The organism is Chryseobacterium polytrichastri, assembly GCF_900142445.1.
GTDB lineage: Bacteria > Bacteroidota > Bacteroidia > Flavobacteriales > Weeksellaceae > Chryseobacterium > Chryseobacterium polytrichastri.
On record NZ_FRAV01000026.1, the window covers coordinates 1 to 57,671 of the forward strand.

A 57,671-nucleotide genomic window follows, 5' to 3' on the forward strand; every position below is an offset into this window, starting at 1 on the left:
GCACCTGCCTACACAGGATGAATAAATATTCTCCTTAAATAGTTTATACAAATATCTAAAAATATTTGGAAATTAGCACAGTACCTTTTGTGGTTAAAATAGAAAGTTTAAACAAGTTTCTTATGGAAATTATTAGGAAGTAAATAAGAATAAAATATTTTTAAACCATTAAGAAGAGTTTAGATGTTAAGGAAAGTTCAGAAAAAATCCATTGATTTTCTTAAGCGGATAACTTAAAGCTAAGCTAAAACTTAATATTCTGAAAATCTTAAAAAACCTTAATGGTGACAATTTTAAAATTTAAGTAACCTCTTAAACTAAATATTCATTTTTTTAATCGAAATCAAACCATCCTTCACAGAAATAATCGTTTTCTTTCCGTAATCAATTTGAATATTGAACATATTTTCCAAAGGAAATTTTAAAATAGATTGTAAGATTAATCGGATCACTCCGGAGTGGGAAAAAATCAAAACTTTGTTGCTATTTTCTTTAGCAATCAATTCATTCCAAAACTTGGAAACTCGGGTTTGCATTTCTAGCAAATTTTCTCCGTTTGTTGCTTTTACATTGATAAAATCCTCATACCAAGGATTGATTTCATCTTTGGGAATATCATTCCATTTTTGGAGTTCCCAATCTCCGAAATTCATTTCTTTAATTCTTTCATCGGTTTGATAATTTAGCTGAAAATGTTTTGCTAATATCTGACAACGCTGAGATGGGCTTGAAATAATAAGATCAAAATCCTGATCAATTGAGATCAATTTAAAATCTTCAACATAATCTTTACGCAAAGACATTTCTGCAAATCCATAACATAAATTATCTGGATTTTCTACGGCAGTATGACGAATCAAATGAATTTCCATACGATAATTACTCCTAGATAAAATAACACTTCACAAACCTGTTGAACCGTTCCTAAACAATCGCCTGTATATCCTCCGATGTGTTTTTTAAAATACCAACCCAAGTATACTTTTCCGAGATAAGCCAAAATAAAAGCTAAGACTAATCGTCTATCCGGAATTAAAGAAAAAGCCAATAAAACAGCAATAAAACTTATGAATAAAGACTTTCCATCCAAGGCTTTATTCGCCAACGGTTTTGATTTACTTAAATCAATATCAGTCACGTATCTATGAGTATAAATCATTATTCCCGCAATAAACCGACTTGAAGTATGGGCTAAAACAATGATTGCTAACGTTTCCATAAGATCAATATTTCCCAATGCCTGAATGCTGAGAAATTTTAAGGCAAACAGTAGAATAATTCCAATCGCTCCATAAGCTCCTACCCGACTGTCTTTCATGATGGTCATAATTCTCTCTTTTCCATAACCACCACCGAAACTGTCACACACGTCTGTAAATCCGTCTTCGTGAAATGCTCCCGTCAATAAAACGTTGGAGATCATCATTAAAACAATCGCAATCTCCAAATTGAAAAGCTGAAAAGAACCATATAAAACAACAGCATTCATCAACCCTACCAACAATCCGACCCATGAAAAATACTTTTGAGACTGATTCATGATTTCATTGGAGTACGGAATTTTAAACGGAACCGGAATTCTTGTGAAAAACATCAAAGCCGTAGCAAAATAAATCAACTCATTTTTTATAATTTTCATCTATTCTTTATTTGAAATATTGGCATCTTCGAAACTCGACATTTCATTCAGGAAATTAACCGCACTTTGAATAATTGGATATGCCAATGCACAACCCGTTCCCTCACCTACTCGAAGATTAAGGTTGAGTAATGCTTTCTGGTCTAATAAGTCTAACAATTTAATATGAGCATATTCATCACTGACGTGGCAAAAAATACAATTTTTTAAAATTTCAGGATTCTTTTTCCAGACAACAGAAATGGCAACTGTCGCGATAAATCCGTCAATTAAGATCAACATATTTTGGTCATAAGCTTCCTCCATCGCTCCAATCATTTGGGTAATTTCAAGTCCGCCAAAAGTTTGTACAATTTCATCCAACAATTTTACATTCGGATGTTGACCAATCACTTGAGACAAGATCTCAATTTTCTTTTGTAACTGAGCATCATTCAAACCTGTTCCTCTACCTACACAATCGGCAATCGGTTCATTAAATAATTGACTCATCAGTAATGAAGAGGAGGATGTATTACCAATTCCCATTTCACCAAAACCGATAACATTACAACCCGTTTCTGCAATTTCCTTAACAACAGATTTTCCATTTTCCAAAGCCTGTTGGTATTCTTCAATCGTCATGGCAGGTTCTTCCAACATATTTCGGCTTGATTTTCTGACTTTCTTATCAATCAAATCCAACCCTTCAGGAAAATCAAAATTCACTCCCGCATCTACAATTTTAATTTGAATAGTATGCTGTTTACAAAACACATTGATTGCCGCTCCGCCACCTAAAAAATTCACCACCATCTGATAGGTAACTTCCTGCGGATAAGCGCTCACTCCTGCTGTTGCAATTCCGTGATCGGCCGCGAAAACAACCATGTGAGGTTTAATTAATTTTGGTGAAGTTGTTTGCTGAACCATCCCGATTTTGTGAGCCAATTGCTCAAGAAATCCTAATGCGCCTAAGGGTTTGGTTTTGAAATCAATTTTATGTTGTAATTCGTGTGCTAGCATTGATGTAGTGTAAGTTTTTAAGAATAGAACCCATCATTATTATGTTAAATAAGAGTCGTGCAATATTAGTGATTTTAAAATTATTTTCTTTTGCCTTGATGCAAAAGAAAGAAAAAATCAAGACTTGGAAACTTCCGCTAAAAATAATCTATGCTCTCTAAAAATTCTAAAACTTGCGCGATTTCATGATTTGTTTTTCAATTAAAAATTGGTCTCGCGCTTCAAACATAAGAATTTCCTTAACGTTCGCATAGACTATTTTCTTAACGCTTCATTTTCCTATGTCGGAATATAATGTCTTTTAATCAAACAAACTCTACAACATTCAAATCCTAAACATTTGATATTTTAAAACTATTTCCTTTTGCCTTGATGCAAAAGAAAGAAAAGATCAAGACTTGGAAACTTTCGCTAAAAATAGCCTAAGCTCTCTAAAAATTCTAAAACTTGCGCGATTTCAATATTGGTTCTTTGATTCAAAATTCGTCTCACGCTTCAAACAGTAGAATTTTCTTAACGCTCGCATAGATTATTTTCTTAACGCTACATTTTCCTATGTCGGAATTCAATTCCTTTTAAGCAAGTAAGCTATAACTCTACAACATTCAAACTCTCAAACTCTTCTACACTAATACTCTCCCACACTAGAACTCTCAAACAAAAAAACTGCGTAAAAACATTGCGCAGCTTTCAATTTACTTTGAAGAATAAATTAAAAACAATGACACCCAAAATACTAGAAAAGTTAAAAGAAATAGAGGCAGAAAGAAATATAGAGATACTTTTGGCCGTAGAATCAGGAAGCCGAGCCTGGGGTTTTGCCTCTCCTGACAGTGATTACGATATACGTTTCATATACCGACACGAAAAAGACTGGTATCTCTCGCCATGGGATAAAGATGAAACGATAGAATTTATGACCAAAGATGATCTGGACGGTTCCGGATGGGACTTGCGAAAGACTTTTCATCTTTTGCATAAATCAAACGCCGCTTTGTTGAGTTGGTTTTACTCGCCTATCGTTTATATGAAAAACGAAAAATTTTATGACTTATTTAAACCTCTGGCTGATGAATGTTTTTCTCCGATAGCAGTTTCTTATCACTATCTGAGCATGAGCAAAAAATATCTCGAAGCCTGTAGAACCGATGAAGTAAAATTGAAATCTTATTTTTACTGTCTTCGAACAACTTTAACAGGAAAATGGATACTAGAAAAAGGAACCGTTCCACCAGTTTTGTTCAGTGAATTGTTGGTCTTGGTTGACGATTTTACGAGAACAAAAATAGAAGATCTTGTTGCTTTAAAAGCCACCAAAGGAGAATCTTATTACCATCCGAATGATTGGGAACTTTTTGGATTTTTGGAGGAGACGGTGAAAGATAATGAGGAAAGGGCGAAGGGTTTGTCCGGAGGAAATGCGGATAAAGGTGAGATGGAGAGGGTTTTTAGGGAAATATTAAAATAATTAATTAGAAATATTTTAATTAATATGGTAAAAAAACTATCTGAAAGAGCATTACACTTTATAGAAAGACTAGGAAAAAGTAGGGAGTATGAAATAGATTTAGAAATTTTAGAAAAGCATTTAAATTTTTATCATCTTCAAAACTCTTTTGAAATTCTAAGGTTTCAGAAGAGTTTTTCTGGTCTTCATATTCAAGATATAGTTATCCATATTTTTACCCCAAAACAAATAAAACAACATAAAGGAGTTAATACCTACCATTGGGAAGGACAAACTTTATTTTCTATAAATGAGAGTTTTTATATTGCTGAAAACGGAGAAATTGCATTGAGAGATTGTGGTTGTGATTCTTATGACTTCTATTTTTATTTTGAACGTTTTGAAACCTTTATAGAACAACAAGCATTTTTTGAAGAATATCGATATTATATCCGTCTTCCGGGACTTGGAAATGATTTAATTTGTAATATTAATTTTCTTTCGGAATATTTTTCAGATTATGATTTTATTGATGAATGTTCCGATAAATATCATCGTATGTGGAAAAACAATTTACATCTCCTCCATGCCAGACTCTATCCTGAAGGATGGATTATCTTTTTTGATAGTCTATCTGAAAACGAACGTCATAAATTAATAGAAGAATTAAAAACAAAAAATATAATAGCATGAAAAATATAATAGCACTTTCTCCCATCTACACGGAAGACAGCAACAATTTGAAAAAAGCATCAATCAATTCGCCTTACGAACTGAATCGTTTTAATGCAAAATGGAGTGTCCCAGAAGAGTTTCGCAGCGATGTGATTGCAGTATATGGCGAGGATATTTATGCTGAAATTGTTGCTGAGCAATGTAATTTGACATTAACAAAACCTGACGATAGCTGGCTTTCAAAAATTTCAGAAGAATTCACGAAACGTAAAATTTCTTATGGACGATTAAAAGAATTCGTTGGCGAAGAAAATATATTCATTAAATGTTCTGATTTTAAAAGTTTTAAAGCCGGAGTTTTTGACAAAGTGACCAATATCAAAGGTTTTGATTCTTTGGATTTGGAAAGTACTGTTTTCACCTCAGAAGTTGTGGAATGGGAACTTGAAGTAAGATGTTTTGTTTTAAATAATGAAATAAAAACTCATTCTTCTTATTGGCGAAACAATGATTTTGATACTAATCCTCTTTCTGAAATTGAACATAAAGGTTTATTTAATTTCTTCAACGGTTTTATTCAAAACTATGCTGAAACATTACCCAAAGCTATTGTTCTTGATTTTGGAATTATCAAAGGAAAAGGTTGGGCTTTGATTGAAGCAAATCCTGCTTGGTGTTCGGGTTTATATGCTTGTGATGCTGAGAAAGCGCTGAAGGTGATTGTGGAAAGTTGTGTTAAAAATTAGAATTAATTTAATTATAATTGTAAAAGTTCCTTTTCACTAAGGGACTTTTTTTACTATTCTTAACCATAAAAACATTAGTCATGGAAAAAGAAAATATTATCACCATCAACCAAACCAATCAGGAAGCTGAATTTAATTGGGCAATAAAACGTTATCTGCCAAATTTCAAAGATGGTAAACCGGCGATTATTGGGATGCAATTTCCTTGGAAAAGAATTTTTGACGATGAGAAAAGTTTAGAAGAAACATTACAAGCTATAGCAAATTTATTTAATGATTTTACTAAAGGTGATTTCTTTAAAAGTATTAATTATACACCGCAATACAGGGATATTTTTCTTTTAAAAGCAAGTTTGGTTTCCTCATATTACTGGATAGAATTTATTTTTACAAAAGACAAATGGAATCTGAAAACAAAGGGATATTCATGGGAACAAGAATCTTTTATTTTCTCTTTGGGAAATAATCAAAATCATAATTTTATTGTTTCAAAGATTGATTATAAAGTTTCATCCGAATCTTATGATATGGAAAAATGGTTGAAAAATTTAAACAAAAAAAAATTTAAACTTCCAATTTACATAGACGAAGAAAGCTTTGAAAACAGTAATTATATTTTTCATTATGGAACATCAGAGGGCTTCAGAACGAATTTCAGCCATAGAACTGTAGATTTATTAATCGATGAGGATTTTGACTATTTTCTCCACATTAATTATAATGAATCACCTGAAACTTTAAGAAAAGAGATAGATTATATTCAACAGGGACAAACTCCTCAAAAAATTGTTTTTCAATTGTTAAAGATTATTTCAGAAAATAATGAATACCAAGCTTATGGAAGATCATTACGTGATATTCCTTTAAGAAATTTCATGTTTAAAATTGATAATAAAGCTCATCTTTCAAGAATATTTGTTATCATGGAGGATAAAAATTCAGACTTAAAAAGATTAGAAATACTTAAAAACATTATCGAAGAATGGGTCGATAAAATCATTGAATTTCAAAAACAAAATTAAAAACCAAATGAACTACAAAATTATATATAACGAAGAAAAACTACAGAAATTCATTGATTGGCTACCCAATTTATTGCCCAATGAACAATATTACGTGACACTTCTTGCAAGAAAAAAATACAATCAAGAAAAAGGTTTGAAAGCTGACAAAGCTCAATTAAAACGTTTTACTTCCACTAAAGAAAGATTACTTCAAAAAATAAGACAGCTTGAAATTCCATTAGATTTATATGTGTCCGGAAATCTTAATATTTCTCAGGATAATTTAGCAATTTACATTACACCCAATCCGCGTGATCTTCATAAATCATCTTTAATTTTAATGAAAGAAATTTCAGAGAGACTAATTCGAAATGATAATGCTATTAATCCTCATACATTAGCGTTGAATACAATTCAAACGACTACTTCAAGGAAAATATTCTTTGATCTGGATATTGATTTTAGAATTGAAAATCATCAGAAAGCTATTGAAAAATTCAGATTAGATATTTCAGATTGTATTAATGCTATTTGTCTTACTTTTATCAAAACAAATGGTGGATTGCATTGCTTGATTAACGTTCAAAATATTGAAACTGAATATCAAAAAAGTTGGCATCAAAAAGTTTCACAACTTACTTGTAGTGAATATGAAGTCACAATGAATGGGGATAATGTTTTACCAATTGTCGGATGTATTCAGGGAATTGATTTTTCACCTTATTTTTTACAATGAAAACTAAAATTAGAACTATAAATGTTGATGGTATTCTCTACAAATACATCGCAAAAGATTGGTACGTGAAAATCTACCCTAAAAACGGCACTGATTATTTTGTAAAAGTAGATTTTTTCACAGAAGATTTAGAGTTCAAAAATATTTTAATATATATAGGATGCTTCAAGACATTTGAAAATGGTGAGGAAAAATATTTAATAGTCCATCAGCCAGGGTTTGTGGCAAACGTCATAAAACATTTTAAAATTAATGAATTCGACTTTTCAACACAAAAACAACACACTATCACAGAAGCCGTAAAAGATTTTGAAGCTATGGGATATCAGATCGAGAAAACCAAAATAATATCTACATCGAATAATAATTTTGTATTTAAAAGTCTTTTGAAGGGCTATATTTCTTTTTTGAAACCCTCATATATATGGAAACTTTCCAGACATATCCGATCAAAAGAAGAACTTCCTCAATTTGTTGGAAGAATAAAAATTATGACTGATAATCTTAATAACGGAATTACTACTTCTATAATTATTAACAAGTTAAATGAAGGAAATATTTTTGATTTCCCATACATCCCTAAAGAAAAAGATACGCTTATGATTTCCTATAAAGAAGGAAATTATAACACATCAATATCCTTAATTTTCCTTGATGAAAGCTGGAAAAAAGGATTTTCTAACAGCTTAGAAGAGTACATTGCAGAAGGAGAAATCATCATCAAAGAAAAAGAAACAAATGACCATCCAAACCTTAAAAAATAAAAACCTCATCCTCCTAGAAACCATCTCTGGAAGCCGCTCTTTCGGACTAGCAACAGAAAACTCTGACACAGATATCAGGGGCGTATATTATTTACCGAAAGAAGATTTTTTTGGACTCAATTATATTCCGCAAATTTCCAATGAAACGAACGACATTACCTATTATGAGATCGGGAGATTTATAGAATTATTACAGAAAAACAATCCGAATATTCTGGAAGTTCTAGCAAGTCCGGAACACTGTATTCAACATAAAAATCCGTTGATGGATTTGTTGAAACCTGAAAATTTTCTTTCCAAATTGTGTAAAGATACGTTTGCGGGTTATGCGATTTCACAGATCAAAAAGGCAAAAGGACTTAATAAAAAGATCCTCAATCCAATTGATAAAGAAAGAAAATCCGTTCTTGATTTCTGTTATGTTTTACAAAATCAAGGTTCAGTTCCATTGAAAAAATGGCTTTCAGAAAATGGAAAAGTTCAGGAAAAATGTGGATTGGTAAGCATCGATAATACCAAAGGAATGTTTGCCCTTTTCTATGATGAATCAAACGATTTACACTATAAAGGAATTATTCAGAATGAAGAAGCCAATCAGGTTTCGGTATCCTCTGTCCCGAAAGAGGAGAAATCTATTGCTTATTTATTTTGCAACCTCGATGCCTACTCCACCTATTGTAAAGATTACAGAGAATATTGGAAGTGGGTTTCTGAACGAAATGAAGACCGCTACAATGTCAATCAAAGTCATGGACAAAATTATGACAGCAAAAACATGATGCACACCATTCGTTTGTTACAGTCTTGTAAACAGATTTTTAAAACCAATTCATTGAATATTTGGGTAGAAAACAGGGATGAATTACTGGATATTAAAGCCGGAAACTGGTCTTATGAAGCTGTTATGCAAAAAGCAGAAGATTTGATACAATCTATTGAGCATTATCATTCTGTTTCAACTCTTCCGAATGTTCCTGACTTGGAGAAAACAACAAAAATATTAATTGAAATCAGAGAGGAATTATATTGTTAAGTTTTTTTCTAAATGGTATTGATTCTGTTGAATCTTCGATTTCAAAGAAATAAGTTGAAAGTTTTTAACGCAAAGATTTATTTTTACTGCCGCATAAGTAAGGAAGCAAAGTATTGAATCAATATAATTGATTCTTAAGAAGCCATCTTCATCAGCGACTTTGTCGCCAATCTTTGCTCCCTAAAAATAATTCGTTTTTAGAGTAAAACTTTGCGTTTAAAATAATTTTTAGTATTTATACTCACTGTCTTTCAAAATAGGGCAAAGTGGAATAAAGAATCTAATCAATAAAAACTAGATTTCTCCTATCGTCGAAATGACAAAAAGAAATTTTGAATTTCCCACAGATTTCACGGATTTACGCAGATGATTATATTTTATTTGCTTTAAATGAATAAGTTGATTTTTTTAACGCAAAGATTTATTTTTAATGCTGCATAAGTAAGGAAGCAAAGAATTGAATCAATATAACTGATTCTTAAGAAGGCTATCTTCATCAGCGACTTTCTCGCCAATCTTTGCTCCCTAAAAATAATTCGTTTTTAGAGTAAAACTTTGCGTTTAAAATAATTTTTAGTATTTATACTCACTGTCTTTCAAAATAGGGCAAAGTGGAATAAAGAATCTAATCAATAAAAACTAGATTTCTCCTATCGTCGAAATGACAAAAAGAAATTTCGAATTTCCCACAGATTTTACGGATTTACGCAGATGATTATGTTTTATTTACTTTAAAAGAATAAATTGAGTTTTTTTAAATGCAAAGATTTATTTTTAATGCTGCATAAGTAAGGAAGCAAAGAATTGAATCAATATAATTGATTCTTAAGAAGGCTATCTTCATCAGCGACTTTCTCGCTACTCTTTGCTCCCTAAAAATAATTCGTTTTTAGAATAAAACTTTGCGTTTTAAAATAATTTTAGTATTTATACTCACTGTCATATTGAAACGGAATGAAGAATCTAATCAATAAAAACTTAAATTTCTCCTGTCGTCGAAATGACACAGCATGAAAAAAAATAAAATGGATGAACTAAAAAAATACATTCCTTACTTATCTGAAGCCTGGAAAGAAAAGTATTCAAAGATACTTCAGGAGGAACATTTAGAATCAATTGAAGGGAATATTGCTTTATTTAAAAGTGATCCTACTCTATTTGATCAGCCTCATTTTAATGAAGAAATCAAAGAAGATTTAGATATCAGTTTTAATTATTTTTTTGAGATTGAAACTTTAATTAATAATCAGCATGATTCTAAATATATTGCCCAAAAACTGGAACAAATTCCTTTTGAGCAATGGTTGTTGGTTTTAGGGCAGCGACTCACCTCTGCCAGTGAAAGAGATGAAAAAGCAATTCCGCCTTTACAGGAAAATTTCATTGCAAGTTGTCTTGTTTTATACAATAGCGAAATTACCGTTGCTCAGCGCGCTTGGGAAAAACACATTGACCGTCTTGAGGATGAATTCTGGGGAAAGATCAAAGGTAATAATCAGCTGAAACAGGAAAAAATGATGGAGAAGATTCGCTATATTATCAATCATAAAACATGGTGGAATATTTTCTTTCATTATAAACACGGTTTGGTATATGAAATCAGAGAAAAAGGCGGCCACGGAATCCGATGGAATGCAGAAGGAAGTCAATTAATTGGTTTTTTGGAACCTTTTATTAACGAATGAAAATTCATCCCGTAAAAGCAGTACATTAGCTGAGAAAATAAGTCATAAATAATCATCATTTTTCCTTTTGATTATCATGGTATCAGCAAAGATCAGTCAATGAAATTACAGTTTTATACTCCGACCCATCCTGTTTTAAAAAAGTATATTGAAGGATATTATTTTTTTGCCAGAGAGGAAACTAAAGAACCTGTTCATTACTGGACTTTTCCCAATAATTACTGTATTGTCTGTGTTAACCAAAATGCTAAGGTCACTCTTGAAAATAATAAAATAAAAGTAATTCCATCTTCTGAAAATAATATTACGGCGAATCTCGTATTTCGCTATATCTCTCCTATAGAAGTGTATTATGAAAAAATGGTTAATGAGATTACCATTTATTTTAAACCCTTAGGCTTAAACCAATTCACCAGTGATTTAGAAACTGTTTTTCTTCAGAAAGAGACAGAATATAATCCGTTCCCAGACTTTAAACAGAAAATGGAAGAAATCTTTAATTTTTCAACCAGAGAGCAACAGATTGATGAATTGGAAAAATATTGGATTTCCAAACTTATTATCAAAGATCTGGAATCTATGCGACTGATTTTATCTGATATAGAAGCTGATCTAAAAATTGAAGACATTGCAAAAAAGCATAGCATTTCGAGACAGCACATCCATAAAATGTTTCTAAAAACATTAGGAAAATCCCCTTCTGAATACCGAAAAATATACCGATTCAGAAATTCTATTACAAGGAAAAAAAAGATCAAAAGCTTAACGGAGCTATCTTATGACAACCTATTTTATGACCAATCCCATTTTAATAAAGATTTTAAAGAATTAACCACCATCAACCCAAAAGTATTCTTTAACAATGTAGATATAGATAAGGAAAATCTCTGGCTTTTTATATAGCCCGATTACATTTTTACAATTTTTGGATACAGAAGCAAGTTACATTTGTATCATGAAAATAGTGTATTTCCTAACTGTACTTTTATTCAGTTCTATTCAGGCCCAAGATTCTTTGGTTACAAAAATCGCCTCTGAACATTATCAAGTTATTAACTTCGAAAACAAAAAGTTTTCCGGAGATGCCATTGTGAATCTCACGAAGAACATTGCACAGCATAAATATGTTTTAATTGGGGAGGATCATCTTAATAATGAAGTTTTAGATTTCACAGAATATATCACAAAAAATATAAGCTTTGATAATTACATTATTGAAACTGACCAACTGACGATTAATATGCTAAAAAAAGCATATCAAAAAAGCAAAGAATATCAGTCAATCGTTTCTCAATCGAATGATAAATTTTCTCTCATCTCTTTTAACAGAGACCGGGATCTTCTCTATACATTTTTTGAAAACAATAAGAATGTTATCGGTCTGGATAATGTTTATTTTAATTCCGACAGTCCTCTTTTTCAGGAATTGATAAAAAAAACAACGAATAAAGAAGCTAAAGCAAAGTACGAGATAATGCTAAAGGAATCGGATAGCAGATGGAGTAAATTTAAAACTGATACAAATCAAAAACCACTAGCAGACGGATCTAATGAGCCTTATTTATTTTCTAGTACATTCAACAAAAACTTGGCAGAGATTCAAAAATTAAAACTTTCGCCTTATGAATATGATGTTTTAAATGCCTTATCAAAAAGTAATACCATATACAGCCTTGGAAATGAAGGAAAAGGGTTGGAATCTCATTCTCTGAGAATTTCATCCATGAAAGAAAAATTACTGGAAAACCTTTATAAAATGAAAGGTAAAAGAAATTTAATAAAGTTTGGAGCCAACCATGTAGGAAAAGATAAAAGCTTGTTTCAGAACAGTTTCGATATTGGAAATCTAATTTATAATTTAGCCGATGCCGAGCAAGAAAAATCCTTACACATCGCTATTATTCAAAAATCTGGAAGAGCCGGCTCTTTCTCATCAGAGAGTATTGATGCTGAAAATGTTGCTTTCCTAAAACCTTTTTATCAGTTAACAGGCAAAGAAAATGAGTGGTTATTATTCGATCTGACCAAAATAAATGAAGATATCAAAAAGCAAAAAACAGTCATTAAATCTATCGGGCTTAAAAATTTATTAAGCGGATATGATTACTTGATTATTATCCCAAAAGTAACGGCACAAAAGCTGATTAACTAAATAGATGACAAGACCTTAATTCAAATAGAAAAAATAATTAAGTTCTGTCCTATCAACTTTGTAACGATAAAAACATAAAGACTGTCAATACTTTGCCGGTCTTTATTTTAATCACTGTAAGCTATTTTATGATACTATAAACCTTATAAAAATCTAACTTTTAAGACAAAAAATCCCTCAATTGAGGGATTTAAATATATCTAAGATTTAATCTTAAGCTTCAGATGAAGGATTTTGATTTTCCTTTGGAGCTTGATCAGCCGGTCTTCTATCACCTTCTGGTCTGTCCTGTCTTTCTGGTCTTCTGTCTCCTTGAGGTCTTCTATCACCTTGTGGTCTGTCTCCTTCTGGTCTTGGTTTAGACTCAGGTCTTTCAGGTCTTGGTAAAAGAACTTTTCTTGAAAGTTTCATTTTCTTACGGTCATCGTAACCCATGAACTTCACTTCAACTTCGTCACCTTCGTTGTAAGGTACTTTATCAAGACGAGCCCATTCGATTTCAGAAATGTGAAGTAATCCTTCAGTTCCTTTTGCAATTGCTACAAAAGCTCCGAAATCCATTACTTTAACCACTTTTCCTTGGTACACTTCACCTACTACAGGTACAAATGTAATCTCGTTGATTCTTGCGATTGCTGCATTGATTTTCTCTCTGCTTACACCAGAAATCTCGATTCTTCCGATTTCTCCTACTTCTTCAATAGCAATAACAGTATCGGTATCTTTTTGAAGTTGTTGAATGATTTTTCCACCAGGTCCGATAACAGCACCGATGAAATCTTTAGAGATCTCAAGCATTACCATTTTCGGAGCGTGAGGTTTCACGTCTTCTCTTGGTACTGCAATTGTTTCAGTGATTTTATTAAGGATGTGTAATCTTCCGTCTTTAGCCTGTAAAAGAGCTTTCTCCATGATGTCCATAGATAATCCCTGGATTTTGATATCCATTTGACAAGCTGTGATACCGTCTGCAGTTCCCGTTACTTTAAAGTCCATATCCCCCAAGTGATCTTCATCACCTAAGATATCAGAAAGTACAGTGAATTTTCCAGTCTTAACATCTGTTACCAATCCCATTGCAATTCCGGAAACTGGTTTTGTAATCTGAATACCTGCATCCATCAATGCTAAAGTTCCTGCACAAACAGTCGCCATAGAAGATGAACCGTTTGATTCTAAAATATCAGAAACGATACGGATTGTGTAAGGGTTTTCTTCAGGAATCATGTTTGCTAAAGCTCTCTGAGCCAAGTTTCCATGTCCTACTTCTCTTCTTGAAGTTCCTCTTAAAGGTCTTGCTTCACCTGTTGAGAACGGTGGGAAGTTATAATGTAAGAAAAATCTTTCGTCATAATTTACCATTACGCTGTCTACCATGTTCGCATCTTTAACTGAACCTAATGTTACAGCCGTTAGAGATTGAGTTTCACCTCTTGTGAAGATTGCAGAACCGTGAGCTCCTGGTAAATAATCAATTTCGCTCCAGATTGGACGAATTGTTTCAGGATCACGACCATCAAGACGGATTTTGTCATTCAAAATCATCTGACGCATCGCTTCTTTTTCAACATCGTGATAATATACTTTTACAAATGGAGTTACTCTTTCCAATTCTTCAGTATCTTCAGCATATTGTGCTAAAAATTCTTCACGAACTGCTTTGAATTTCTCTCCTCTCTCATCCTTACCAGATGGAGTTTTTGCTACTTCGTATACTTTATCATATGTTTCTTTCCACACTTTTTCACGAATAGCTTCGTCGTGGTTTTCGTGGCTATATTCTCTTTTTGGGAATGATTTACCTACTTTTTCAGCTAATCTTTCCTGAGCTTCAACTTGTTTCTTGATTTCTACATGAGCAAACTGAATTGCTTCAAGCATTTCCTGCTCAGAGATTTCTTTCATCTCTCCTTCTACCATTACGATAGAATCTTTAGTTGCTCCAACCATGATGTCAAGGTCAGCAATTTTAAGATCTGCATAATTAGGGTTGATAGAAAGTTCACCGTTGATTCTTACTACTCTTACTTCAGACATTGGTCCGTTGAAAGGGATATCTGTAATAGCAATTGCTGCAGAAGCTGCAAGACCTGCTAAATCATCAGGAATTGACACTCCGTCATAAGAAATTAATGAAATCATTACCTGAACTTCAGCATGGAAATCTTCAGGGAATAATGGTCTAAGAACTCTGTCTACCAAACGCATTGTCAAGATTTCCTGATCTGATGGTCTAGCCTCTCTTCTAAAGAAGTTTCCAGGAATCTTACCTCCTGCGTAAAATTTTTCTCTGTAATCTACAGTTAAGGGTAGAAAATCTACTCCGTCTTTTGCTTCTTTGCTGGCTACAACAGTTGCTAAAAGCATTGTTCCGCCCATTTTTACGACTACAGAACCATCAGCCTGTTTTGCTAATTTTCCTGTTTCAATTGTAATTTCTCTGCCGTCTGCAAGAGTAATTATTTCTGTAATTGCTTGAGGTATACTCATAAATAGTTTTGTGTTGCACTCCGTATTGAGCGCTTTAATTATTGATATTTCGTCTAAATTTTCGTTTGCAAAGATAACGTATAATAATGAAATAATTAAATTTTCAAATGAATAAATAATGTATCAGGTTTTAACTCGATGAATATTTTTTTGACCTTAAACATAAAATTACTGCAATAATTACAACATTTATTAATCAATATCAAAAAACAAAAAGCAAGTTAGTTTGAAATTATTTTAGATTTAAAAATCTTACGCTCATTACATTATTGTCTCAAAATAAGAAATATTGCATTTATGGGTAAAAAAGACCAAAAAAGTTGCTGAAAAAAAAAGTTGTTCCCCTATATTTGCCTGACTTTTAAATATGTGAAAAATTCAAATATTTTCTCTTTAAAACCAACTGAATGAGTTATATAAAAACTCTTTTGTTTAAATATGTGTGTATATGAATAATAATGAAGTAAAATCGCAAAGCAGGAATTACACTATTCCGCTTATTACCATCACTCTTCTTTTTTTTATGTGGGGATTCATCACTTGTATGAATGACATTTTGATTCCTTACCTAAAACAACTTTTCAAACTGAGCTTCTTTGAATCTATGTTGGTTCAGTTTTGTTTCTTTGGAGCTTATTTTATTGGCTCATTAATTTATTTCTTCATCTCTATTACAAAAGGAGATCCTATTAACAAAGTAGGTTACAAAAAAGGAATTCTTTTTGGAATTTTCCTGGCTACTTTCGGATGTATCTTATTTTATCCGGCTGCTACTTTCTCTTCCTATCCTTTATTTTTAGGAGCCTTGTTCGTTCTTGGATTAGGGTTTACCGTACTTCAGATTACTGCCAACGCATACGTTTCTTTATTAGGGTCAGAAGAATCTGCATCAAGCCGATTGAATATGACGCAAGCTTTCAACGCATTGGGAACTACTATTGCTCCGGTTTTAGGAGGGCATTTAATTTTTGAATTGTTCTCAGCTGCAGACGGTTCTTTCAGTGCTGTAGCAACAAGAATTCCTTATTTAATTTTTGCAGGTATTCTTTTATTAGTTGCTTTATTAATCTCAAGAGTAAAACTACCTTCATTCCAAACCAATGATGGCGAAGAAGTAGTAAAAGGTTGGGGAGCATTGAAATTCAATCATTTGAAATTCGGAGTTTTTGCGATGTTTTGCTACGTAGGAGGTGAAGTTGCTGTTGGAAGTTTTATCATCAGCTTCTTGGAACAACCTCAAATCATGGGCTTTGATGAAGTCATCAGTAAAAACTACCTTTCTATCTATTGGGGAGGTGCGATGATCGGTCGTTTTCTGGGAGCGATTTCTTTAAACCAATCGATAAGCCAAGGAAAAAAAGCTATTTATATGTTGGGAGCTGCCGCTTTAGTATTCTTGGTTATTTTCAGTATTGTAAATCTTTCGTTTGCTCAAATTAGTTTCTTCCTTGTATTCATTGTTCTTAACTTCATTGCCTTCTTTATTGGTAAAGCTGCTCCGGCAAGAACACTTTCAATATTTGCTGCAGTGAACGTTGTTTTATTAATTTCCGCTATGGTGAACCATGGTGAATTGGCAATGTACAGCGTATTAGGAATTGGAATTTTCAATTCTATTATGTTCTCTAATATTTACACACTGGCAATTTCAGGACTAGGAAAATATACCAGCCAGGGATCATCATTGGTTGTAATGGCCATTTTAGGAGGTGCTATTGTTCCTATTTTCCAAGGATATTTAGCAGATCAGTTTGGAGTTCAACATTCATTTATTATTCCAGTATTCTGTTATATAATGATCTTCATCTTCGGAGCTTATTGTACAAAATATCTTGGACATGTAGAAGCTACAGAATCCAAATCAGGACATTAATTTTAATTTAAAATATAAACCAGATGAGACTCTTTTTAAGGGTCTCATTTTTTTGTTTAAAGTATTTGGTTATATTTCACGTCTAAAATAAAAGACAATAAATTTTTTATTTTAACCACAAAAGGAACAAAAGATTTGCAGATGAATATTTTAAAGTAATGCATAGAACATAAATAAGAACACAAGAGCTTTAAAAAATAAAAAAGAATGCTTAGATATTCAAATAGCTTTTATAACCTTTTGCGGTTAAATCCCATCTACCTTATGCTTAATTAACATATCACAATGAAAACCCAACTACAACTTGAATACATTGCATTTCTAATCTTAGGAGCTTTTGCTTTTTCGCACACCGGATTTTCTTGGTGGTGGTTCGCAGGATTATTTTTTGCCCCCGATATTTCCATGTTAGGATATATTGTTAATAATAAAGTAGGAGCATTTTGCTACAACCTCTTCCATCATCTAGGAATTGCGATCGCAGCCTATCTCGCAGGAACAGTATTAGCACTTCCCTATTTACAAATGATTGGTGCTATTTTATTTGCTCATTCAGCTTTTGATAGAGTGTTAGGCTACGGATTGAAATATTGTGATAGTTTTCAAAATACGCATTTAGGGAAAATTGGGAAGAATAAATAATATGAAGCCAGAGATAAACTAATACATTTTCACCATTAAGATTTCTTAAGATTTTTAGAATATTAAGATTCGCGTCGTATTAAGCTTATTCATTTAAAGAAATTTCAGATTTTATCTTAATTTTCCTTAACAGCTAAATTCTCCTTAATGGTTTAATTCTTTTTATAACATTGAAAAAACAAAAAAGCAACCTCTTTCGAAGTTGCTTTTTATCTGAAAATCTTTGTAGATTATTTTCTTAAACCTAGTTCAGCAATAATTGCTCTGTATCTTGCGATATCTTTATTTTTAAGGTAATCTAGTAAACTTTTTCTTTTACCTACCAATTTAACCAAAGATCTTTCCGTTGCGAAATCGTGACGGTTAGCCTTTAAGTGTTGAGATAAATGGTTGATTCTGAAAGTGAAAAGAGCTACTTGTCCTTCAGCACTTCCTGTGTCTGTTGCAGATTTCCCGTGTTTAGAGAAAATTTCCTGCTTTTTTTCTGTTGTTAAGTACATTCCAATATTGTTTAATGATTATTATGTAACGGGTGCAAAAGTACGACTATTTTTTTATTAGGCAAAACATTATTGATTTCATGAATCAAATTTGATAGAAAAAAATGTTAAAAATTTCTTAAATAAATTATGCCATACCATTAAAAGACAGTAATTTTGCAAATGAATTACAAATGAGAAAACTTTTAATTTTTTGTACGCTTTCCACTTTTTTATTGATCGGTATTACTTCAGTAAAGGCACAAAGAAATGCTTCCGAGGATAAAATAAAAAAGGTCTTATACTTCAATCCTGAGGTAGATCCCGACATTGAGGAAATCAAAGAACCTACTAATCACGCATTCTTCAGTGCAGTTTCCGATCATATAAGCGGATACAAGAGAAATAAAATGCTAAGAACGGAAATGCAAATTTCATTTGACAGTGTGGACAAACAGACTATTGTTGATTACTGTCTTAATAATGATGCCGATTTCGCCATTGTTCCAAAAGTAAGATACTTTAAGGTAGGCCTTGGGAAATATGTTTTTTCCAATCAGGTAGTGGTAAGCATGAAACTCTTTGATGCTGCCGGAAACTTCATTACAGAAACCGATTACAATACATACCGTAAAAACATGCGACTTTTAGGTTCAGCAGACAATTCCATTAAAATAGGAACAAACGGAGCCATAAAAGGGATTCTAAAAGAATTAAGAAAAATAAAACCCTCTCCCGAAGCCGGATTTTAGCCTTTCCATTATACAACATTCTATTTATCATTATAATTCTATTGAAATAATTCATTAAAAAGTGATTAATTAAAATATTTTCATTAACTTAGTGTTGCATTAAAACCTAAATACTATGAAAAACTTAAAAAAGCTTAATAGAGCTCAGCAAAAAGAAATTCAGGGAGGTGGACCATTTAAAAGATGCACAGAGCATTCTCAATGCCCAGGCGGTTCATGCTGTGAAAACACCTGCGTCATGTATAACTGTCCTCTAACGTAATCACCGACATTATCAATCACTTAAATAAACTATACTGTTGCACCTGTTTACGCAGGTGTTTTTCATTTTGACAACTCAATTCTTCACTTTGAAAAGAATAAAGCTTTAATAAATCCTTAAATTTGCCACATCATGGTTCATTTCTAAAAATTTGAATTATTTTTGCATATCCTAAAAATTTCACGTTTTGAATTATAATGACGAACTAATATTTAATCCTGCCGATATTGCCGAAACTCTCAGTGGACTTCCTGCTGATAAAAGGCTGTTGGAATTTTTAAAGGTTCCGAAACAATACAAAGCGGAAGTTTTTTCCCATCTAGACCCTGACTTTCAGGAAGAAACTATCCGAAGTATTGGAAGTGATGATGTTTCCGAGATCTTAAACTCAATGACGCCGGATGACAGGACTGCCCTATTTGAGGACTTTCCAGATGAACTTATTAAATACTCAATCAATCATCTTAATCCTCAGGAAAGAAGAATTGCCTTAAAACTATTGGGTTACCATTCTGATTCCATTGCCCGTTTGATGACGCCTTATTACATTCAGATCCGTAAGGAATGGACAGTAAAAAAGTGTCTTCAACAGATCAAAAAAGTAGGAAAAAGGGTGGAAACAATGAACCACCTGTATGTGGTGGATGAAAGAAATCGTTTGATTGATGACTTAGCGCTAGGAAGTTTATTATTAGCTGAAGAAGATACACTGGTTTCTGAATTAACAGATAATCATTTCGTGGCCATAACCACAATGACTTCGAAAGAAGACGCGGTAACTTACTTTGAAAAGTATGACAGAACGGCGCTTCCCATCATTACAGAATCTGGTGTCTTGGTAGGAATTGTAACAATTGATGATATCCTCGACCAGATCGAGCAACAAAATACAGAAGACATCCAAAAATTTGGGGGTCTTGAAGCCTTAGATTTACCGTACACCCAAACTTCTCTTATCGAAATGGTAAAAAAGAGAGGAATGTGGCTTGTTATCTTATTTTTCTCTGAAATGTTAACCGCATCAGCGATGGGTTATTTCGAAGATGAAATTCAAAAGGCAGTTGTTCTGGCATTATTTGTTCCATTAATTATTTCCAGTGGAGGAAACTCCGGTTCGCAGGCTGCCACACTAATCATTAGAGCAATGGCACTTCAGGAAATCGGATTAAAAGATTGGTGGTATGTGATGAAAAAAGAAATCTTCACCGGATTATTTCTTGGGGGAATTCTTGGGATCATCGGATTTTTACGAATTATGATCTGGCATAAAATCGGCTTATTTAATTATGGCATTCATTGGGCTTTTGTAGGCTTAAGTGTAGCTGTTTCTTTAGTATTGATAGTACTTTGGGGTACTCTTTCAGGTTCTATGGTTCCTTTTATCCTTAAAAAATTAAAACTCGATCCTGCAACCTCTTCTGCTCCATTTGTAGCAACCTTAGTAGACGTTACCGGACTTATTATTTACTTTTCTGTAGCAGGACTTTTCTTAACGGGTAAACTTTTGTAATTTTAGGCAACATCTAAAATATTACAATGAAAATTGTTTCTCTAGTTCCCTCAATTACTGAGGCTTTATTTGATTTGGGCTTAACTGAAGATGAAGTCATCGGAAGAACCAAATTCTGCATCCATCCCAAAGAAAAAGTAAAAAATGTAGCTGTTATCGGTAGAACAAAAAATATTAATATTGAAAAAATTAAAGCATTACAGCCTGATATAATCCTTGCTAACAAGGAAGAAAATATCAAAGAACAGGTTGAAGCCCTGATGGATGATTTTAAAGTGGTCGTAACCAACGTTGAAACCATCGAAGATAATTATTATCTTTTAAAAAATTTGGGCTTGATTTTTAACAAAGAAGAAAGAGCACAACAATTCAATCTTAAAACCTACGAAGTTTTAAATCAGGCTAAAATTGATTCTCCTATAAAAGTAGCCTATCTCATCTGGAAAAATCCTTATATGACGATTGGTTCCGATACTTTTATCCATCGTATTTTATCTGAAATTGGTTTTGAAAATATATTTAAAAATAAAACCCGTTATCCGATTATTGAAACCGAAGATCTGGCAGAAGCTGAGATCATCATGCTATCCTCCGAACCTTTTCCATTTAAAGAGAAGCATATTGAAGAATTTAAGGAATTCTATCCTGATAAAAAGATTATAATCGTTGATGGAGAAGCGTTTTCTTGGTATGGAACGCATATTGCGAAGTGCGAAAATTATTTTAAAGAATTGATTACTGAGGTGAATTTCGTTTAAACACAAATTTCACGGATATTTTTCACAAATGACACTAATTGTAAGTTTTACTTTTAAGTTTTAGCTAAAGCCAATTTTGATTGATTTATTTTTTAAAAATGGGCTAAAGCCCATTCCTATTGATGAGATTCCTTCAGAAAATCATTTTTTTGATTATTGAGCTCGAAAATCTTAGCCAACCGCTATTTCAGCCACAAATTATTAGCATAAAAAAAACTCCGACCAGAAGATCGGAGTTTGTATGTTTTCAATTATAGAATTTTAGAAACTTCTTTACAAAGCCATTCTAATAATTCTCTGTCTTCATCTGTAAAAGGATTTACTTTGTGAGAATCAATATCAATCTGACCGATGTTTTGTCCTTCTTTAAAGATAGGAACTACAATTTCAGCTTTCGTATCAATTGAGCAACTTAAATAGTTATCTTGTTGATGAACATCAGGAACCACAAATGTTTCATTAGAAACAGCAACCTGACCACAAATCCCCTTTCCGTAAGGAATAATGATATGATCTGTTTCGGCACCAACGTAAGGACCTAATTTCAACTCATCTTTATCTCCATTCTTAAAATAGAAACCTGTCCAGTTAAAATAAGAAATTTCCTGATCCAAAAGATGGCAAACTTTCTGAAGTTTTTCTTCAGTATTATGTTTTGGACTTTCAAGTATGGAAGAAAGCCTTTTCTTTAATTCTGACATTATATTTTATTTTTAGGAGAATTGTTTTAACGAAAGTTCTTGTTTATAGCCGAACATTCCGCGCTCTTTTATCATTTCAGCAACACCTTCAGGAAGTTGGTTTTCCCAACCTTTGATATTGCATGCAATTTTTCTTAATATTTCTCTTGAATAAATTTCCAAGAATTGCGGATTATAGTTTTTAATATCTACAATACGGTTATTGAGTTTAAAATATTTATAAAGTTCCTTAAGGTTTTCTTCCACTTTTAGATTCTCAGAATCAAGCAATTCATGAGTTTCAGGATCTTTGTAAGGATACAGATACACTCTCATGCCGTTTCTGAAAAATTTACCGAAAGCTTCCAAAATCCCACCTGATAAATTTTTATAATATTTCTCATCAAACACCATCAATAGGTTATTTACACCCATTGCTACTCCAATATTTCCAGTGGTATATGATGCAAAATAATCAATCAATCGGTAATATTCAGAGAAGTTAGAGATGATAACAGTATATCCTAATTTACCCAGAACGTCCACTCTATCTAAGAAATCTCTTTCGTCAATATCTCCATCTGCTCTAAGGTTCGAAATAGTAATTTCAATTAAAATTTCCGTTTCTTCGTGGGTACAGGCTGCATCCTTTAAAAACATATCAATACCGTTTTGAAGCATATCAATATTTACCTTGGTTACAGGTCTGAAACTTCCTCTTATCGCAAAAATATTTTTCTTGTATAAGCTATCTGCCGGAAGCATATTACTTCCTTGAGAATTGAAGATAACCGCATCTGTCATGTTATTTTTAACCAACTGAAGAGACATCAATCTGTTATCAACATAAGCGAAAGCCGGTCCACTGAAATCAATCATATCGATTTCTAGGTTATCGGTAGCAACATCGTCAAAAAGAGACTCGATTAATCTTCTTGGATTATCATAATACGTAAAAGCTCCGAAAATAAGGTTTACCCCCAAGTTCCCAAGAGTTTCCTGCTGTAAAGTAGCATCATTCTCTTTGAATTTTACGTGGATAACGATCTCGTTATAATCTTCATTTTCCTTTACCTGAAAACGGATTCCTACCCAACCGTGACCTCTGACAGTTTTATCAAAGTTAATGGTCGTAACGGTATTAGCGTAAGAAAAAAACTTTCTGTTTGGATTGTTGTCTCTGGAAATTCTTTCTTCAATTAGGGCTACTTCATAACGAAGCATTTTGCGAAGTCTGTTTTGAGTAACATATCTATTTTTGACCTCTTTTCCGTAGATGGCATCACTAAAATCTTTGTCATAAGCAGACATTGCCTTAGCAATCGTACCGGAAGCCCCTCCTGCTCTAAAAAAGTGTCGAACAGTCTCCTGCCCTGCTCCAATTTCTGCGAAAGTACCATAAATAGTAGGATCTAGATTAATTGTTAATGCTTTTTGTTTAGGAGTTAGTTTCTGATACATTATGACATTAAATTTTTCGTAAATTTACCAAAATTAAACCAACCTCAAAAGAAAATGAAGTTGAAATTTTTAGGAACGGGAACTTCCCAAGGCGTACCCGTTATTGGCTGCACTTGCGAGGTGTGTACATCACAAAATCCCAAAGACAATCGTTTTCGTTCTTCTGTGATGATTTCTACAGAAGAAAATAAAAAAATCCTGATCGATTGCGGTCCGGATTTCAGGCAGCAAATGCTTCTAAATCATGAAAATACGATTGATATCGCTCTTATTACTCACGAACACAATGATCATGTGATCGGGCTTGATGATATGCGACCTCTTATTTTTAAAAGTGGAAAAAATATGCCGATTTATTGCTACCCAAGAGTCGGACACGAAATAAAAAATCGTTTTCCTTATGCTTTTGCAGATGAAAGATATCCCGGAGCCCCAGCTTTTGATCTTCATGAAATAGAAAATGAACCTTTCACCGTTTTAGATACGGAAATCACTCCGATTGAAGTGATCCATTTTAAGATTACCGTTTTTGGATATAAGTTTAAAAAACTTGCGTACATCACAGATGCCGGCTTTATTTCTGACACAGAAAAGGAAAAACTGAAGAATTTAGATGTCTTAGTTTTGAATTGTATTCGGAAATTTGATCCACATCCGGCCCATTTTATTCTTCCCGATGTTATAAAACTGTTCGAAGAGCTAAAACCTAAGAAATTATTTTTAACTCATATCAGTCATCATTTAGGCTTACATGACATTGAAGATAAACAACTTCCGCTCGGAATGCACCTTGCCTACGATGGTTTGGAGATAATTTTTTAAAAAAAATATCCTAAAAAACTTTTGAACATTAAAAAAAGTTCCTATATTTGCACACCAATTTAAAACAAACATCAAGCCCAGTTGGCGGAATTGGTAGACGCGCTAGACTCAAACTCTAGTATCGAAAGATGTACCAGTTCGATTCTGGTACTGGGTACTAAAACCTCCGAAATCAATGATTTTGGAGGTTTTTATTTTTAAATATTATTGAAAGAATTCAATATAAAAATTCATGAACCCTTCCACCAAGATCTTCCAGCGAAAGAATGCTTTCTGAAGCCATACGATCTGCAAACACCGCTCGAAAATAATAATGATATTCATTTGTAAGCGAAAAGGTATTTCCCGGAGTAAACAAGACCCTTTGACTTTCACAATACTCATAAAAAGCTTCCATATTGAGGTTTTGCGGCAACTCTCCCCAAATACTGTATCCACCCTGAGGTCTGTGGAAATAGCAGTTCTCAGGAAAATACTTTCGTAATGCATCTAATAATTCTATGGCCTGTTTTTCCAACTGTTTACGAAACGAACGCAAATGCCTGTCATAACTATTACTTTCCAATAGTTTGATCATTAATTCCTGATATATTGGAGCCACAGATCTTCCAAGAGAAAACTTCAACCTTTCGGCTTCGGCATAAAATTGACCCGGATTTAGCCATCCTAAACGAATTCCCGGTGCTAGCGTTTTAGAAAATGAAGAAAAAGTCATAACCAAACCTGTCTGATCAAAATTTCGAATACACGAAGGTCTTGTTCCATCAAAATAAAGATCTCCGTAAATATCATTTTCAATGATTGGGATTTGATGAGCTTCAGCGATAGAAACCAGCTCTTTTTTAATATCATCTGTCATAAGAATCCCTGTAGGATTATGAAAATTCGGAGTAACAACAACTGCCCGAATAGGATTTTCATCACAAATACTTCTGAGATAGTTTACATCAAAACCATTTTTATAATGTATTGGAATCTCTATTACTTTTAATTTTAAATTAGAAATTACCTCCAACACAGAAAAGATACATGGACTTTCAACTGCAATTAAATCTCCTGCTTTAGTCACCGATGCCAAAGCGATATAAAGACCCTGCAATGCACCATCTGTAATGATCAACTCTTCTGCATTCATCCTACAGCCATATTGAGCAGCACGATATGTAATCTTTTCTCTCAAAATAAACGAACCATTTGGAGGGTAATAACGAAGAAGTGAAGCTCCTTTTTCACGGATCACTTCCTGCATTTTTCTTAAAATCAATTTTTGAGGAATCAGAATATCTGTGGGTGATGCAGCATTAAAAGAATTATATTCAAACGATTTGCTTTTGGTGGAAGTAAGTTCAATATTTTTATTAAATAAAGAATCTTTTGTAGCCGGCAACTGTTTTAGGGAATGTTCAGGAACACTATCTTTTGGATTAATAGCTACAAAATAGCCGGAACGAGGCACATTTTCTACCCAACCTTTCATCACAAGATAATCATATCCACTCTGAACCGAACTTATACTGAGATGGTATTTCTCTTTAATTTCTCTAGTCGAAGGCAAACGGCTTCCCTTCTTCACTACTCCACTTTTTATCTGCTCTTCAATGATAGAAGTAAAGATCTCATATTTATAGGTCTGCATACATCTCGAATCTAACTGTTCTGAACAAAATTACAAAATTAACAACTGTACCGATTCAATTTTACAAAACTGTATCTAAATTGAAGGTCAATAATCTCTTACCTTCGAATAAAAAAGAATCCAATGGAGATAGTTTCAAAATTCGCAGTGGGATCAGACAAAGGAGTTGACGATCTTTTTGATGTGAAAAAAGCATTTATTAGAGATACCTATAAGGAAGATGTTCCTTCCGAAACCATAGAAAATTATATCAAAGAGCATTTGGATCACAGAAAAATGATCAATGTTTTAAATGATTTATCGAATCAACTTATTATGGTTTTTGTAGATGATGAGCCCGCCGGATATTGTTTATTTAAAAGTGGTTCTAGCTATCCTGATTCTCCTGAAGGTAAAAAAATGACAGAGATCATAGGTTTCGGAATCGTTTCAGAGTACAATTCATCAGAAGTGAAAGCATCCCTTTGGAATAAGGTGAAATCTGCCATTAAATTCACAGACAGCATTTGGATCAACATTCATCAAAACCATCCTCAACTTGATATTTTTAAAGATAATGGATTTGATTTCGTTAAAGAATCCATTTCAGAACCGTTTGGAATGGCTTCTTCCATCTATGAACTGAATATTTCAAAGTAGCAACACTATTTTTAAGTATAAAAACCTTTGAGATTAATCAATTTCAAAGGTTTTCTTTTGTTAAATTTATCTCGACTTTTGATATAAAGATTACTCAAAGAATTCCACCCCTCTTCTTTAATTAAATAACCTAGCAGTTTTATGACGCAAAGTTTTATGATGCAGAATGATTTGTTTAAGTGAGCAAAGAAGAATCAACCAAGTTGATTTGATGAAGCTCTATTTTCAAGCTTCGCAAAGCAAATTTTATTTGCCTTTACCTCCTAAAAAATAAAAAGTGTGTAATAAAATCTTTGCGTTAAAAAATAAAATTCAATTATTATTTAAAAAACAGAAATCTGTACCCATAATAATATACACTTCTGTATCTGTAACCATAATTAAAGACTCCATAATTTTGTAATCAATAAAAGCAGAATAACATGGAAACAAGTCTTCAACCCCAAAAACAATATCAAATTTCCGAAGTTTATATTGCAGATATTATAGAATTAAAAAACATTTTTCTTCAAATATCAAATCTGGAAATCGTACCTGAAAGCTTTGGAATTCCTTTTCTGATGATCAGACAAAAAAATAACATCATCGCTTTTGCCAGCCTCATTATTAATTCAATAGGAAAAACGGGTTTTGTGATTTTTGAAAAAGAAAATTTGAGCACAGAAGAAAAAGAGAACTTCATGAGCCAAGTTCAAACCTATTTTAAAAGAAATAATTCGGGAAATTACCGCGATCCTTTACAACTTAAAAGCAGTACTGAAAGAATGATCAATTGGTTGAATATTTAATAAAATCAGGCGAAGAATTCCATACATTTACTTAAAACCCTTCTTATTTATGGCTAAAGAGGTCTTATATCTTAAAATAGCAAAAATAATTACTGAACAGATACTAAGTGAAACCCTGCAGTTTGGCGACAGATTGCCTTCTCTTCGTAGCGCTCAGAAATTATATAATGTAAGTCTAAATACCATAAAATTAGCCTACATGGAATTAGAAAGCCGCTCTCTTGTTGAATCAAGACCAAAATTCGGATATTATGTGAGCCAAATATCAAAGCGAAAGTTGGCGCTTCCTTCCATCATTAAAATTAGTGAGTCAGGATTAGAAAAACCACCACAAGATTTAATTGATAAAGTTTTTGGCACCATTGCTCATCCCGATCTGACTCAATTTGCTTTGGGAATTCCCGGAAAAAGCTTTCTTCCTTTAGCCAAGTTGAAAAAATCTATGCTGAATGTCGTAAAGAATAAAAATGACAGCGGAACAAACTATGAACCTGTACAAGGCAATGAACATCTGCGTCGTGAAATCGCAAAATGGTCAATGATTCTGGAAGGGAAAATAACTGAAGATGACTTGGTGATAACGTCGGGAGCAATGAATGCCATTTATCATTGTCTTATGGCCGTTACAAAACCGGGAGACTCTGTAGCTGTTGAAAGTCCTGTTTATTTTGGGATCTTGCAGTCCATTCATTTATTAGGTTTAAAAGCTGTAGAAATTCCAACCCATCCTATTGACGGTTTAGATCTGGATGCTTTAAAAAAGGTATTACCTAAACTATCAGCGTGTTGTTTTGTGACTAATTTTAATAATCCACTAGGCTTTCAAATGTCTGATGACAATAAAAAAGAATTGGTAAAACTCATCACCGAATACAATGTTCCTTTGATAGAAGATGATATCTATGGAAATTTATATTTCGGTTCAGAACGACCTAAGCCTTGTAAATTCTACGATGAAGCAGGCCTTGTGATGTGGGTGAGTTCCGTTTCTAAAGCATTGGCTCCGGGATATCGTGTGGGCTGGGTGGCACCAGGACAATTTAAAGATAAAATTATTCGCCAAAAATTGATTCAGACTGTATGCGGCCCATCTTTCTATTCTGATGTCATTGCTGACTTTCTAGAACATGGACGCTATGATCATCATTTGAGAATGTTTAGAAATAAACTCTATTCAAATTATCTTCAAATTCAAAAATCGGTTGCTGCTTATTTCCCTGACAACACCAAAGTTTCTGAACCTAAAGGCGGTTTTATGCTCTGGCTGGAACTCGACAAAAGAATCTGTACAGAAGATTTGTATGATGAAGCTTTCAGCAAAAAAATAAGTTTTGCTCCGGGGAGAATGTTCTCTCAGCATAATCAATATACCAATTGTATGCGTTTAAATTATGGGTTAGAATGGACCGACCGTGTAGAAAGTGATCTTGAGAAATTAGGAAAAATGATTAAAAACAGCATCAAATAGACATCAGACCAACAATCTGAATCGTAAAATATATCATCAATAATTGCAATACTATGACAAGCGAAATCAATGAAGTAAAAATTGTTACTTATCAACCAAAATATCAACAAGCATTCAAAGAATTAAATGAAGAATGGATCACCACATTTTTCAAAATGGAGGAAAAAGACTACAAAGTCCTTGATCACCCTGAAGAATACATTATTAATAAAGGCGGCCATATCGTTTTTGCTTTGCTTAATGATGAACCCGTTGGAACCTGCGCTTTAATGCAATCATCTGACTCTCCTCTTGTTTATGAATTGGCAAAAATGGCTGTAAGTCCGAAAGCACAAGGCAAAAAGATAGGATTTTTAATAGGAAAAGCTTTGGTTGACATTGCCAAAGAATCTAATGCAGATACTATTTTTCTAGAAACAAATTCTGTGTTAACTCCAGCTATTAATCTCTATGAAAAATTAGGATTTCAACATGTCCCATTATCAGATTCACCCTACGAAAGATGTGATGTAAAGATGGAGTTGAAACTTATTTAGTAAACAATAAAAATCCCTCTTGATGAGGGATTTTTTATATAAGGAACCTGTTTAAATTTTTTATTTTGACCACAAAAGAGGCAAAAGATTAACACTTGAATTATTTAAGTTGATTATAAAGAGCGAACAAGAACACATAAGTGAAAAAATCTTTTATTTTTATTCTTTTGCAAGCTTTGTTTTCAAAAAAAGCTAAATGTTAAATGAGTCAATAACAGCTTTTGCACCTTTTGCGGTTTAATTTTTTAATTATTTTAAGCAGGCTTATCTTTAAAAATTAGCTGAAAACTATTTATAATGTTGAAAAATTCCAGCATCTGTAGGCGTCCAGAATGCTGCTTTTTGTCCGGCTGCTTTTAAGGCATTATTCGACCAAGTGTTGCAGGTATACAGGAAACTATATTTTCCCTGAGCATCATAGAATGCATCATTATCACTATATACTGCATTAGTAGGAATCAATATAAAATTTCCGTTTTGATCTTTATCAAATTTATCATTTACAAATTGTACCAGCTTTTTATATTGCGATCTACTGATCATGATTATCTTGCAATCATCAGCTTCCGTCATTGTTTTATAATACGTACAATGCATTGCAGATTCGCCCAACCAAAATGCGGCTTTAAAAGCGGTTGAAAATTTGAGGTCTGCCCAAGTCGGTGTATCCAGATAAAAACCTTTATCGCCCCACCCGACTCCAATATAATTATAATCTGTTTTTTTTGATTTTGTATTTGCAAAAGGAATTTTCTTACTCCAATCCTGCATATCATTTTTGACGGGCATGACAATATCGGTATGAACCCCGTTGGTGTAAATATAAATAGGGATTTCTTTTTTTTCTCCGTCATCCTTTGCTGAGATCTCGATAAACGGCAGTAAATAAGCCATTAAACCATACAGAACAATAATTCCGACAACGACACCCAAAATTTTAAGGATATACAATAATACCATCTTCACACTCATGTATTTGAATAAAATTTAATTATTAATTTTTCGTAAAAGTATTTGTTTTAATCGGAAAAATCATTACATTTAGTTACGAAATACACACAAATATGCGTAAAAACATTAAATCCCAAAAAAGATTAAAAGTAAGAGTAAAAACTGCCCCAAAAAGAGTGCAAAAAAAACGTTGATTTTCTAAGAGATTTTATCTTTTTGAAAGTCATTTTTTCTTTTTAGGAAAGGCTTTTATTGAGTTTTACTTACCTATATCTTATCCTCCTTTACCACAAAAAGTATAAGGAATGGACGATTAACCGCTTTTGTTTTGGAACCTAAAAATTTCAAACGAGGATTTATCACCCAAAAACTGACCTAAAATTTATCTAAAGGTTGTTCTAAAAATTCAATATTTCTTTTCAATCCCGCAAATTTCGTTCTCTTGACAGGAGATTTTCTAAAAATTTCTGAAAATAATTCTTGAGTAAGTTCTTTCCACTCTCCTTTTTTAAAATTTTTGAGAGCTTCATTTGGAGCAAATTTGGTTTGAAGATTTGGTGCTGAAAACCGATTCCACGGACAAACATCCTGACAGATATCGCAACCGAACATCCAGTCTTCCATTTTATCTTTAAAAGAATCAGGAATTTCATTTTTCAACTCTATCGTAGCATAAGAAATACATTTGCTTCCATCAATCAGCTTTTCAGAAACAATAGCATCTGTTGGACAAGCATCAATGCATTTTCTGCAAGTTCCGCAATGATCTGTTGTTTCATGATCCTGAATTAATTCTAAATCGCAAATAATCTCCGCTAGAAAATAAAAGGACCCATTTTGTTTTGTAATCAAATTTGCATTTTTCCCTACCCATCCGATTCCTGATTTTCTAGCCCAGCTTCTTTCCAACACCGGCGCTGAATCTACAAAAACCCGACAATCAAAATCCCCGATCTCTTCTCTCAACTCCTCTACCATTTCACGAAGAATTTCTTTTACGACCTCATGATAATCTTCTGCATATGCATATTTCGAGATCTTGTAATTTTCTAGTGTCGAGATCTTCTCTTTGGGGAAATAATTATAGGAAAGTGAAATCACAGATTTAGAACCTTCCACCAATAATCTTGGATCAAGTCTTTTATCAAAATAATTTTCCATGTATTTCATTTCTCCATGAAAATTATTCTTCAACCATTTTTCTAGATTTCTAGCATCTTCTTCCAAGAAATCAGCCTTAGAAATACCACAGCTTTGAAACCCAAAACGCTCGGCTTTGGATTTAATTAATTGTGAATATTTTTCGGCATTCGAATTCATGATTTTTACATTGCAAAACTAAGATTATTTTATAAATTTGTTTAGGCTTTAGATAAATGAATGAAAGCAGGCCTTTCTTTCATCTACCTACTGTAATTATTTTAACTCTAAATATAAATAGAATTATGTCTTTAACAGAAGTTATAAAATCAGGAAACTATGAATTAATAGACGTTCGTGAACCAATGGAATTGGAAATGGACGGAAATATAGAAGGTGCTACCAATATCCCTTTAGGAGAAGTAGAAGATAGAAAAGAAGAAATCTTATCTATTGAAAAACCAGTAATTTTATTCTGCAGAAGTGGTAATAGAAGTGGTAAAGCATTAGAATATCTTAATTCTCAAGGGTTGAAAGACGGTCACAACGGCGGAGGCTGGGCTGAGCTTAAAGCGAATCTAGAAGCAAATCAAGGAACTTTTTAAGTTCCTTTTTTTATCTAAAATATTTTATAATGGAACTTAAAGACAGATTCAACCAACTTTGTTTCCCATCCACTAAAGATCAAAATCTTATTGACAATTTATGGTTGGAAATTCAAACAAAGTATTCAGAAAAAAGCAGGCATTATCATAATTTGAAACACCTTCAAAATATGTTTTCTGAACTTGAATCTGTGAAAGATAAAGTTTCAAACTTTAGTACTATTTCTTTTTCTGTTTTCTATCATGATGTAATTTATGATGCCTCATCAAAATCGAATGAAGAAAAAAGTGCAGAATACGCTAAAATAAGACTTCAAAAGTTGGATATGAATCAAGAATTAATTGATGCCATTTCCAACCAAATTATAGCAACAAAAGCACATCAAAAATCTGATGATCAAGATATCAATTACCTGTTGGATGCAGATCTCTCAATACTTGGAAAGGATATTGAAACCTATCTTGAATACACGAAAAAAATAAGAAAAGAATATTCTATTTACCCGGATTTTCTTTACAAGCCGGGAAGAAAAAAAGTCCTGCAACATTTTCTAGCATTAGAAAATATTTTTAAAACCGATTATTTCCTTGAAAAATATGAAATTCAGGCAAGAAAGAATATTGAATTTGAAATTAGTCTTTTATAAGTTTTGGCTAAAGCCTATTGATTAGATTAAAATTTAAAAGCGGACTAAAGTCCGCTCCTATTGATAAAATTGATATTTCCTAGTTCTTATTTTTCATTACATGATTAATAAACTCAGCTGATTTATTCAAAACCAGATCAGGTACTTCTTTGTGTGGTGTGTGACCAACATCGGGAATAATATATTTCTCTGAACTTCCACTCACCTGATGTACTGTTTTTTCAACCTGATCCAACGTTCCATATTCATCGGCTTCTCCCTGAATAAAGAGCAATGGACTTGTGATATTTTTTAAAAGATATTCAATATTCCAACTTTTAAATCTTTCGCTTAGCCAAATTTCCGTCCAAGCTTTCACAATCATCGGAACTTTATCCCCGTGATATTTTGCTAAACGTTCCGGTAAATTGGTAGTTTGATAGGCTTCAAAAGCATCAGAGACTCCTTTAACCGTAATATCTTCAACGAAAATGTGTCCAGCTTCACAAATTACAGCTTCTATATTTTCAGGATATTTTGAAGCGGCGATTAACGCAATGGTTCCGCCGTCACTATGCCCAAAAAGAATTGCATTATTGATATTTAATTCATCTAATAATTCATTCAACAAATCTGCTTCCAATTCCATGTAATTATTTTCTCTTTCATGAGAAAACATAGGAAAAGATTTACCATATCCTAAACGATCATAGACCAAAACATTACACTGAGTTTCTTTCGCCAATTGAGCAGGGAAATCCCTCCAAAGCTGTGTACAACCTAAAGAATCGTGTAAAAAGACAATTGTAGGTTTATTTTCAAACGAATTATTATATTCTATATAAAGTTTTTTACCCTGTACATCTATTATCCTTCCTTCCATTGCTATAAAACTTAATTAAAAACTTGGAGCTTTTGCTTCTTCGAATTCCTTCAATAAATTACTGAAAACAGTTTCTACAGGTAAAACATCATGAATCAATGCTGAAACCTGACCAATTTCTAATTCGCCATCTTCCATATCCCCTTCAAACATTCCACGTTTGGCTCTTGCTCGGCCTAATGAAGCCACTAAAGCTTCTGTATTTCTCCCAGTCTGATAAATCCCCTCCAATTCGTTAAAGAACTTATTTTTGACCATTCTTACGGGTGCTAGCTCTTTTAATGTAAGAAGAGTATCCCCTTCGTTAAGTTCTGTTATCTTCTTTTTCCAGTTTTCGTGTGCGCTGGCTTCAGTGGTCGCGGCAAAACGAGATCCAATCTGTACTCCGTCTGCACCAAGAATCATGGCAGCTTTCATCTGTGAGCCTAATGCGATTCCACCCGCTGCGATCAATGGTTTAGAAATATGCTGTTTCACATTCGGAATTAAACAGAATGTTGTTGTTTCATCTCTTCCGTTGTGTCCACCTGCTTCAAAACCTTCTGCTACAATGGCATCAACTCCTGCATCTTCACATTTCACTGCGAATTTTGTGGAAGAAACAACGTGAGCTACTTTCAACCCTTCTTTCTGAAGTGTTTCTGTGTAAGTTTTGGGACTTCCCGCAGAAGTAAAAACGATCTTTACCCCTTCTTCCAGAATAATTTGAATGACTTCTTCCAAATTAGGATATAGCATAGGAACATTCACTCCAAAAGGTTTATTGGTAGCCTGTTTACATTTTTGGATGTTCTCTCTTAAAACGTCAGGATACATACTTCCTGCGCCAATTAAGCCTAAGCCTCCACAATTAGAAACAGCAGAAGCCAATTTCCATCCGGAATGCCAAATCATTCCTGCCTGAATAATGGGATATTGTATATTAAAAAGTTTTGAAATTCTATTTTGACTTTGCTGCATCTCATGAAGTTTTTTAGCTGAATTAAAATCTATAAAATTGCTCATGCTGTAAAAATAATATTTTTTAGCGCAAAGGACGCGAAGGTTTTTACTAATATTGAGAATATTTTTCGTTCGCAAGGGCGTTTCACTCAGCAATGGCAGTTTGAATCTGCTAAATTTTAAAATGACTTAAAGTCTCATCAATAATTGGACTGATTTCTAAAAAGCTGTAGCTTAATTTAATAATATCTCGTTGTAGATTTTCAGTTTTTAATTCGCGCCAACCTTGCATTAATGTCAGTGGACCAAATTTTACACTTACATTATCCCACTCTTTTTGATATTCTATAAATTTATTTCTAAAATCTTCGGCAAAACGTCTGCTTTCTATTGTATAGCCTTTTAATTCTCTTAATTTCAAAGCATGAATATTATAATATAATCTCCCCTCTTCAATCGTTTTACCGCTAACCCAGATGGAGAAAAATATTCTGCTTAAAGCACCCAATGGTGAATGAGGATCACTAGACCATTCAGGTTTGTATATTTTTAATGCCACAGATTCCAGAATTGTTTCAACTGAAATTTTTAACCCTAACTCATTAAATTCTTTTAGAGAAATCTGATCCAATGCCTCTTGAAATTTCTGCTGATAAAAATGATAATCCATTCGTATTGTTTCTGAATTAAAATTAAAAACTTTTTTGGAATTAAGACATAAAAAAACCTCCAGAAATTCTGAAGGTTTTGATTTTATTTTTTGGCTTTCGGTTTCTTCCAAGCTCCTTTGAAGTTGCAAGAATCATAACGGCCATTGATAGATATGAATGTGGTTGGTAATTTTGAGTTTACAAACTTCTCAATCATTTCATTTTTCTTTTTGTTAAGAGCCATCTGCTTTATTCTGTCGAAATCGGTTTCTAAAGTAATTTTATGAGCAGGAATTACATCTTCCAATTTAACAATCTTCACCACTTTTCTTTTTCTCTCGTCTTCGTCATCAAAAGCTGTTGTAATATCTCCTTTATTTAACCCTGCTAATTCGTAGCTGATTGATCCGGGAATACTTTCTCTTTCAATTTTATTTGAACCATCAGCTCCAGGAATGATCCCAGCATTGAATTTAGTTCTCTTATCGTCTGAAAATCTAAAAGAAGCATCTTTAAATGTCATTTTACCGTCAACAATTAATGTTCTGATACTGTCTAATTTTACTTTAGCCGTTTTAATTTCAGCATCAGTAGGCGTTGCCATTAAAAGAATGTGTCTCGCATCGTAGTTCTTTCCTGATTTTTTAACCAACTGAATAATGTGATATCCAAATTCAGATTCTACAGGATCTGAGATCTCACCTTCCTGAAGATTTAAAGCAGCAGCCTCGAAAGGCTTCACCATCTGTCCTTTTGAAATATTCTTCATCAGACCTCCATTAGAAGCAGAACCCGGGTCTTCAGAATAAATTCTCGCCTGGCTTTCAAAACTTTCTCCTCCTGCAATATCTTGTTTAATTTTCTTAAGTCTCGCAATAATCTCTTGTTTGTGAGCTTCTGTCAATTTAGGGTTCATAACGATCTGAGCTAAGGAAACTTCATCCTTAATCTCTGGCAATTGCGCTTTATACAGATTAAAGAAATCGGTAACTTCGTTAGGAGTAACGTCTGCTTTCTCTGTAATTCTTTGGTATTTTGCCTGACCGTAATATGTGTCTGTATCGATCTTTTCGATAGCATTCTTCATTTCGTATCCCGTTCTGAACTTATACGCTGCTAACATAGACTTCTCGTCCGGAAACTGAGAAAGTAGCTGAGCATATTTCCCATTTGCCTGTTCTTTGATTGCAGCAGAACGGTTTTCAATTAAAGTATCTTTTTTTGCTTCGTAAACAAGAAGTTTATTGTTGATCAAGTTCTCCAAAAACTCACATTTATCTGTATTAGAAGCTCCCTGCTGTTTGGCATAATTCATTTGTTCACTCACATCGGATTCCAGAACAATTTCATCTCCAATTACAGCAGCAATACCATCCACTAGTTCTCCAGGTTTTAGTTGAGCTTTCATCATATTTGTAGAGAACAAAATCATGAAAATTCCAAAAAGAAAAGTGATCTTTAGTTTATTTGTCATTTTACTATTTTAAACAAGTTGCAAATTTAGAATTCTTAATGAATTATGCTAAATTTTTTATTATAAATATTTCTTAAAAAGATGTATTTATTCTAGTTCTACATCAAATGTTGTTAATTCCTTGAATTGTCTTAATCTACTGAACATATCAGCTTCGCTTACTTCCTCAATTCTTTCTGTTCCGAATTTTTCAACCGTGAACGAAGCCATTGCAGAACCAACGATTAAAGCAGACTTCATTGTTTCGAAATCTATCTTTCCTTTTTTAGCTAAATATGCTGCGAAACCTCCTGCAAAAGTATCTCCTGCTCCAGTTGGATCAAACACATCTTCTAATGGAAGAGCCGGGATTGCAAATACTTTACCATCGTGGAAAAGTAAAGCTCCATGCTCTCCTTTTTTGATGATAACATATTTAGGACCCATCGTATGAATTTTCTTAGCAGCTTTCACTAAAGAATATTCCCCAGAAAGTTGTCTTGCCTCTTCATCATTAATTGTGATTACATCAGTTTTAGCAATCATTTCCATTAAGATATCCCAAGCACAATCCATCCAGAAATTCATTGTATCTAAAATAACCAACTTAGGACGTTGATTCATTTTTTCAAGAACAGATAACTGAACACCTGGGTGTAGGTTCCCTAATAACAAGATTTCTGAATCCTGCATAGAATCTGGAATCTTTGGCTCAAAATGTTCTAAAACGTTTACTTCCGTTACCAAAGTATCTCTTGTATTCAGGTCATTATGATATTTTCCTGACCAGAAAAATGTTTTTCCTTCTTTTACGATTTCAATTCCTTCGATGTTTACATCTCTGTCTGTAAACATATCAAGGTGTTCTTGTGGGAAATCTCCTCCTACGATAGAAACAATTCCGGATTTTACGCCCAAAATAGATGAAGTAATACTGATATAAGTAGCAGCACCTCCTAAAATTTTATCTGTTTTACCAAATGGTGTTTCGATTGCATCAAACGCAACGCTTCCAACAACTAAAAGTTTCATATATTTTTCAATGTATTGTTAAAGTAAATTATTTTTTCCATTCGAAAGTATCCAGCAGGTGTTTCATATCTTTCTTGATATAATCCACAGCAGGAGCCAATGAATCTGGTTTAGGTCTTGTATTAAAGTATAAATAAGCAGTCACAAAGTGTTTTGTGCTGTCTGTAATGTAAAATTGAAGATTTGAAGCACTCTGTCCTTTCAGCTCATAGAAATTTCCGTATACCTTCTTATCAGGATACTCGAAAGATTTCGTGTCTATTGAGCTTGCTTTAATGGTATGTTCGTACACCATTTTTTCAGCTTCTTTGATATGTTCAGCAAAGTCATTATTAATCGGATAATAGGTCACGAACAATTTTGCCTTCATTTTAGGATAATTCAGATAATACCAACATGGCTTTTTAGCATCCGTAATTTTAGCAAAATCTGAATACTCAAATGTGTACGCACAGTTGTTTTCAAATTTCTGATATGTTGGTGTGGGATACTCTAATCTCAGTTCTCCATAAGGTTTAAGAACAGGATCTTTTCCACATGATATTAAAAGCAATGAAGCAAATATAAAAATGACTTTTTTAATCATTTTGCAAAAGTACAAATTAGATTTCAGATATAGGAAGACAAATTTCAGCATTTCAATGAGTTTTGAAATTGAATTTTATTTAATTATACATTTTATTTGTTTTAAACGGAATACTGTCATTCTGAACAAAACAAAGTGTAATGAAAGAATCTCAACTTAATTTTTAGAGATTGCTTCGTCGCTTCGCTCCTCACAATGACATCAAAGGATTCGATACGCCGTATCATAGTTTTCAATATAATTCTCCAAAGGTTTTGGGAATGACTTTTCATGAGAACCTTCAACATTGGTAATGGTGTAATTATGTTTAATAATGAAATCTTCCCAAACCGTTTCCGAATCTACTTCTACATTAAAAATTTCTATGCTTAAATTTTTGTGTGTCAGTTTATGATTAACTGTTTTTGCACTTTTAATAAAAGGCATCAACTCTTCAGAAATCTCAGGGGGAAATTCAAATAACTTTTTCCAAATGAAATCATCTTTTCTTTGTTGGATTAAAAACTGACCATTTCTGTGAACAAAATAATATGTTAAACCTAAATCTGAAGCTTTTACTTTTTTTGTCTTCACAGGAAATTCAGAAATCTTATGTAATGAAAACGCCAAGCAATCTTCATTTAAAGGACATTCTCCACAAAGTGGATTTTTAGGTTTGCAAACCTCCGAACCTAAATCCATCATCGCCTGGTTGAAATCTCCTACATTTTCGGGTAAGACCAAAGTTGCCAATTCAGAGAAATAATTAAAAGCTCTGGAATTAGATACATCAAAATCATCCGCAAAAACTCGGCTTAAAACACGATAAAAATTACCATCAACAGCAGGCATTTTTCCATTAAAACAAATGCTTGAAACAGCCGCCGCAGTGTATTTACCGACTCCCCTTAGTTTTAGAATCTCATCAGAATCAGAAGGAAAAAATCCTTCATAATCATTCATGATCTGTTGGGCTGCTTTATGAATATTTATCGCTCTGGAATAATAGCCCAAACCTTTCCAATACAACAACACCTCATCTTCTGCAGCATCTGCCAACGTTTTCACATCCGGAAATCGTTTTATGAAATTATTGTAATGATTAAGCCCCTGATTGATCCTTGTCTGCTGAAAAACAATCTCGCAGATCCAGATCTTATAAGGATCTTTCGTTTGTCTGAAAGGTAAATCTCTTGCATTTTCTTTGTACCAATTCAGGAGTTTATTGCCGATGTGTTTGAAGTCTGAGTTTTCTATTTTTTCCAAAGGGTGTCTTCTTCATTATTATAGATGCTTCGACTCCGCTCAGCAAGACACTTATCATACCAACTGTTTTACAGCCTATTTGTATTGATGTCATTCTAAACGGAGTCGAAATATCTGAATTTACAGATTATAATTCTCGGCTGCAAATATAAAATTTTATTTATCAGCTTTCACGGAATAAACCGGAGCATCTTTTAACCATTGATATTTAAGATTTTTATCTTTTGCAATAAAACGATACCCTTCCAGTTTTTGAAGATAGAGGTACATTGCCTCTTTTTTCAAATCTAATTTGTGATTAGAAAGAAACTGAAAAGGAAAAGTAACGATAGAATCTCTTGTTGTTTTCACAACTTCTCCATCATTCACTTTATATATAAAAACGGGTCTTCCACGTCCCGAATCACTGTCCACAAGTTTCACATTTGAACTCGTAATTACCATTGCACTTGCTTGGCTAGATTCTTCTGCACTCATGACATACGCCTTACCTTCCTGACGCTGATCTTTAAAAAGATCTATAGTATGCTGAGAGTCCTGAAGTTTTTTGTCTCCACAGCTTACTGCAAAAACCATAAGAAAAATTGGTAAAAGATATATTAGTCTATCTTTCATATTAATAATTTTGAGATTTGGTAGAAAAAAACCGATGTAAAATAATTGCATCGGTTTTTTAGTATAAAAATTTGATTTAGTTTAGTCTTGAGTGTATTGTGATTCCCATTCGTTACCATCATCTCCTTTGTGTCCGTCTAATTTAATAACGAAACTCTTTGTAGGGAAATAAGGTGTCAAACGAATATCTAGCCACACTCTGTCTTTGTTTACTTTATCCTGCTCAAAACGCACGATTTTGAACTTCTCAATCAATTTATCAGCTCCTTTGATACCATCTAAGAACGTAACAATCTGTCTTCTTAAATCATCTTCATTTTTAGAACTCCAGTTTTCGAAAGCTCTTCTGTTTAAGAAATCCAATAAAACTTTAGTTACATAATCGAATACACGAACAACTGAATACGTCTGAAGCCCTATATTATCTCCTGTAAACAATGTTTTTGCAGAGAAAGCCATGATCTTACCGTACTCATTAACCATAGGAACCAATCCCATTTTTTCTAACTGAGAAATTTCGCTTTTCTTCAATTCGAATTTTACGGCATCAACTTCGTTAATATTACCATGCTTTTTACCTGCAGCAACCTGAGACATCAATGTTTTATGAATTTTCCCTGCTAATGAAGTTGAAGGTGGAAGCTCTACGTTCTCCTCTTCTCCTACTTCTTCAGCTCTTCCACGGCCTACAAGCCAGTTACACGTCATAATAACATTACTTCTGTGTAATTCTCCCCCTGTAAGATTCGCAGAATGGAATAAATCTACTACATCATCCGGTTTATCAAGATTAGCAAAATCTGTAACCAACATTACTTTGTTTTCGTTACAAATCTTTGCCCATTTTTCAATTACTTTATTTGATCCTAAATATCCTGGAATTGCTAAAAGAGAATAATTGTCTCTAAGATCCAAACGATCGTAGTAATTCTTAAATTCGTCGGAAATAGCATCAATGAAAAGCGGGTTATCAAGATCTGAAACCTGCTCTAAAGTAGCGTTCACAATACTTACATTATCAACTTTGTCAAGTTCAGTATTTTTATAAAATTGTGCTACCGTTCTGTAGCTTGTCTCTAACTGACGTACTGAGTCAAGCGTATTTTTTAAGTTTGATTTTAAACTTTGATCTGCCTGCTGTGCTTTTGCTTTGCAGGTATCAGCCATTTTATCAGCAGATTCGTTACCTTCTAAAAGATTAACCCAAAGATTAATTTTTTGAAGTAACTCTTTTCTTTCATCTGTCTTATTATTATCGGTAAGGAAAATTTCTTTCCTAGCTTTTCTTGTTGGGTTCATGTTGGCGATGCCATCTACAACAGATTCAACAAATCCGAAACCTCCAATTTTATTGAGCTCCGCAATTGGATTGCCTTTCGGCTGACCTCCCTGTTGTTGCTGTTGACCTTGCTGTTGGTTTTCCGCCGGCTGTAATTTACTATCCATGTGTTTTAATGTAAAGTCTTTAAATTATTTTTCAAGTTCTTGTGCCACTTCTTTCAATACTTCCACAAACGCAGCTCTTGTCTGATCGTTTTCCAGCATATTACGCAGAATCTTATTCGTTTTTAGCTGGCGAACAATTTTATTATATTGCTCTTGCTCCATGCTAAGTTCTTGTAAGTAATTTGATTTCTGAGTAAGATTTTTGGGAGTGAAGTCCGCAAGATTTTGAAAACGGAATTCCTCTTCTATCACTCTACCATCTTCTGTTTCGTGCTGTACAGCTACAGAAGGCTGGAAATGTTTGAAGACATCCTCCACAGTCTTTAATCCTGTTACAATTTCAGGTACATATGATTCGTCGGTCGTAAGCTGGCTAACAATCAGAGACTTATTCTCCTGTATTTGCTGAATAGCTTCATTAGCGTCTACTTTTACCTCGTTTCCGCCAACACCATAATTAAACATTGCCATATTATTCTTATTTTGAGATTTTAGATTTTGGTGTGAATTGGGTTTATCTGTATCAAATAGCTGACCAATCCAATGTTTAAATTTAAAAAAAAACTGTAACATACAAAATTTTGTTAAGATTTTTCTTGAAATATTTAATATTACGCAGTATTAAGGGCATAATATTATCATTTTACAACGTCACTAAACTATGAAAAATAAATAAAAAAACGCATCATTTCTGACGCGTTTTTCTATTCTAACAATTTTTGGCTATGTTACCAAATTTTTATTCTGTCCTGAGGAGCTTTATATAATTTGTCTCCAGTCTTTATATCAAATGCTTTCATAAACGAATCCTGGTTAACTAAAGGCCCGAATGCTCTGAAAATTCCAGGCGAATGCGGATCTGTTTTTACTTGATTCGTCATATACTGATCTGTAGATTTTGTTCTCCAAACGGTTGCCCAACTCATAAAGAATCTCTGATCTTGGGTAAATCCGCTGATTGATCCTGGGTTTCCTTTATCTTTAAGATACATTTGAAGCGCATCGTAAGCTACTGCTACTCCACCTAAATCTCCGATATTCTCACCACTTGTAAATTTACCGTTCACAAAACTTCCTTTTACTGGTTCGTAAGCGCTGTATTGAGCAGCCAGCTGTCCCACTTTAGCATCAAAGTTTTTACGGTCAGCATCTGTCCACCAATTATTAAGGTTTCCATCACCATCGAAACGAGAACCACTGTCATCAAAACCATGAGAAATCTCGTGACCAATTACCGCACCAATTCCCCCAAAGTTTACTGCTGCATCTGCATTAGGATTATAGAAAGGAGGTTGAAGGATGGCTGCAGGGAAAACAATCTCGTTGTTTGAACCACTATAATATGCATTTACCGTTTGTGGCGTCATTCCCCATTCTGTCTTGTCAACAGGCTTTCCTACTTTGTCTAAACTTTTCTGATATTGCCATTCAGCAACATTTTGAAGGTTAGAATATAAATTTGCTCCTTGCGCCGGAGATCCTACTTTTAGCAAAGTATAATCTTTCCATTTATCAGGATATGCAATTTTTACCGTGAATTTTGATAATTTTTCCTGAGCTTTTACTTTTGTTTCAGGAGACATCCAATCCATATCATTGATATGTGTTTTAAATGATCTTAAGATATATTGAATATAGGTCTCCATCTGCGCTTTTGCTTCCGGAGTGAAATATTTTTCAACATATAATTTACCAAAAGCTTCACCTAGAACACTATTTACAAGAGAAAGACCTCTTTTGTTCATTGGACGCTGCTCTTTCTGACCCTGAAGATATTTTGAATAGAAATCAAAACGAATCTGCTCTAAACTAGAATCTAAATTAGAAGCATTCCCATTAATGATATGATATTTTAAATAATCCTTTAATAAGGGAAGGTTCTTTTGCGTCAGGAACTGATCCATATTTTGGTAGTATTTCAACTCACCAATAATCACTTTATCTGTCTTTACTCCTGCATCCGTTAAATATTTAGCTAAGTTTACATTCTTAACCAACCCAGATAATTCAGATACATTTTTAGGATTATATCTTAAATTGGCATCTCTGTTTTGCTCAAGAGTCAATAAATAGTTTGCCAATTGCTTTTCGAAATCTACTACATTTTTTGCAGCAGCATCAGAATTTTTATATCCTAAAACACCAAATAGCTTCCCAACATACGTTTGGTATTCAGCTAATGTTTTAGTGTTTGCTTCATTTACTTTTTGATAATAATCTCTTCCCAAGCCAAGATCCGGACCGCCAAGATACACCGCATTCATTGTAGAATTCTTCATATCTGCGCCCACTCTCCATCCATAGAAAGAATTGTCGCTTAATTTTGTAGCATCCAATAAATATTTCTGAAGATCATTAATATTTTTGATGGCATCAATCTTTACTAAATCACCTTTAATCGGCGCAAGCCCTTCAGCATCTCTTTTGCTGACATCCATAAAAGATGCATATAGATTCTGAATTTTTTGTCCTTCTGAACCTTCAGTATATTTTTCAGATAAAATTTTATTTAAAATATCCAAAGAAGCATCATCCACATTTTCTCTCAACGCATTGAAAGATCCCCAGCTCGCTTTATCAGAAGGAATCTGAGTAGTTTTCACCCAATTTCCGTTAACATAGCTAAAAAAATCATCTTGTGGACGAACGCTTTTATCCATATAAGATAAATTAATTCCCTCTTCTTTTACCTGAACTTTCACAGGATCTACCACCACGACTGCCGGTTCAGTTTTCTTACTTGTTTCCGCAGTTTTTGTCGCACCACATGAATTTAAAAATACAATACCCGAAAGAGCAAGTATCCCAATATTTAGCTTTTTCATTAAAGATAATTTTTTGATTTTACACAAACTTACCAAATATACGAATTTATGTTATAAATAATAAATCATAATTGATAAATGATTGTGGGTTATTAGTCATAAGTTATGATTATGAGTAAAAAAGTGTGTGTAAATTTAATTTTTGGCTAAAGCCATTTTTGAAATATTTGAAGTTAAAAACGGGCTAAAGCCCATTCCTATTGGTGGAAGTCACCCGCTTTATATTTTTCCTGAGGTTGAAATAAAAGACCAAAACCCTAGCCCCGATTGGCGCGGCATCCTTTTTGGTTGCGGCGGAGCGAAGCGGAGCCGTAACCAAAAAGATATAGCAGAAAGCGGGATAAAGCTCCTTAAAAACAAAAAAGCCACTCATTTCTGAGCGGCTTGTAATATTATATATCTGATGACTACCAGATTTTAATTCTGTCTGCAGGAGCTTTGTATAATTTATCTCCAGCTTTTACATCAAATGCTTTATAGAATGCATCAACGTTGATAAGCGGACCGAAACTTCTGAAATATCCAGGAGAGTGAGGGTCTGTTTTCACTTGGTTCACCATGTATTTCTCACTTGATAATGTTCTCCAAACGGTTGCCCAGCTTAAGAAGAATCTCTGATCTTGTGTAAATCCACTGATTGATCCTGGGTTTCCTTTATCTTTCAGATACATTTGCAATGCATCGTAAGCGATGTTTACTCCACCTAAGTCAGCAATGTTTTCACCGTTTGTAAAAGTACCATTAACAAAAGTTCCTTTTACAGGCTCATACTTGTCATATTGAGAAGCAAGCGCTTTAGTTGCTTTTTCGAAGTTTGCTTTGTCTTCTGGAGTCCACCAGTCTACCAAGTTACCATCTGCATCGAACTGCGCTCCTGAATCATCAAATCCATGGCTCATTTCGTGACCGATAACCGCACCAATTCCACCGAAATTAACAGCAGCATCAGCTTGAGGGTTGAAGAATGGAGGTTGAAGAATAGCTGCAGGGAATACAATCTCGTTGTTTACCGGGTTGTAGTACGCATTTACAGTTTGTGGAGTCATTCCCCATTCTGATTTGTCTACCGGTTTTCCGATTTTAGCTAAATCTTTATTGTACTGCCATTCTGAAATATTCTGAAGATTCTTGTATAATGAACCTCCTTTAGACTCAGGAATGATTTCTAATTTAGAGTAATCTTTCCACTTGTCTGGATAAGCAACTTTTACTGTGAACTTATTCAATTTTTCTGTTGCTTTAACTTTCGTTGTAGCAGACATCCAAGCTAGGTTGTTGATGTGAACCGCAAAACTTTTCTTTAAGTAATCAATCAATTCAACCATCTGAGCTTTAGCTTCAGCAGGGAAATATTTCTCAACATATAATTTACCGAAAGCCTCACCTAAAGAACTGTTGATTAACTCATATCCTCTTTTGTTAAGCGCTCTTTGCTCTTGTTGACCTCTTAAATATTTACCATAGAAAGCAAATCTTGTGTCTCCTAATTTTTCACTTAGGTAAGAAGCACTTCCGTGGATCATGTGGAACTTCAAATAATCCTTAATTACAGGAAGATTTTTAGCATTCACTAACTGATCGAAGTTTTTGTAATATCCGATTTCTCCGATGATTACTTTATCTGCAGTAACCCCAACTTTTTTAAGGTAAGCAGGAATATCAACCCCTTTTACCAATGTTGAAAGCTCAGCCATTGTTCTTGGGTTATACTGAAGCGTGTTATCACGGCTTTGCTCGTTTGTTAAATATGTTTTTGCAATGCTTTTTTCGTAATCTACGATTCCTTTTGCAGCAACATCAGCATTTTTGTATCCCAATTCTTTCAACATTGAAGATACATACTTTGTATACTCAGCTAAAGCTTCTGTATTTTTTTCGTTTACTTTTTGGTAATAATCTCTTCCTAATCCTAAAGAAGCGTTTCCTAAGTAAACAGCATTCATTTTAGAATCTTTCAAATCTGCATCAATTCCCCATCCGTATAACGTATTCTCTCCGTCTTTCGTAACAGAAATAAAGTAGTTTTGAAGGTCTGCAAGATTTTTAATTGCATCAATTTTGTTGATGTTTTCCTGAATAGGCTTAATTCCGTCTGCATTTCTCTTCTCCATATTCATGTACGTTGCGTACAAGTCCTGGATTTTTTTACCTTCGCTTCCGTCAGTAAATTTGTCTTTTAAAAGAGAGTTCAAAATCGTCATTGAATGATTATCAGTATCATCAGCCAATTTATTGAAACTACCCCAAGTAGGTTTATCAGAAGGGATCTTGGCAGTTTTCATCCAAGTTCCACTTACGTAATTATAGAAATCGTCTTGTGGACGTACAGATTTATCCATCAAACTAAGGTCTAAACCTTTATCTGTTGTATTTACTGCTGTTTTAGTAGCTTTATTCTGAGCACTCACTGTATTTAGTGAGCAAACTCCCGCTAGTAAAAACAAAGAAAGCGTTAATTTTTTCATTATGATAACAATTTATACAATATGTATGTTCTTTTAATTATTTGTTACTTTTATGCGAACAAATTTAAACAAATATTAGGAAGTTGTAATTTCTTTTACGTTACCAGTTCTTTTCAGGAATCCCCAAGACTGCATTTCACCCTTCAACGCTCTTCTTAAGCTTCTGAACAGCACAATATACATCAACCATCGGTACCCGAATCTTTGCGGAATAACATACAGTAAATTCACCAATTTCTCTCTCTGCATCATAAAAGCAATAATCGCCAAAGATGCATCTACCAAAAGAAACAGTAAATAATAACTGAATATTTTTTCTCCGTTTCCTGATAAGATCCCCAAAAACATAATCACATCTGCAAGCGGCGAGAAAAGCGGAATAATATACTGAAACAATAAAATATTCGGCATTGCCCAAAGTCCCAATCCTTTGTATTTAGGATTTAAGAATGTCTGCTTTTGTTTCCAGAACATCTGCATAATTCCGTAGGTCCAACGAAAACGTTGTTTTAAAAACTGTTTTACTGTTTCCGGAGCTTCAGTTACAGCAACTGCTCTGTTTTCATTAGCTACAGTATACCCTTTTCTTAAAATTTTCACCGTTATATCGCAGTCTTCCGCTAAGGTATCTGATGAATACCCTCCAACTTCATGAATCACGGCTTTTCTAAATGCACCGATTGCTCCAGGGATTACGGTAATTGCATTAATATTAGCATACGCCAATCTATCAAAATTCTGACTGGTCGTATATTCTATAGCCTGCCATTTTGTTAACCAATTTACCTGATTTCCCACTTTTACATTTCCCGCTACAGCAGCAATTTTCTCTTCTGGCGCTGCATTTAAAAATCTCGCGATAAGATGTTTTACAGCATCTTGCTCCAATTTTGTATCCGCATCAATACAGACTACATATTCAGCATCGGTATGAGAAATTCCGAAATTTAAAGCGGTTGCTTTTCCTCCATTAGATTTGCTGAAAATTTTCAGTTTCGGATGATCAGAAAACGCTGTATTTGCCTTTTCATACGTCAGATCTTTACTGCCGTCATCCACCATGATGATATCAAAATTGGGATAGGTCTGCTGTAATAAGTTCTTCAATGAAGATACTATGTTCACTTCTTCATTATATGCAGGAACAATAATGGAAACCTTTGGATAAGATTCCAGCACAGGAAAATTGCTTAATTTTTTCTCTTTTTTTCTTTCTTTAATTGCCCAGTACGCCATTAACAATAATCTCACTAGCCCTAATCCTATGAAAATAGTGAAAAGTGCTACCAAAAAATGACCAATTCCATAAATCATCGTTGCCAATACCAAATTAAGCTGCATTACATAATAAGATCGGGTTTTAGGAACTTCAGGCATCAACTCGCTTTTACTCTTATGTAAAATACTCGCAAGATTGGTGAAATGATATCCTTGTTTTTGCAAAGTTGGAATCAAAATTTTAAGAGCTTTAATTGTTTCTTCTCTTGTATCTCCACCTGCATCATGCAGTAAAATAATATTTCCTCTCCCTTGTTTAATTCCTGCCAACACACGTTGCACAATCTGATCTGCTTTTACACCCGGCTGCCAGTCTTCCGGGTCTATACTTTCTCCGATATCCAAATAATTCTGCTGTCTTGCCAATGCCACAGGAATAATTTCCTCAGATGTGGTAGGCTCTGAATCGGCATTATAAGGTGCTCTGAATAAAATAGTACTGTGTCCTGTGATACATTCTATCAACAGTCTTGTCAATTTTAATTCCAACAACGCTCTTTCAGGACTTACTTTCGCAACGTTCTCATGAGTGAATGTATGGTTTCCTATCTCATGCCCTTCTCTGTAAATTCTTTTTACCAGAGGAAGATTTTTTTCAGCATTCAATCCTATTAAAAAGAAAGCGGCGGGAACATGGTATTTGGATAAAATATCCAACACCTGTGGAGTGTATGTTTCATCAGGTCCGTCATCAAAAGTTAGAACCAACTCTTTCTGCGGAGCACTTCCATATTTTTTAACCTCGTAAGAACTTGGATAGGTTACATAGTTTTCATCGGTAATAATTTTTTCTTTTGAGTTTACTTCTAATGAAATTTTTCCGTCATGAGGTGTATTTAAAACATCCAGAACTTCACCATCCCCAATATAATCTACCATGGTTTGTCCTTTAACATTTTCCAGCATTTTAAAGCTGAATTTCGACATGCCCGCTAGAGTAAGATCTTTATCATAGAAATTCCAGATTCTGCTGTCCTCACTTCCCAGTCTCCAAATTGCGGTTCCGGCTAAAGGATATTCAGAAGAAAAACGCATCGTATTAAAAAGAGAAGCTGCATCATTAAAAAATACAGTATGTACGTTTTTCTTAGAATCAGTATAGGAATAATTTAGGTTAAAAGTATTATCATCAAAATTAATATAGGATTTACTTGCATGCGCTTTTGTGATTGCCTGCATATAAGTCACGGATACATTGTCTTCTTTATTCGTGCTCCAATCATATCCATACGCTCCTAGTCCTAAAATAACTTTATTAGGTGTGGTTTTCTTTAAGATTTTTCCTGTTTGAGCTTCAATCCATTTTTGAGAAGATATTGGTCCGGCATCACTGTCAGCTGAATATTCATCATAAGCCATTAATACAAAATAATCTACATATGGATTTAGCTTCTCAATGTTATAATCATCATTATCCGTCATCACATCCATTGCTACCAAAAGATTGTTTTGCTTAAACGTTAATGAAAGCTCTTTCATAAAATCAATAAGAAACTCATCAGAATCCAGATTCATATCTTCAAAGTCAATATTGATTCCTTTAAAATGAAGTTTTATACATTGCTGCGCTAGCTTTTGAATAAGCTTTGTTCTCAGCTGCGGGCTTTTCAACACTTTACCCAATCCTTCAGAACGGAATTCCCGATCAGAGTTATTACTTAAGATTGGCATCGCGGCAACGCCTGTTCTTTTTATAATTTTATATCCTTCCGTGTCAACATTTGTTTTTAAATCTCCTGTTTTAGGATCTAAGAAAAACCATTCCGGAAAAACTAAATTAATATGTTTAATATTTCGTTTTAAGGACATTAAAGACTGTGCATCCCATGCTACATAGAATGCAGAACGAATACCACCCGGAAATTGAGACCAACTTCTATTTTGATTTTTAAGTCTTTCAGCTCTCGCCTTTTCAATTTTAGAAAGGTTGGTATGAATTGTTTTTTCTGAAATGAAACTTCTGAATCCTTTATATTCTTTCGATATTTTATTTTCCTGAAGATACGGCTTCGCTGCTGTAATGATGGATTTATAATCTTCTTTAAAAGGAATTTTCGGGCTTCGATCCAATGTCATCATCACCCCTAATGCCAAAAAAAGCAGCACGGCTACGAAGATAAAAATACGAGATCCCCACTGCACATTTCTCCAGCGTTTCTTGTTATTGGTTTGAAAAATTTGGTTTGATTTTTCCACTATCTGTAATTGTTAATTGTCATACGACAACCCTTTCAAAAAGTATGAAAAACTATTCTAAATAAATTAAAATTACATTAAAATTATTCTTTTCCAGTTTAAGCATTTATAAGTATACTTACTAGATCCTGTAAAATTTTCTGCGATACAAAATTCATAAAATCTTGCCTTTCTAAATGTGGCATGTATAATTTTGAACTTTGCTCTTTATCATTAACCCTGATAGAATAGAAAACCGTCCCAATATCTTTTCCATCTTCCCCTTTTCCAGGGCCAGCTACTCCGGTTGTAGACAAAGAAATATGGGTACCAAATAGTTGCTGGCAACCTTTTGCCATTTCCTGAGCTACCTGCTCACTCACCACCGTAAATTCGTCAAATGTTTCTTTTGAAACTTTTAATATTTCAATTTTCTTTTCAGTTGCATACGGGATAATTCCGCCCAAGAAATATTTTGAACTTCCCGAATTTGAGGTAATCATTTTTGCCAATTCTCCTCCGGTACAACTTTCAGCGGTTGAAACTGTTAATTTTCTTTCAATCAAAAGTTCACCAAGAATTTTTTCAATCTTATCCTCTGTTGTTGCAATCACATGATCTTTAATTAAAGGAAGAAGTTTCTGAATCTCTTCTTCTAATTGTTGCTGTAAGCCAACTTCATTTTCTCCTGTGGCAGTTAATCTTAACTTTACTCTGGTTCCGATCGGAAGATAAGATAATGCCAAATTTTCAGGTAAAGCAAGCTCCCAATTTTCAATAGTATCTGCCAAAATACTTTCAGGAATTCCAACCACCGAAATAATTCTTGTTGTGATATAATTAAGACTATATTTTTCCTTCAAATAAGGAACAATCTGATCTTTAATCAATGGTTTTACTTCATAAGGAACGCCTGGAAGACTGAAACATAATTTACCATCCTGTTCCATCATCATACAAGGTGCCGTTCCGAAATTATTTTGAAAAACGGTAGATTTTGTAGGAACAAAAGCCTGTTCGCGATTTCTTTCCAGAATTTCCAATCGACCACGTTTTTCCATATACGTTCTCAGATGATCAAAAGTAACCTCATCCAGCGCAATTTCATCATTGAAAAATTCGGCAAGTGCCTTTTTAGTCTTATCATCTCTGGTTGGTCCTAAGCCTCCCGTTGTAATAATCAAATCTCCTATTTTAAAAGCCTCTTTTAAGGTATTTTTAATGGTTTCAATTTCGTCTGAAATAGTGAAAATCTGTGAGACCTGTACGCCTATATTTTTAAGTTCAGTAGCAATAAAATTAGAATTGGTATCAACGGTATTTCCCGAAAGGATCTCGTCTCCAATAGTAATAAGAACAGCTTTTTCCATATTATAATTCTTGAAAAAAATTCTGGTACAAATGACGGAAAATTCTGTGTAGTGAACAAAAGAAAACGATTTTTTATATCTTTGGTTTGAACTGTTTAAAACTATAATTAAAAACTATGTCTAAATATGATGATGCTTCTTGGCATTCTGGAGGAGATTTTCCTGAAGGGCTTCCTTCAAAAAATGGTGCTACACATACAGGAATGTTTCTGAATTGGTGCATCCACAATGATTTGCATTCCGAGGAAATGAAAGAAGATTTCAAAGATGAAATTGAAAGTTTAAAAAGAAGAGAGATTACCGGAGCCGAATTTCTCCTTGAAGTATGTGATGGAAAATTCACTGAATATGAGCTAAATGATCTTGGAAATAGCTTTGCAAAAGATTATTATGTAGATGAAACAGATTTTGCTGATAAATTCAGTTCTTTCGCCACAGATTATATCAATATTTTCGACAGCAAAGCCGAAGAAAGTGATTACGAATATGAAACATTCTATCACATTGAAGATACCTATGAAAATTATGACTTGATGAAACTTGCCATTGATCATCGTTTTGAGGAATGGAAGGAATATAAGGCTTAGTATTGGTTGTTGGTTCAAACGCAAAGGCGCAAATTGTTACCAGAAATACGTTTTAAGGCGAAAGGATTTTTATCTCCGATAAAAATTTATTAGGTGTAAGTAAACACAAAGTTTGTCATTCTGAAAGAATCTCTATGACTCAAGATAAAACTTGATTTAGATTTCTACCGAAATGACAAACTTTATGAATAGTATTAAGAAGTTAAGTTTAACTTTGTTTTAAGGAGATTGCTTCGTCGCTACGCTCCTAGCAATGACTGTTAGTCATGTTTTACCCAGATTAATTCATTTGTATTGTAACCTATTCTTTTAGCTTTTTCCAGAAAACGTTGTTTGATACTTTCAGGAATTTCTTTGGTTCGGGATAGAATCCAGATATATTTTAAACTGCTTCCGGCAATCAGTGCATATTGGTAATTTTCATCGATATCAATCACATTATATCCCGCCCAAATGGGTTTAAAAAATGAAACTTTTAATCGGGCTTCGGTTTTATCTTTTATAAATCTAGCTTCTCCAATTGATTCTTTCCATTCTTTTTTGATGTAATCATATCCTTTATTGTCTACTCGAATGGTTCCGTTTGGATTTTGAGAATAGGTTGCAGTAACATTATCCATGTTTTTCTCGAATCTATAATCGAAACGAGCAATCTCGTACCACTTTCCTAAATATTTATCTGCATTAAAATGAGTAACTGCTTTTGCGCCTTTAGGAATTCCTGTTGAACATGAATTAAAAACTATTAAACCCAAAATTCCCAACGAGACGGGAATAGCAATTTTCTGAATATTTTTCATAATAATATAAATTTCGTGGTTATTATAAAAGCTTCAAAAATAATGCCTGAAATTGCTATTAGCTAATGGCAACTGGCTTTTAGCCTTAAGAAAAAACCTTCAAAAAATTATCTTTAAAACTTCCGGAAACCTCAATTTCTGTACTATCAGAAAGCGTTGCGGTTCCACTTTTATGATAAGATTTCACAAAATTAGTATTGATAATATGGGAACGGTGAACTCTTACAAAAGGATTTTCCAGCAAATCATCAAAATGCTTTAGGAATCTGCAGACCATCTTTTTAGAACCGTCTGTAAGATAAACCTGCGTAAAGTTTCCATCTGCCTGAAGCCTTACAATATCTTCTGTTTTCACAACATCAAAACCCTGTAATGTTGGAAGGATTAATTGTTGCTTTTCAGGTTTTAACTTTAAATTTTCAAGAAGAATCTTATTCCGGTTAAGCTCATCTTTATTTTCAATATTTTCTGCGACTTTATTTACCGCCACAATAAGTTCCTGAATGTCTATTGGCTTTAAAATATAATAACTCGCCGATTTGTTCAACGCCTGCAAAGAGTATTGAGAAAATGCTGTAATAAAGATTGTCTCATAGGAAAACTCTTTTGTTGCCTCCAACACATCAAAAGCATTTCCAAAAGGCATTTCTACATCTAAGAAAACCAGCTGTGGTTGTTTTTCAGCAATCAAAGGAACTGCTTCTTTTATATTTTCAGCTTCACCTAAAATCTCAACTTGCGGACAATATTTTGTGATGTAGCTCCTCAAAACTTCTCTTGCGATAAGCTCGTCGTCTACGATAATGGCTTTTATTTTCATGTTCTTGATGTTAGGTTATAGATATTGGATTAGAAGTATTAAAATTCACAATTTATAGCTCACTTCTACCAAAACTCCCGGCTCATTTTTTTTATCTATGATTTTACATTGAATATCGCGATTGTATAAATCATTCAGTAAAGTGATTCTTTCCAACGTATTTTTCATTCCGCGGCCCTCTCTGTTTTTTTGGTGTTCTGTCTTTTGCTTTTTACTTTCTTCAATTCCGATTCCGTTGTCTTCAATACTAATTTTTAGATTTTGATCATCCTTTTCAAAACTTAATTTCAAAAATCCTTTGGTCGTTCTATACCGTAATCCGTGCCAGATCGCATTTTCTAAAAATGGCTGAACTAGCATTCCGGGAACTTGCAGACTATGCGTATTCAGATTTTCATCAAACTCAATTTCATAATCAAACTTATCTGAAAAACGAGTTTTTTCCAACGCAAGATAATTCTGAAGTAAATCTAATTCCTGCTGAAACGGGATAAAATCTTCCGTAGAATTTTCCATCACGCCGCGCATGAGTTTTGAGAATTTGGTTAAATATTGGTTGGCTTCCAATTCATTATTGGTGGCAATAAAATGATTCACACTATTTAAGCTATTAAAAATAAAATGTGGATTCATCTCTCTACGAAGCGACTGCAATGCGATTTTCTTATTTTTGATCTGAACTTTTTTTAATGTTCTGAAAATAAAAACAATTAAAACTGTCAGTACAATCAGAACTCCAATCAAACTATAATTAAAGACATTTTTCTTGCGAATTAATTCGTCTTTTAATTCTCTTTCTTTTTCTAATTGAGAAATTCTCTGCTCCGTATCTTCCAAAACTTTATTATCTACCAAACTTCGGTCTTTAGAAACCAAGTTTGGCAATTTCCCGAGAAAATCTCTATATAATTGAACTGAAGCATTGGTATTATTTGAAGTATTATAAAGACTATCTAGCCTTTTTACACTTTTCTGCGCCTCTAATGTATGCCCCTTTTCCAATGCAATTTCGTACGCATTCTTTAATAATTTTATAGCCTCTTCTGCATCATCTTTTTTAATATAAATATCTGCTAATTCCTGAATTTGGTTAACTTTTTCCTGAGAATTATCTTTAACAAAATCTTCTTTCAAGACTTTCTTTTTGGCTTCAATTGCTTTCTCGAAATTTTTATTTCCAACATAAAAATTAGTCAGTTTCTGATTAATTTCTAATGCTTGTTGAGGTGTTCCTTTTTTAGAAACCTGATAAGCATTATTCAAGTTTTCTTCTGCTTTTGGAATATCCTTTTGCTGAATATTTACATCAGCCATTTGGCTGTAACTCGCCGCAAGGTCTTCTTTCTCGTTCTCCTTTTGACTGATATCAATATTACTTTGAATGGCTTCTGCTTTCATATCCTGCGAAGGAGCAGAAAGTCTTGCCACATCATTAGAATTAACGGCCTTGCTTTTTGATGAATAATTAACTTCCGCAGCCCTATTATAATTACTGATTGCCGGAGTGATTTTATTTTGCTTCTCCTGTGACTGAGCCAGTTTTCGTGTTACTTTCTCGATGTTGGACCTATCGTTGAGTTTTTCGTAGATATTTTTAGACTTGATAAAATATTCTTCACTTTTAGCAAAATTACCATTATTGAAAAATGAGTCCCCAATGTTGTAATAAGAATCTGCTTCTGCAGAGATGTCTTTATTATCAACTGCTTTTTTAAGCTTTTTGGTTTGAGTCACAACTTCCTGCGCCACATTAGTAGTTTGAGAATAAGCTTCATTCCCAAAACATATCAAAAAAAGTAGTGCGAAAAATTGAAATATTTTCATAAAACAAAGATATACATATATATAGTTTACTCAAATACTATTCACCAAGTGAAATTGCCCATTCACCAAGTTTCACCCATTAAAAAACTGATATAAAGCTATTTAGTAAAACAAAATTGAAACTGCGTTAACATTCACAGAACCAGCTTTCCTTACATTTGTATTACACCCAATTATTATGAAAAAAATATTTACGCTCTCCTTTCTATCTATTTTGTTGCTCCAAAGCTGCTCATTTCTTGAACAAAATAAATTCATTGAAACAAAAGTGATTTCAAGTGACCTCAACGAAAAAATTATCTATAAATTTTACCATACGGGAATTAACAATTATAAGGTTGATTTTTATTCGGTACATCAATCAGATTCTACAAAATTGTTTGAGCATTTTATAACAGACGCCATATTCAGTTCAACACCTTATAAAATTTCACAAAACGAACATGAGGTCATTATAAGAAATCAATTATTTTCTAAAGAAAAGAAACTAATTACCCAAAATGGGAAATCTATTATTTTAACGAACAGGTAAGTATTTTTTATTTTGAAGTTTTCGTGATTAAAGTTTATCTATCTTTTTTTGAAAGCCATAGATGTATAGCTTTTATTATATTTGTAGGATACACTTAATGAACACTCAAAATAATTATGAAAAAAATTCAGACACTGCTTTTTATTTTTGTCGTAAGTACATTCCATTCCCAAACTTATATTCAAAATGTCACCATTGTAGATGTTTTAAACCAAAAGCTTATTCCAAATCAAACTATTGTCATCAATAAAAACATCATTTCTGAAATTACACCAGCAAACAAAGTAAAGGTTACAAACAATGCAAAGATCATTAATGGAGAAGGAAAATTCTTGATTCCGGGAATGACAGATTCTCATGTACATTTCTTTCAAAGTGGAGGTTTATATACAAGACCGGACGCAATTGATCTAAGAAAATACCATTCATATGATAAAGAGATTAACTGGACGCAAAATAATATGGAAGATCTTCTGCAACGTTATCTTAAGAGTGGAATAACCTCTGTGATTGATGCTGGAGCAAGCTATAATTTTTTAAATATTAAAAATTCACTAGCCAATAAACCGAATTTGCCTTCTGTTTATATGACAGGACCTCTTTTAACAACCTATGAACCTGATGAATTTAAAAGTCTTGGTAAGAATGAACCTTTTAAATTAACAATGTCAATTGAAGATGCTAAAAAATATGTTCAGGAGCAACTTCAATATAAACCTGATTTTATTAAAATTTGGTATATCGTCCTTGCAGATGGAGCCGAGATTGAAACGGAAGCTAAAAAACACGAGCCCATTATAAAAGCAATTATTGATGAAGCTCATAAAAATAATTTAAAAGTCGCTGTACATGCAACAGAAAGAATCACGGCACAAATTGCAGTGCAAAACGGGGCAGATTTTTTGGTTCATGATATAGAAGATGAAATTGTTCCTGATGATTTTGTGAAATTATTAAAATCAAAGAACACTGTTTTAAGTCCTACTTTAATTGTTTCAAATAACTACACAAAAGCATTCGGGCAAAATCCAGATTACAGCACTTATGAATTGGAAAACGCAAATCCGGAAGCTATAGGTTCTATTTATGACCTAAAACATTTGGCATATTCTGAAGACTCTGTGATGATACAGAAAGAG

General features: G+C 33.4%; 54 protein-coding genes and 1 tRNA gene (1 of these 55 running past the window's edge). 28 read left to right on the forward strand and 27 right to left on the reverse strand.

Features of this window, described 5'->3' with window-relative positions:
• Window positions 1–317: 317 nt before the first annotated feature.
• The 3 genes from cobC to cobT are packed head-to-tail and all read right to left on the reverse strand — an operon-like array spanning window position 318 to window position 2,644.
• A complete protein-coding gene (gene cobC, locus BUB80_RS15505) occupies window positions 318–872 on the reverse strand; it encodes an alpha-ribazole phosphatase family protein (RefSeq protein ID WP_073294519.1) in 555 nt (184 codons plus the stop codon).
• Window positions 857–1,639 carry an adenosylcobinamide-GDP ribazoletransferase gene (locus tag BUB80_RS15510; RefSeq protein ID WP_228433840.1) on the reverse strand — a complete coding sequence of 261 codons (783 nt, stop codon included), beginning with the start codon at window positions 1,637–1,639 and terminating at the stop codon, window positions 857–859. The genes cobC and BUB80_RS15510 overlap by 16 nt, the downstream gene beginning before the upstream one ends.
• Complete coding sequence (gene cobT / locus BUB80_RS15515) at window positions 1,640–2,644, reverse strand: nicotinate-nucleotide--dimethylbenzimidazole phosphoribosyltransferase (protein WP_073294522.1); 1,005 nt, start codon at window positions 2,642–2,644, stop codon at window positions 1,640–1,642.
• A 721-nt stretch (window positions 2,645–3,365) separates the two neighbouring features.
• Between cobT and BUB80_RS15520 the strand changes: the two genes are divergently transcribed.
• The 10 genes from BUB80_RS15520 to BUB80_RS15565 all read left to right on the forward strand — a co-directional run bounded on the left by BUB80_RS15520 (window position 3,366) and on the right by BUB80_RS15565 (window position 12,886).
• Complete coding sequence (locus BUB80_RS15520) at window positions 3,366–4,112, forward strand: nucleotidyltransferase domain-containing protein (protein ID WP_073294525.1); 747 nt, start codon at window positions 3,366–3,368, stop codon at window positions 4,110–4,112.
• Between the two features lie 24 nt (window positions 4,113–4,136).
• Window positions 4,137–4,784, forward strand: a complete 648-nt coding sequence (locus BUB80_RS15525; RefSeq protein WP_073294528.1) for a hypothetical protein — start codon at window positions 4,137–4,139, stop codon at window positions 4,782–4,784.
• A complete protein-coding gene (locus BUB80_RS15530; RefSeq protein ID WP_073294531.1) occupies window positions 4,781–5,512 on the forward strand; it encodes an ATP-grasp domain-containing protein in 732 nt (243 codons plus the stop codon). The genes BUB80_RS15525 and BUB80_RS15530 overlap by 4 nt, the downstream gene beginning before the upstream one ends.
• An 80-nt stretch (window positions 5,513–5,592) precedes the next feature.
• Entirely contained in the window at window positions 5,593–6,534 is a 942-nt protein-coding gene (locus tag BUB80_RS15535; RefSeq protein ID WP_073294533.1) for a hypothetical protein, read from the forward strand.
• Window positions 6,535–6,541: 7 nt separating this feature from the next.
• Window positions 6,542–7,252 carry a hypothetical protein gene (locus BUB80_RS15540; protein ID WP_139262723.1) on the forward strand — a complete coding sequence of 237 codons (711 nt, stop codon included), beginning with the start codon at window positions 6,542–6,544 and terminating at the stop codon, window positions 7,250–7,252.
• A complete protein-coding gene (locus BUB80_RS15545; RefSeq protein WP_073294539.1) occupies window positions 7,249–8,016 on the forward strand; it encodes a hypothetical protein in 768 nt (255 codons plus the stop codon). Before BUB80_RS15540 ends, BUB80_RS15545 begins: the two co-directional genes overlap by 4 nt.
• Window positions 7,991–9,049, forward strand: a complete 1,059-nt coding sequence (locus BUB80_RS15550; protein ID WP_073294542.1) for a nucleotidyltransferase domain-containing protein — start codon at window positions 7,991–7,993, stop codon at window positions 9,047–9,049. Before BUB80_RS15545 ends, BUB80_RS15550 begins: the two co-directional genes overlap by 26 nt.
• Window positions 9,050–10,059: 1,010 nt before the next feature.
• Window positions 10,060–10,734 (forward strand): hypothetical protein, encoded by a 675-nt coding sequence (locus tag BUB80_RS15555; protein ID WP_228433842.1) that lies wholly within the window; start codon window positions 10,060–10,062, stop codon window positions 10,732–10,734.
• A gap of 99 nt (window positions 10,735–10,833) precedes the next feature.
• The gene (locus tag BUB80_RS15560) at window positions 10,834–11,637 is read left to right on the forward strand and encodes a helix-turn-helix domain-containing protein (protein WP_073294544.1); all 804 of its coding nucleotides are present in this window, start codon (window positions 10,834–10,836) and stop codon (window positions 11,635–11,637) included.
• Window positions 11,638–11,689: 52 nt separating this feature from the next.
• Window positions 11,690–12,886 (forward strand): hypothetical protein, encoded by a 1,197-nt coding sequence (locus BUB80_RS15565; RefSeq protein ID WP_073294547.1) that lies wholly within the window; start codon window positions 11,690–11,692, stop codon window positions 12,884–12,886.
• A gap of 213 nt (window positions 12,887–13,099) precedes the next feature.
• On the opposite strand, the gene BUB80_RS15570 is transcribed toward BUB80_RS15565, so the two are convergent.
• Window positions 13,100–15,376, reverse strand: coding sequence for a polyribonucleotide nucleotidyltransferase (locus BUB80_RS15570; RefSeq protein ID WP_073294550.1), 2,277 nt, complete (start codon window positions 15,374–15,376; stop codon window positions 13,100–13,102).
• Between the two features lie 448 nt (window positions 15,377–15,824).
• On the opposite strand from BUB80_RS15570, the gene BUB80_RS15575 reads away from it, so the two are divergent.
• Both BUB80_RS15575 and BUB80_RS15580 read left to right on the forward strand, forming a co-directional pair.
• Window positions 15,825–17,249: a sugar MFS transporter gene (locus BUB80_RS15575; RefSeq protein ID WP_073294553.1), complete on the forward strand. Its 1,425-nt coding sequence runs from the start codon at window positions 15,825–15,827 to the stop codon at window positions 17,247–17,249.
• A gap of 285 nt (window positions 17,250–17,534) precedes the next feature.
• Window positions 17,535–17,891, forward strand: coding sequence for a DUF4260 domain-containing protein (locus BUB80_RS15580; protein WP_073294556.1), 357 nt, complete (start codon window positions 17,535–17,537; stop codon window positions 17,889–17,891).
• A gap of 230 nt (window positions 17,892–18,121) precedes the next feature.
• Here BUB80_RS15580 and rpsO read toward each other — a convergent pair whose 3' ends face one another.
• Complete coding sequence (gene rpsO, locus BUB80_RS15585; protein ID WP_054510192.1) at window positions 18,122–18,391, reverse strand: 30S ribosomal protein S15; 270 nt, start codon at window positions 18,389–18,391, stop codon at window positions 18,122–18,124.
• A gap of 173 nt (window positions 18,392–18,564) precedes the next feature.
• Between rpsO and BUB80_RS15590 the strand changes: the two genes are divergently transcribed.
• The 4 genes from BUB80_RS15590 to BUB80_RS15600 all read left to right on the forward strand — a co-directional run bounded on the left by BUB80_RS15590 (window position 18,565) and on the right by BUB80_RS15600 (window position 21,652).
• The gene (locus BUB80_RS15590) at window positions 18,565–19,122 is read left to right on the forward strand and encodes a pyruvate decarboxylase (protein WP_073294558.1); all 558 of its coding nucleotides are present in this window, start codon (window positions 18,565–18,567) and stop codon (window positions 19,120–19,122) included.
• A 115-nt stretch (window positions 19,123–19,237) separates the two neighbouring features.
• Window positions 19,238–19,384: a bacteriocin-like protein gene (locus BUB80_RS24140; protein WP_449384806.1), complete on the forward strand. Its 147-nt coding sequence runs from the start codon at window positions 19,238–19,240 to the stop codon at window positions 19,382–19,384.
• A gap of 187 nt (window positions 19,385–19,571) precedes the next feature.
• The gene (gene mgtE, locus BUB80_RS15595; RefSeq protein ID WP_073294561.1) at window positions 19,572–20,894 is read left to right on the forward strand and encodes a magnesium transporter; all 1,323 of its coding nucleotides are present in this window, start codon (window positions 19,572–19,574) and stop codon (window positions 20,892–20,894) included.
• A gap of 26 nt (window positions 20,895–20,920) precedes the next feature.
• Entirely contained in the window at window positions 20,921–21,652 is a 732-nt protein-coding gene (locus BUB80_RS15600) for an ABC transporter substrate-binding protein (RefSeq protein ID WP_073294563.1), read from the forward strand.
• A gap of 251 nt (window positions 21,653–21,903) precedes the next feature.
• On the opposite strand, the gene BUB80_RS15605 is transcribed toward BUB80_RS15600, so the two are convergent.
• Both BUB80_RS15605 and BUB80_RS15610 read right to left on the reverse strand, forming a co-directional pair.
• Entirely contained in the window at window positions 21,904–22,353 is a 450-nt protein-coding gene (locus BUB80_RS15605) for a GAF domain-containing protein (protein WP_073294566.1), read from the reverse strand.
• A 12-nt stretch (window positions 22,354–22,365) separates the two neighbouring features.
• Complete coding sequence (locus tag BUB80_RS15610) at window positions 22,366–23,793, reverse strand: nicotinate-nucleotide adenylyltransferase (protein WP_073294569.1); 1,428 nt, start codon at window positions 23,791–23,793, stop codon at window positions 22,366–22,368.
• A gap of 54 nt (window positions 23,794–23,847) precedes the next feature.
• Here BUB80_RS15610 and BUB80_RS15615 point away from each other — a divergent pair, with 54 nt between their 5' ends.
• Both BUB80_RS15615 and BUB80_RS15620 read left to right on the forward strand, forming a co-directional pair.
• Window positions 23,848–24,615 carry an MBL fold metallo-hydrolase gene (locus tag BUB80_RS15615; RefSeq protein WP_073294571.1) on the forward strand — a complete coding sequence of 256 codons (768 nt, stop codon included), beginning with the start codon at window positions 23,848–23,850 and terminating at the stop codon, window positions 24,613–24,615.
• Window positions 24,616–24,690: 75 nt separating this feature from the next.
• Window positions 24,691–24,772, forward strand: a tRNA-Leu gene (locus tag BUB80_RS15620).
• A gap of 60 nt (window positions 24,773–24,832) precedes the next feature.
• On the opposite strand, the gene BUB80_RS15625 is transcribed toward BUB80_RS15620, so the two are convergent.
• The gene (locus BUB80_RS15625) at window positions 24,833–26,251 is read right to left on the reverse strand and encodes an aminotransferase-like domain-containing protein (protein WP_073294574.1); all 1,419 of its coding nucleotides are present in this window, start codon (window positions 26,249–26,251) and stop codon (window positions 24,833–24,835) included.
• Window positions 26,252–26,374: 123 nt separating this feature from the next.
• Here BUB80_RS15625 and BUB80_RS15630 point away from each other — a divergent pair, with 123 nt between their 5' ends.
• The 4 genes from BUB80_RS15630 (at window position 26,375) to BUB80_RS15645 (ending at window position 29,682) form a co-directional block, all read left to right on the forward strand.
• Window positions 26,375–26,890, forward strand: coding sequence for a hypothetical protein (locus BUB80_RS15630; RefSeq protein ID WP_073294577.1), 516 nt, complete (start codon window positions 26,375–26,377; stop codon window positions 26,888–26,890).
• A gap of 422 nt (window positions 26,891–27,312) precedes the next feature.
• Window positions 27,313–27,678 carry a hypothetical protein gene (locus BUB80_RS15635; RefSeq protein ID WP_073294580.1) on the forward strand — a complete coding sequence of 122 codons (366 nt, stop codon included), beginning with the start codon at window positions 27,313–27,315 and terminating at the stop codon, window positions 27,676–27,678.
• 49 nt (window positions 27,679–27,727) lie between these two features.
• On the forward strand, window positions 27,728–29,146 hold the full coding sequence (locus tag BUB80_RS15640) for an aminotransferase-like domain-containing protein (protein ID WP_073294583.1): 1,419 nt from the start codon (window positions 27,728–27,730) through the stop codon (window positions 29,144–29,146).
• A gap of 53 nt (window positions 29,147–29,199) precedes the next feature.
• On the forward strand, window positions 29,200–29,682 hold the full coding sequence (locus BUB80_RS15645) for a GNAT family N-acetyltransferase (protein WP_073294586.1): 483 nt from the start codon (window positions 29,200–29,202) through the stop codon (window positions 29,680–29,682).
• 288 nt (window positions 29,683–29,970) lie between these two features.
• Here the strand turns inward: BUB80_RS15645 and BUB80_RS15650 are convergent, their stop codons facing one another.
• Window positions 29,971–30,648: a TIGR02117 family protein gene (locus tag BUB80_RS15650; RefSeq protein ID WP_073294708.1), complete on the reverse strand. Its 678-nt coding sequence runs from the start codon at window positions 30,646–30,648 to the stop codon at window positions 29,971–29,973.
• A 360-nt stretch (window positions 30,649–31,008) separates the two neighbouring features.
• Complete coding sequence (gene queG / locus BUB80_RS15655) at window positions 31,009–31,953, reverse strand: tRNA epoxyqueuosine(34) reductase QueG (RefSeq protein ID WP_073294589.1); 945 nt, start codon at window positions 31,951–31,953, stop codon at window positions 31,009–31,011.
• A 125-nt stretch (window positions 31,954–32,078) separates the two neighbouring features.
• On the opposite strand from queG, the gene BUB80_RS15660 reads away from it, so the two are divergent.
• Together BUB80_RS15660 and BUB80_RS15665 are read left to right on the forward strand one after the other, a co-directional pair.
• Window positions 32,079–32,378, forward strand: coding sequence for a rhodanese-like domain-containing protein (locus BUB80_RS15660; RefSeq protein ID WP_073294592.1), 300 nt, complete (start codon window positions 32,079–32,081; stop codon window positions 32,376–32,378).
• 29 nt (window positions 32,379–32,407) lie between these two features.
• A complete protein-coding gene (locus tag BUB80_RS15665) occupies window positions 32,408–33,025 on the forward strand; it encodes an HD domain-containing protein (protein WP_073294595.1) in 618 nt (205 codons plus the stop codon).
• Window positions 33,026–33,104: 79 nt separating this feature from the next.
• Here the strand turns inward: BUB80_RS15665 and BUB80_RS15670 are convergent, their stop codons facing one another.
• From BUB80_RS15670 to BUB80_RS15720, 11 genes are all read right to left on the reverse strand, one after another.
• Window positions 33,105–33,887: an alpha/beta fold hydrolase gene (locus tag BUB80_RS15670; protein ID WP_073294600.1), complete on the reverse strand. Its 783-nt coding sequence runs from the start codon at window positions 33,885–33,887 to the stop codon at window positions 33,105–33,107.
• Between the two features lie 15 nt (window positions 33,888–33,902).
• Window positions 33,903–34,892 (reverse strand): NAD(P)H-dependent flavin oxidoreductase, encoded by a 990-nt coding sequence (locus BUB80_RS15675; RefSeq protein WP_228433846.1) that lies wholly within the window; start codon window positions 34,890–34,892, stop codon window positions 33,903–33,905.
• A gap of 109 nt (window positions 34,893–35,001) precedes the next feature.
• Window positions 35,002–35,499 (reverse strand): hypothetical protein, encoded by a 498-nt coding sequence (locus BUB80_RS15680; protein WP_139262725.1) that lies wholly within the window; start codon window positions 35,497–35,499, stop codon window positions 35,002–35,004.
• A gap of 83 nt (window positions 35,500–35,582) precedes the next feature.
• Window positions 35,583–36,953 carry a peptidylprolyl isomerase gene (locus BUB80_RS15685; protein WP_073294606.1) on the reverse strand — a complete coding sequence of 457 codons (1,371 nt, stop codon included), beginning with the start codon at window positions 36,951–36,953 and terminating at the stop codon, window positions 35,583–35,585.
• Between the two features lie 87 nt (window positions 36,954–37,040).
• Window positions 37,041–37,964: a PfkB family carbohydrate kinase gene (locus BUB80_RS15690; protein ID WP_073294609.1), complete on the reverse strand. Its 924-nt coding sequence runs from the start codon at window positions 37,962–37,964 to the stop codon at window positions 37,041–37,043.
• Window positions 37,965–37,992: 28 nt separating this feature from the next.
• Window positions 37,993–38,550 (reverse strand): gliding motility lipoprotein GldD, encoded by a 558-nt coding sequence (gldD, locus tag BUB80_RS15695; RefSeq protein WP_073294612.1) that lies wholly within the window; start codon window positions 38,548–38,550, stop codon window positions 37,993–37,995.
• 201 nt (window positions 38,551–38,751) lie between these two features.
• Window positions 38,752–39,795, reverse strand: a complete 1,044-nt coding sequence (mutY, locus tag BUB80_RS15700) for an A/G-specific adenine glycosylase (RefSeq protein WP_073294615.1) — start codon at window positions 39,793–39,795, stop codon at window positions 38,752–38,754.
• 156 nt (window positions 39,796–39,951) lie between these two features.
• On the reverse strand, window positions 39,952–40,410 hold the full coding sequence (locus tag BUB80_RS15705; RefSeq protein WP_228433848.1) for a hypothetical protein: 459 nt from the start codon (window positions 40,408–40,410) through the stop codon (window positions 39,952–39,954).
• A gap of 81 nt (window positions 40,411–40,491) precedes the next feature.
• Window positions 40,492–41,856 (reverse strand): DUF5458 family protein, encoded by a 1,365-nt coding sequence (locus tag BUB80_RS15710; protein ID WP_073294621.1) that lies wholly within the window; start codon window positions 41,854–41,856, stop codon window positions 40,492–40,494.
• Between the two features lie 24 nt (window positions 41,857–41,880).
• The gene (locus BUB80_RS15715; protein ID WP_083547194.1) at window positions 41,881–42,429 is read right to left on the reverse strand and encodes a type VI secretion system contractile sheath small subunit; all 549 of its coding nucleotides are present in this window, start codon (window positions 42,427–42,429) and stop codon (window positions 41,881–41,883) included.
• Window positions 42,430–42,584: 155 nt separating this feature from the next.
• Window positions 42,585–44,681: a M13 family metallopeptidase gene (locus BUB80_RS15720; RefSeq protein WP_073294628.1), complete on the reverse strand. Its 2,097-nt coding sequence runs from the start codon at window positions 44,679–44,681 to the stop codon at window positions 42,585–42,587.
• 142 nt (window positions 44,682–44,823) lie between these two features.
• Here BUB80_RS15720 and BUB80_RS15725 point away from each other — a divergent pair, with 142 nt between their 5' ends.
• Window positions 44,824–45,060, forward strand: coding sequence for a hypothetical protein (locus BUB80_RS15725; RefSeq protein WP_073294633.1), 237 nt, complete (start codon window positions 44,824–44,826; stop codon window positions 45,058–45,060).
• Between the two features lie 28 nt (window positions 45,061–45,088).
• On the opposite strand, the gene BUB80_RS15730 is transcribed toward BUB80_RS15725, so the two are convergent.
• The 3 genes from BUB80_RS15730 to BUB80_RS15740 form a co-directional block, all read right to left on the reverse strand.
• Window positions 45,089–47,146 carry a M13 family metallopeptidase gene (locus tag BUB80_RS15730; protein ID WP_073294637.1) on the reverse strand — a complete coding sequence of 686 codons (2,058 nt, stop codon included), beginning with the start codon at window positions 47,144–47,146 and terminating at the stop codon, window positions 45,089–45,091.
• Between the two features lie 75 nt (window positions 47,147–47,221).
• Window positions 47,222–50,620: a polysaccharide deacetylase family protein gene (locus BUB80_RS15735; RefSeq protein WP_073294640.1), complete on the reverse strand. Its 3,399-nt coding sequence runs from the start codon at window positions 50,618–50,620 to the stop codon at window positions 47,222–47,224.
• A gap of 98 nt (window positions 50,621–50,718) precedes the next feature.
• Window positions 50,719–51,969, reverse strand: coding sequence for a CinA family nicotinamide mononucleotide deamidase-related protein (locus BUB80_RS15740; RefSeq protein WP_073294642.1), 1,251 nt, complete (start codon window positions 51,967–51,969; stop codon window positions 50,719–50,721).
• A gap of 116 nt (window positions 51,970–52,085) precedes the next feature.
• Here BUB80_RS15740 and BUB80_RS15745 point away from each other — a divergent pair, with 116 nt between their 5' ends.
• Window positions 52,086–52,556, forward strand: coding sequence for a DUF7832 domain-containing protein (locus BUB80_RS15745; RefSeq protein ID WP_073294645.1), 471 nt, complete (start codon window positions 52,086–52,088; stop codon window positions 52,554–52,556).
• Window positions 52,557–52,816: 260 nt separating this feature from the next.
• Here the strand turns inward: BUB80_RS15745 and BUB80_RS15750 are convergent, their stop codons facing one another.
• The 3 genes from BUB80_RS15750 to BUB80_RS15760 form a co-directional block, all read right to left on the reverse strand.
• Window positions 52,817–53,356 (reverse strand): lipocalin family protein, encoded by a 540-nt coding sequence (locus BUB80_RS15750; RefSeq protein WP_073294647.1) that lies wholly within the window; start codon window positions 53,354–53,356, stop codon window positions 52,817–52,819.
• Between the two features lie 85 nt (window positions 53,357–53,441).
• A complete protein-coding gene (locus tag BUB80_RS15755; protein WP_073294650.1) occupies window positions 53,442–54,176 on the reverse strand; it encodes a LytR/AlgR family response regulator transcription factor in 735 nt (244 codons plus the stop codon).
• Window positions 54,177–54,221: 45 nt separating this feature from the next.
• Window positions 54,222–56,000, reverse strand: coding sequence for a tetratricopeptide repeat-containing sensor histidine kinase (locus BUB80_RS15760; protein ID WP_073294653.1), 1,779 nt, complete (start codon window positions 55,998–56,000; stop codon window positions 54,222–54,224).
• A gap of 178 nt (window positions 56,001–56,178) precedes the next feature.
• On the opposite strand from BUB80_RS15760, the gene BUB80_RS15765 reads away from it, so the two are divergent.
• Complete coding sequence (locus BUB80_RS15765) at window positions 56,179–56,532, forward strand: hypothetical protein (RefSeq protein ID WP_073294655.1); 354 nt, start codon at window positions 56,179–56,181, stop codon at window positions 56,530–56,532.
• Window positions 56,533–56,648: 116 nt separating this feature from the next.
• On the forward strand, window positions 56,649–57,671 hold the 5' portion of the coding sequence (locus tag BUB80_RS15770; protein ID WP_073294658.1) for an amidohydrolase family protein. The gene runs 720 nt beyond the window's last position; the window shows 1,023 of its 1,743 coding nt (coding positions 1–1,023); it begins with the start codon at window positions 56,649–56,651; its stop codon lies beyond the right edge, outside the window.

What these genes read in the sequence shown, in the direction of transcription:
- cobC (WP_073294519.1), bottom strand. Translation starts at nt 872, where the DNA reads ATGGAAATTCATTTGATTCGTCATACTGCCGTAGAAAATCCAGATAAT.
- BUB80_RS15510 (WP_228433840.1), bottom strand. Translation starts at nt 1,639, where the DNA reads ATGAAAATTATAAAAAATGAGTTGATTTATTTTGCTACGGCTTTGATG.
- cobT (WP_073294522.1), bottom strand. Translation starts at nt 2,644, where the DNA reads ATGCTAGCACACGAATTACAACATAAAATTGATTTCAAAACCAAACCC.
- BUB80_RS15520 (WP_073294525.1), top strand. Translation starts at nt 3,366, where the DNA reads ATGACACCCAAAATACTAGAAAAGTTAAAAGAAATAGAGGCAGAAAGA.
- BUB80_RS15525 (WP_073294528.1), top strand. Translation starts at nt 4,137, where the DNA reads ATGGTAAAAAAACTATCTGAAAGAGCATTACACTTTATAGAAAGACTA.
- BUB80_RS15530 (WP_073294531.1), top strand. Translation starts at nt 4,781, where the DNA reads ATGAAAAATATAATAGCACTTTCTCCCATCTACACGGAAGACAGCAAC.
- BUB80_RS15535 (WP_073294533.1), top strand. Translation starts at nt 5,593, where the DNA reads ATGGAAAAAGAAAATATTATCACCATCAACCAAACCAATCAGGAAGCT.
- BUB80_RS15540 (WP_139262723.1), top strand. Translation starts at nt 6,542, where the DNA reads ATGAACTACAAAATTATATATAACGAAGAAAAACTACAGAAATTCATT.
- BUB80_RS15545 (WP_073294539.1), top strand. Translation starts at nt 7,249, where the DNA reads ATGAAAACTAAAATTAGAACTATAAATGTTGATGGTATTCTCTACAAA.
- BUB80_RS15550 (WP_073294542.1), top strand. Translation starts at nt 7,991, where the DNA reads ATGACCATCCAAACCTTAAAAAATAAAAACCTCATCCTCCTAGAAACC.
- BUB80_RS15555 (WP_228433842.1), top strand. Translation starts at nt 10,060, where the DNA reads ATGAAAAAAAATAAAATGGATGAACTAAAAAAATACATTCCTTACTTA.
- BUB80_RS15560 (WP_073294544.1), top strand. Translation starts at nt 10,834, where the DNA reads ATGAAATTACAGTTTTATACTCCGACCCATCCTGTTTTAAAAAAGTAT.
- BUB80_RS15565 (WP_073294547.1), top strand. Translation starts at nt 11,690, where the DNA reads ATGAAAATAGTGTATTTCCTAACTGTACTTTTATTCAGTTCTATTCAG.
- BUB80_RS15570 (WP_073294550.1), bottom strand. Translation starts at nt 15,376, where the DNA reads ATGAGTATACCTCAAGCAATTACAGAAATAATTACTCTTGCAGACGGC.
- BUB80_RS15575 (WP_073294553.1), top strand. Translation starts at nt 15,825, where the DNA reads ATGAATAATAATGAAGTAAAATCGCAAAGCAGGAATTACACTATTCCG.
- BUB80_RS15580 (WP_073294556.1), top strand. Translation starts at nt 17,535, where the DNA reads ATGAAAACCCAACTACAACTTGAATACATTGCATTTCTAATCTTAGGA.
- rpsO (WP_054510192.1), bottom strand. Translation starts at nt 18,391, where the DNA reads ATGTACTTAACAACAGAAAAAAAGCAGGAAATTTTCTCTAAACACGGG.
- BUB80_RS15590 (WP_073294558.1), top strand. Translation starts at nt 18,565, where the DNA reads ATGAGAAAACTTTTAATTTTTTGTACGCTTTCCACTTTTTTATTGATC.
- BUB80_RS24140 (WP_449384806.1), top strand. Translation starts at nt 19,238, where the DNA reads ATGAAAAACTTAAAAAAGCTTAATAGAGCTCAGCAAAAAGAAATTCAG.
- BUB80_RS15600 (WP_073294563.1), top strand. Translation starts at nt 20,921, where the DNA reads ATGAAAATTGTTTCTCTAGTTCCCTCAATTACTGAGGCTTTATTTGAT.
- BUB80_RS15605 (WP_073294566.1), bottom strand. Translation starts at nt 22,353, where the DNA reads ATGTCAGAATTAAAGAAAAGGCTTTCTTCCATACTTGAAAGTCCAAAA.
- BUB80_RS15610 (WP_073294569.1), bottom strand. Translation starts at nt 23,793, where the DNA reads ATGTATCAGAAACTAACTCCTAAACAAAAAGCATTAACAATTAATCTA.
- BUB80_RS15615 (WP_073294571.1), top strand. Translation starts at nt 23,848, where the DNA reads ATGAAGTTGAAATTTTTAGGAACGGGAACTTCCCAAGGCGTACCCGTT.
- BUB80_RS15625 (WP_073294574.1), bottom strand. Translation starts at nt 26,251, where the DNA reads ATGCAGACCTATAAATATGAGATCTTTACTTCTATCATTGAAGAGCAG.
- BUB80_RS15630 (WP_073294577.1), top strand. Translation starts at nt 26,375, where the DNA reads ATGGAGATAGTTTCAAAATTCGCAGTGGGATCAGACAAAGGAGTTGAC.
- BUB80_RS15635 (WP_073294580.1), top strand. Translation starts at nt 27,313, where the DNA reads ATGGAAACAAGTCTTCAACCCCAAAAACAATATCAAATTTCCGAAGTT.
- BUB80_RS15640 (WP_073294583.1), top strand. Translation starts at nt 27,728, where the DNA reads ATGGCTAAAGAGGTCTTATATCTTAAAATAGCAAAAATAATTACTGAA.
- BUB80_RS15645 (WP_073294586.1), top strand. Translation starts at nt 29,200, where the DNA reads ATGACAAGCGAAATCAATGAAGTAAAAATTGTTACTTATCAACCAAAA.
- queG (WP_073294589.1), bottom strand. Translation starts at nt 31,953, where the DNA reads ATGAATTCGAATGCCGAAAAATATTCACAATTAATTAAATCCAAAGCC.
- BUB80_RS15660 (WP_073294592.1), top strand. Translation starts at nt 32,079, where the DNA reads ATGTCTTTAACAGAAGTTATAAAATCAGGAAACTATGAATTAATAGAC.
- BUB80_RS15665 (WP_073294595.1), top strand. Translation starts at nt 32,408, where the DNA reads ATGGAACTTAAAGACAGATTCAACCAACTTTGTTTCCCATCCACTAAA.
- BUB80_RS15670 (WP_073294600.1), bottom strand. Translation starts at nt 33,887, where the DNA reads ATGGAAGGAAGGATAATAGATGTACAGGGTAAAAAACTTTATATAGAA.
- BUB80_RS15675 (WP_228433846.1), bottom strand. Translation starts at nt 34,892, where the DNA reads ATGAGCAATTTTATAGATTTTAATTCAGCTAAAAAACTTCATGAGATG.
- BUB80_RS15680 (WP_139262725.1), bottom strand. Translation starts at nt 35,499, where the DNA reads ATGGATTATCATTTTTATCAGCAGAAATTTCAAGAGGCATTGGATCAG.
- BUB80_RS15685 (WP_073294606.1), bottom strand. Translation starts at nt 36,953, where the DNA reads ATGACAAATAAACTAAAGATCACTTTTCTTTTTGGAATTTTCATGATT.
- BUB80_RS15690 (WP_073294609.1), bottom strand. Translation starts at nt 37,964, where the DNA reads ATGAAACTTTTAGTTGTTGGAAGCGTTGCGTTTGATGCAATCGAAACA.
- gldD (WP_073294612.1), bottom strand. Translation starts at nt 38,550, where the DNA reads ATGATTAAAAAAGTCATTTTTATATTTGCTTCATTGCTTTTAATATCA.
- BUB80_RS15705 (WP_228433848.1), bottom strand. Translation starts at nt 40,410, where the DNA reads ATGAAAGATAGACTAATATATCTTTTACCAATTTTTCTTATGGTTTTT.
- BUB80_RS15710 (WP_073294621.1), bottom strand. Translation starts at nt 41,856, where the DNA reads ATGGATAGTAAATTACAGCCGGCGGAAAACCAACAGCAAGGTCAACAG.
- BUB80_RS15715 (WP_083547194.1), bottom strand. Translation starts at nt 42,429, where the DNA reads ATGTTACAGTTTTTTTTTAAATTTAAACATTGGATTGGTCAGCTATTT.
- BUB80_RS15720 (WP_073294628.1), bottom strand. Translation starts at nt 44,681, where the DNA reads ATGAAAAAGCTAAATATTGGGATACTTGCTCTTTCGGGTATTGTATTT.
- BUB80_RS15730 (WP_073294637.1), bottom strand. Translation starts at nt 47,146, where the DNA reads ATGAAAAAATTAACGCTTTCTTTGTTTTTACTAGCGGGAGTTTGCTCA.
- BUB80_RS15740 (WP_073294642.1), bottom strand. Translation starts at nt 51,969, where the DNA reads ATGGAAAAAGCTGTTCTTATTACTATTGGAGACGAGATCCTTTCGGGA.
- BUB80_RS15745 (WP_073294645.1), top strand. Translation starts at nt 52,086, where the DNA reads ATGTCTAAATATGATGATGCTTCTTGGCATTCTGGAGGAGATTTTCCT.
- BUB80_RS15750 (WP_073294647.1), bottom strand. Translation starts at nt 53,356, where the DNA reads ATGAAAAATATTCAGAAAATTGCTATTCCCGTCTCGTTGGGAATTTTG.
- BUB80_RS15755 (WP_073294650.1), bottom strand. Translation starts at nt 54,176, where the DNA reads ATGAAAATAAAAGCCATTATCGTAGACGACGAGCTTATCGCAAGAGAA.
- BUB80_RS15760 (WP_073294653.1), bottom strand. Translation starts at nt 56,000, where the DNA reads ATGAAAATATTTCAATTTTTCGCACTACTTTTTTTGATATGTTTTGGG.
- BUB80_RS15765 (WP_073294655.1), top strand. Translation starts at nt 56,179, where the DNA reads ATGAAAAAAATATTTACGCTCTCCTTTCTATCTATTTTGTTGCTCCAA.